We start from the raw sequence: 57,671 nt of genomic DNA, 5'->3' as shown, positions 1-57,671 counted from the left end.
AGTGTTATTTTAAAGAAGACCCTGATTGGCCCAGCACCATCTATTTCCGCTGCTTCGTAATATGTTTTTGGAATCCCTTGAAGCCCTGAAAGAAAAATAACCATGTTATAACCGAGCCCACTCCAAATTGCTACGACAATTATTGAATATAGTGCAACTTTCGGATCACTTACCCACTGTGGACCTTTAATTCCAAAGATGGATAAAAGATAATTTAGCAGCCCATAGTCAGAATTATATAGCCATCTCCAAACCATAGCGATTGCTGCTGGCATGGTAATAACAGGTAAAAAATACAGTGTTCGATAAACAGACTTACCCTTAATTTTTTGGTTTAAGAGAACTGCTATAAGAATCGATAAGAAAATACCGATTGGAACTGTAAAAATGATATAAATTCCTGTATTTTTAAATGACTGCAACAGATTAGAATCTTCTAGCATGCGTCTATAATTATCCAATCCTGTCCACTCATATTGCCCAAATGCTCCCCATTCCGTAAAACTGAAGTAAATCGTTTGGATAATTGGCCATAAGTAGAAAATTGTTAAACCAATCATTGTTGGTGCAATCATAAAATACGCCCAAAGATAATCAGATCGTTTTCTCGTCTTTGCTAAGCTTGGGATCTTTAATTTACTTTTTGATTTTATTTCAACTTGTAGAGGCATTTCCTTCACTGTATTCACTCCTTTTAAGAGAAATAAAGAGAAGAAGTCATTCTAGACCTTAGAGAGCTTCTTCTCTTCATTTTTTTAGTTCTTAGCTAGTGCCTCGTCTGCCTTTTTCGTTAATTCTTTTGCAGCATCTTCAACACTTTCTTCATTACTCCATGCTTTTTTCAAGATATCTGTTTCATACTGCCAGATTTCGCCTGTATTTTTCACACTAGGTAGTGGAACTGAATAGTCAACTCCATCAATAAAGGCTTGAAGATTTAAATTTGGAACAGCTTTTAGCCAAGCATCTTGTGTACCGTTGTAAGCAGGGATTACTGTACCAGTTTTCGCATACACTTCTGCTGCTTCTTTAGAACCAAGGAATTGAACAAACTTCCAAGCAGCATCTTTATGCTTCGTATTCGCCGCAATTACATTTGATAATCCATGAATAGAAACTGCACGTTGTTTTCCTTTTGGTACAACAGCTACATTTAAATCTGGATTTTTCTTATACTCTGGAACCATCCAAGGTCCATCAAACATCATTGCAATTTTTCCTGAAGAGAATAACTCTGATGGTGCTGTTTCCGTCATTTGAGCTTGTGTTGGAGACAAGCCTTCTTTTATAAAACTAATATTATATTTAAGTGCTTCAATTGCTTCAGGTTGATCAAATCCGACCGACTTGCCGTCATCGGAAATAATATGTCCACCATTTTGCCAAATGAAGTCATAATATCCGCCTTGGTTACCCATTAAAGCAGCAAAACCATAAATACCTTTTTCTTTATTTGTAAGTTTCTTTGCTACTTCTTTTAACTTATTCCAATCCCAAGTATCATCTGGGTATGGTATACCTGCTTCATCAAAAATCTTTTTGTTATACCAAAATCCAGTTATATCAAAGTCTTTTGGGATACCATAAAGTTTTCCGTCAACTGTATAAAGATCGACTAATGACTTAGGATAATTGTCTAGACTATAGTTATCCTTTGATGCTAAGTCACTAAGTGGGACAATTACTTTGCCTTCCGCATATTGGACTACATGAGCCCCGTTCATCCAAAAAACATCCGGCAATGCTCCTCCTGTAGCAGCTGTTTCTAGCTTTTGGAAATACTGTGCATATGGAGTAAGCTCCGTTTTCACTTTAATATTAGGGTACTTTTCATTAAATAATTTTATAATTTCATCAACCGCAGGAACTTGCTTCTTATCCCAATAACCGTAAGTAATTTCAACCTTTCCATCTTTTGCATCCCCCGATGTATCACTGCTACCACATCCAGCCAATCCTAGTAAGCCTAAAGCCAAGGTTAGTAGCAAAATAAGCCACTTTTTCATCCCATTCCCCTTCTTTCTCTTAAAAGTTTAATAGCCTTTCAATCGAGTAGTTTCTCTAATGACACCTTAAAACTTCACGAATACGTTGTAATGATGTTATTACCAGTTAACTTGTAAAGGCTTACAAAAAATGTTTAATTTTCTAATATAAAAGTTTCATCACCCCTATTTCACTTTCAATAACCATTTAGTAATGATGTCATTACCAGTTGTAAGTAGTATATCACCTCTTTTTTAAATCCTGAACACTTTTTTTTAATTTTTCAAAAAATTTAAATCGACATGATTCGTCATACTATTCGTTATTTAGTCATTATCCACTTATTCCCTGTCCCAGCAAAAAGAACCTTCAAGTCAAAGTCAATTGAAGGTTCCTTACTTTATTATGCTATTTATAAATATTAACTATAAGCTAGCTCTTTTTCATTTAATCCAAGCGCTTTTGAAGTTGAAGCTTGAATTTCCTCTAAAAGCTCTGGATGTTCTTCTAGAGATAAGCCAAATGAAGGGATCATTTCTCTAATCTTTGGAGCCCACTCCATCATATGCCCGGGGAAGCATTTTTCTAATACTTCAAGCATTACATGAACCGCTGTTGAAGCACCTGGAGATGCTCCAAGTAATGCTGCGATTGAACCATCAGCTGCACTAACTACTTCAGTACCGAATTGAAGTGTTCCTTTTCCAGCTGGCGTGTCTTTTATAACTTGTACACGTTGACCAGCAACTACGATATCCCAATCCTCACTCTTAGCATTTGGAATAAATTCACGTAATTCTTCCATACGTTTTTCATTCGATAATAAGACTTGTTGGATTAAATATTTCGTTAATGACATCTCTTTTACGCCTGCAGCTAACATAGTCATGACGTTATTAGGTTTTACAGAACTAATCAGATCCATATTTGAACCTGTTTTTAAGAACTTTGGTGAGAACCCAGCAAAAGGTCCAAATAATAATGACTTTTGGTTATCGATATATCTTGTATCAAGATGCGGAACAGACATTGGTGGTGCACCAACTTTAGCTTTTCCGTATACTTTTGCGTGATGTTGCTTTGCAACTTCCTGATTTTTACATACTAAGAATAGTCCACTTACAGGGAACCCTCCAATATGTTTTGACTCAGGGATACCAGTTTTTTGTAGTAAAGGTAGACTAGCTCCTCCGCTTCCGATAAATACGAATTTTGCAATGTGGGAATCAATATTTCCAGTGCTCATATTATACACTTTTACTTCCCACCCGCCGTCGCTAGTACGTTTAATGTCTTCAACATTATGTCTATAGTTAATCTCGACATTCTTGCTCTCTAAGTGCTCAAACATCATACGTGTTAAAGCGCCAAAGTTTACATCCGTTCCTGAGTCTATTTTTGTTGCCGCTATTGGTTCATTAGATGTGCGTCCTTCCATGATTAGCGGAATCCATTCTTTCAGCTTTTTTGCGTCCTCTGAGTATTCCATTCCTTTAAATAGAGGATTGTTAGAAAGCGCTTCAAATCGTTTGTTTAAAAATTCCACATCTTCTTTACCTTGCACTAGACTCATATGAGGAATTGGCATGATAAAGTCCTGTGGATTACGAATCAAGTCGTTGTTTACAAGATATGACCAAAATTGTCTTGAAAGTTGAAACTGTTCATTAATTTTTATGGCTTTACTAATATCAATCGATCCATCAGCTTTTTCTGATGTATAATTAAGCTCACATAATGCAGCATGTCCCGTACCTGCATTATTCCACTCATTAGAGCTTTCTTCCCCTGCTTTTTCTAATTTCTCAAATACTTTAATTTCCATTTCCGGTGCTAATTCTTTTAGTAATGATCCCAAAGTCGCGCTCATGACTCCAGCACCAATTAAGATAATGTCTGTTCTAGTTTGTCTGTTGCTCATAATAACCTTCCTTTTCCCCTTTATTTGCAAAAAAGTAGGTTTTCCTGCTTAGGTGTCACAAAAAGCAAGGCACCACCTAGGAACACACCTTTTCTGTCTCAATTATATCTTATTAATAGTATAACACATTTAAACCATCTTTTAATAATAGTATATCACTATTTAATTATATCCAATTAATAGTATATTTCTATTACTAATTGCCCTAAAAAAATTTTTTCTTTATCTGATAATTATAAACTATTTAAAGAATGTAAAAAAGTTAAAAATCTATCATTAAGGTCCTTATTTTAGAAAAATAAATTCTAAAGCATTCATACTTAATGAACTAGACACTTTTATAGTAAGCGCTTATTTTAATATTATCTTGCGTACAAAAGAATATAACGAAAGGAATGATTTGCTTATTATTTTGGAATCATTTAATGAGCCCAAAATTTAAATTATTCTTTGGCTAATACATAGTCTAATTTTACTCCTATTAATATTCATTTGTACACAAAAAACAGACTGCCGAGAAGGTCTCGACAGCCTGATGTGACTCAAAATAAGCCCTTTTATTCCTCATTCGAAAAAATATATTTTCTAATTGTATAACGACACTTAGATTTTCTTGAACGTTTTACTTTCTCCTTCAATTACTGAAACTTTGCCACTTGGGCTAGTAGTGCCGTTACTTCCCACTATTTCCTTTATGTTTGAAAGTTACACTAATTGTATGATTCTTATTTATATTCGTAAACGTGTAAGTATTATTTGTAAGTTTTGTATCTACTCCGTCTACTTTAAATGTTGCTACCTCATAACTACCCTTCTCAGGTGTAATAGTGTAAGTTTGATTTGCTCCTTGATCCACAGAAAGTATTCCACTAGGGCTGATCGTTCCATTACCTTCAGCCGATGCTACGATTGTGTAAACGATCTTCTTGAACGTTACGTTAATCGTGTGGTCTTTTGTTACATTTGTAAACGTATAAGAGTTATTTGTAAGATTTGCATTCACACCATCAACAGTAAATGTAGCAACCTCATAGCCTTTATTCGGTGTAACCGTAAATGTTTGATCCTTTCCATGATTTACAGATACATTTCCGCTTGGACTGATTGAGCCATTGCTTCCAGCTGAAGCTGTGATTGTGTGTACGATTTGTTTAAACGTTACATTGATCGTATGATCTTTCGTAACATTCGTAAATGTGTACGTATTGTTCATTAACTGTGCATCTACTCCGTCTACTTTAAACGTTGCAACCTCAAAACCGTCATAAGGTGTAATCGTAAACGTTTGGTTTGTTCCGTGATTCGCAGTAATTCTACCACTTGGACTAATCGTTCCGTTAGTTCCAGCTGTTGCCGTAAAGATATGAACGATTTGTTTAAATGTCACATCGACTGAATGATTCTTCGTTACGTTTGTAAATGTGTATTCTCCATTTGTTGCTGTTACTTCTTGTCCATCAACTTTAACGCTTCCAATCTCAAAACCGGTATTCGGTGTGAATTTAAACGTTTGATTAGATCCATGTTTCACTGAAGTGAAGCCGTCTGGATCAATTTTTCCATTGCTGTCTGATGTTGCTGAAATCAAATGTGACAAATCATCACTTATGATAACAGTAAATGAAGTGTCAATATAACCAGGCGCAGTAACTGTAAATTCATGATCACCTAGTTCTTTGAACAGTGATCTGTCAGTAAATGTAAGGTCTTTATCTGTAATAGTATACTTGCTTGGATCAACTACTTTTCCATTTAATGAAACAACTGGATTCGCTGTCATCCACGCTGAATCCTGATCGTGAGTAACAGTAATCGGTGTATCTTCTTGAATATATGCTATTTTTGAAGCAAACACTGGCGGATTGCTCTTAACTACTTGAGTTACTGTTGTATCTGGGTAACAATACGCTTTGAATTTAACATCAACATTACCAGTTGCTGGGAATGCAGTGCCTGGCAACGTAATTGTAATTTTACTTTCATCTGAAGAGATTGTCGCATCCGACTTAACAGATACGCCTCCTACTGAAATATCACCTGTAACTGCTTTTGTAGCATTTGCCCATCTCATGTTTTCATCATTTTTAGGAACAGTCATAATCACTTGTTTACCTACACCACTTGGCGTTAAAACAGGCGTTGGTGCTGTTCTTTGATTAAATGGTTGCGCAATTGTAATTGGTGTAAAGTAAGGTGATATGAACTTAACAGTTTTGTTACCTGCTGCTGTATTCGATTGTGTTGCATTTCCATCAATTGATACAACTCCTGTGCCATTTGATACAGATGTTGTTACAAAAGGTTTTACTGATGTAGCCGATGATAACTGAATTGTAACATCACCATTATCTGTTGATTGATCTGATGTTGCTGCAAGTAAAATTGAACTTCTCCACAGTGGATTATCCGAACCGTTAATTGAGTAAGTTAATTTATCACCAAACTGCGGTGTTCCTGCCGGTGCAGAAAGCGTAATAGCAGGTGCTGTTTGAGGTGTAATTGTATTATTTAAGTTAACGTCAGCATAACCTGGAGCTGTAACGATTAAACTCTTTGAAACAGCTGCTCCACCATTCGTTCTCACCAAATCATACGGAATAGTCAATATTCCAGCATTTTCATCAATAATCACTTTTGTTTTTATTGATGGTGAAGATGAGGTACCAAATTTAATATCCCCTCCGGATTTCACTGCAGAAATCCAATCAGATGAAGTTGTACCTGGATTAAACGTCATTACTAAGTCCTTCCCTGCATAAATAGTACCTGCTGGACTAGTAAGCGTTATTCCTTGTTTATAGAAGGATTGATTAACAGTCACTGTTTGATAATTTGCTGCAATAACACTAATTGCTATGCTTCCTGGTACTGTAATTAGTGATTTATCAATCTTGATTGGTGTTCCAGGAGCTCCTACTGTTATATTATTCGTTTCAAAGTCGGCTCTATTAATCGTAATACCACCAACTTGAATAGCTGTAATCGCATCTCTCCAAGCTTGTGTATCATTAGTAGTTCCAACTCCAATTGAAATTGGATTTGAATTACTATCATTAAAGTATCGATTTGGTTCAGCAGTCAATGTTGGTGCAGAGAACGCATTAATTCTTTGTGAGAATGAATAAGTTGCGAAATTATCCGCTGCAATCTCAATCTTCCAATCATTGTTAAATCCATTTGAATCCACAAACGATGGTATTGAGAAAACCCCAGCTGGAATTGTAAAATTAAATGTTGTTGCATTTGCCGGCGTTACTTGATTAAATAATGCAGCAAGTTCATCTCCTCTGAAGACTTTTGCAACATTTCCCTTCGGATCCGTCAAAGTGATTGAAGTAATATTAGGCTGCCAAATATCACGATAGTGTGCAGCTGTCGAACCTGTACCATCTGCTCGACTAAATGTTAAAGCTTTACCAATTGTATTAACATTATTTGGGGCAGTTAATGTAAAGCTATTACCGACACCATCTTGCATTTTAAATTTCATAACGCGATCCATATAGCCTGGAGCTTTGAACACGATCGTGTGAACACCAGATTTTGCGAATAATGTTGGATCAAATTCATATTGGCCTTTATTAGAAACAACTTTATCAATAATTGAATTCGTTGATACACCATTATAGATATTCGTAGATGACTTACGATCAATACCATCAATTAAGATTTGTCCTCCAGGTCCATCCACTGCATTTCTCCAAGCTGTATCATCAATTTGTGCAATTGTTGAAGCTCCATTGAAATCTGGAGTTTTGTAACTAATAGAGAATAATTGGAAAGGATTTACTTTACCGTAATTTACAAAAGCATTGCTGTCACTTGTTTTAATATATGGTACAGGTTTAATAACAGTGTTAAATGCAGTTAGATCCGAACCACTTGGTATCGTATTAAATCCTGTTAAAGAAATATTCTTACTTGTAGTCGTTGCAATTTTTCCTGCTAATGTGTCTGCATTCGGAGCAGTTGTATTATATTTACCGATGTTTTTGATGATATATTCAAAATCAGAATAATCAATTGAGCCATCAAAGTTAAAGTCAGCTACCCTTGTATAAGTTGATGGTGTTGCAACAAAATCATTGTATGCAGTACTTTCTGCCTCAATGTCTTTCATATCAATTACATCATCACCATTTACGTCACCCGCAAGCATAACAGAACCATTAACAGAATAATTTCCTCCTGCTGAATAGCCAAATTGTCCTGAGCTAGTCATTGATAAACTTCCATAGTAAGTGAAGTGCCCTGGTACTTTCATTGTAACATTGTATGGCTTAGTACCTGCTTGCATTGGAAGACTTGTTGTAAATAAGCCAGTTTGAACGATCCCCAGATTTAAACTATTTGCACCGCCAGTTGGAACTTGAGCAATTGGTATTGATTTAGTAATACCACCTGTATTAGAATCTTCAAATTTTATTTCGATACCTGATCCATCAGCTGTTACTGGGGTTGTTCTTCCAAATACATTAGCTGTCGCATAATTTTGGAAGCCTTCCGGTTTAATGGTACCGCTTACATACGCACCACCTCTAACGTAAAGGAATTTATCTTGGAAAGTAGGGACACGATCAGTTCCGTTCTCACCATCTTTATACGTTGTAATCATCGGTAAAAGAGCAGACCACTGTGGATAGATTGTATCTAATCCAGCATCGTTCGTTACTTTACTTTTTAAATCAATCAGAGGCATTTCCTGTGCCACTCCACCACTCTTTGTATCCTCTGTATTCAATACACCTTGGGCTTGAACAGCTTGTGGAAGATTGAAACTGAAGATATAATCACCATTTATATCGAAATCTTTATGGATCCAACTTTTCTCAGTAGTAATTCCTTTAGATGCTAAAAATGCTTTATATTGATCACTAAAATCAACATCTGTTAATTCTGCATAGTCAAGTTTACTTATCCAGAATTTACCACCAACGAGGTTTTTAGGATATTTCACTGATAGAGTTGATTTAAAGTTATCGCCATTCGAAACTAATGTTTTGTCAGTAAGGAAAGCTGGGTCAACCCCATTTAACGTTGTCGATCCTGGTGAATCTAGACGCGAGTATCTAACAACTACATATTCATTTCCTTTTTTTACAAAGTAATAATATTTTGCCTGAGTATCCATGTTTCCGGAGAAGGAGTAGTCTTCTGGATAAAATCTGAACATTTCCCCATAAATTTCCTTCTTAGGGTCTGCACTCGTATTCACGAGATCCTCTTTGGATACACCAAACTTAAATGTTCCGTCTTCATTAGGAGTTAAGAAGTAATTGACATACGGAGCTTCGGTGGAATCACCAAGCATACCATCAATTTTACCTAAAGATTGGCTAACTTTCGTATCCGTGTCATAATTCGGTGGTGCAGGAACCGCTGTTTCTTTACCAGTATCCTTCATATAATCAACGTTTGAGTCGTAAGTTTTTCCTGAGAACCATTTCAAAGCTCCGTCCGTTGTAGGACCATCCGCATCAATTTCATAAATGCCTGGTTCACTGCCTTTATCCATCTGTAATGTTGGTGGTGTATTATCAACATAAACAGTACTGTTTTGTTCATAAAGCTTACCTGTTGAAGCATCTAATGCTCTAAGTTGTATATTGTATCCGCCTTCATCTACTACCTTTTGCGTCGATAATTGTTGTGTAAGCTTCACAGACAGGTTAGGATCATCCTTGGAAATAGGTGCACTATAAGGATAGTAAAGTCCGTTATTCAAAAAAGGTACATACGTTAAATTACCTTGACTAATGTTCGCTGTGCTAATAGTAGAGATATAACCAATATAATTTTTTCCAGCTAAATCCATTACATAAAGTCTAATTCCATAGGAAGGGTCAACTTGACTTTTTACTCTAAGTTCAGCCCATGATGATGGGATTACTCCATATGTATTAGGATTAAAGTTTTTCTTCCCAGCAAGAGTTATTGCTTTTCTTTGAACCCTGAAATCAACACCTCTACTTTGAACGTTAATCGCAAGAGGCAAACGATATGTTTCATTAGGGTTATCTGGATTAATAAAGTTTATATATGCTTCATAAAATCCACTTGCAGCTGAATCAGGAGCAGTGAATTTTACTGTAAGATGAACCGTTCCTCCTGCTGGAACAGTTATTGATTTTAATTCCGTTGTAGGCGATACTACATCACTTATACTAATTTTCGCACCTTCTGCCTCACCATCTTTTCCATTTGTTAAGAAAGCATCCTTAAAGAAAGCGCTTGATGAGTTGAAAGTTTTAGTAGCAGTACCATTGTTAGTAATGTATAAATCACCTGTTTTTGTAACAGAACCATCTTCTGAGCGAGCAGTATAGCCAAACGAAAATGAACCTGTTGTATTTGCTACGTTAATAATATTTGAACTTGATGAATCATCCGTTGACGAGCGTGATTGAATAAAATCCTTTACTTTAAATTGCATATCAGAATGAACTGCTTGATATGGATCGGCTTTACCAGAGCCGATTTGGAATAAACTTTTTTGTGAGTCTATAGCATCAGCAGTCTGCATCAGTGCTACTTTGATATCTTCAGGCTTATAGTTTGGATGAGCTGATAAAATCAATGCTGCCATACCTGCAACATGCGGAGTAGCCATTGATGTGCCTGACATTGTTTGGTAATTATATGAATAATCTTTGTTATCTGGTTCCCATATATCATAAGGAGCTGTTGAGAAAATATCTACACCTGGCGCAACAACATCAGGTTTAATTGCTAATGAACCTGTAACAGGACCGGTAGAACTAAAACTAGCAAGTGAATTCCCTGGCATTGTGTAATTTCCAGCATTCGATACAGATATTTTCTTAATCGTACCGGCCTTAAAAGCATTATAGAATTTTGTTCCATCATTTTTGCCTATTTGCAAAGTATAAACCGTACTACCCTTCGAACCAAAATAAAATGGATAATACCCTTGATCATCAAATAGAAGAGCATCATTGTCTGATGGATTCCACACAATCATGGCCTTAGCATGTTCATTAGTCGCATACATCATTAGAAGGTCCATAGATGCAGCACCACGCTTGACAAGAACAACTTTATCTTTAACATCAATTTTTTTGTTACGAAGATCATCATACCAGGCAGGTGTACCGTATCCAGCATCTACGATATCATACTGAGTCGATCCACTAAGCTTTGAATTCGATTCCGAGAAATCCTTTCCGATTAAACGTGTATTTGTAATCGCAAATGAATCTTCCCCTGTTGCTCCATATGAGTGGATGTCAAACGTTGGAACTTGGGTAGGTGTAGCAATTGCGCCCACCGTTATTGCCTTTGCTGCAGCCCCTGGAGTTCCCACTGTTCCAGCACCTGGACCAGAATTACCGGCAGCAATAACCGCAGTTACGCCCAGGTCAGAAATATTGTTAATTGCAACAGCATTAGGAGACAATGAATCATTATAAGATGCACCAAGTGATAAATTAATTACTTTACACCCATCCTTATAAGATTGCTCAATCCCTGCCATAACTGCTTCATCTGTACCACCGTGAGGACCTAATACACGGTAAGCATATAACTGAACTTCAGGTGCAACTCCTCTAACTGCATAAGGAGAACTACTTCTTGATTGACCTGCAATTGTTCCAGCTACGTGAGTTCCATGAGAAGTAATATAATTATGATAATCTGTTGGAAAGTTTGGATCTTGTTGATAAGATGGAAGTGCATCATTAGCATTCTTTGCAGCCAACCAGTCAGAATATACCGTTTCCATCGGGTCATTGTCATTGTCTACAAAATCCTTACCGCCTTGATATTCTCCAGCAAGATCTGGATGATTATAGTCAAGACCTGTGTCAATAACACCGACTTTTATGCCTTTCCCTGTGATGTTTTCATTTTGTAGATCATGTATTTTCAACCAGTCAAGAACTGCTGTTTCGCCAGATTGCGGGCCTTCTGGACCAGGAGGCGGAACTGTCCCAGACTGCATATTATCTGTTTTTTCTGATACGGAAGAGCTATCTGAAGTACTACTTGCTGATTGTATGTTAGAACGATTTGAACGAATAGTAGGTAATAAATTTGGATTTGTTTTTTGATCAGAAATCTTTCCGTCACCTGTTACGCTTGCTGGAATACCGATTGATTGTGAAGCTGGAATTGGAGCATATTTAACGTTTTGATAGACACCCTTTACGTAAGGTAGTGCCAACAGATCATTAAGTGCTTGTTTTGGTATTTTTACAGCTAATCCGTTAAATACCTGTGTATATTCTCTTCCTATTTTAATTGAACTAGTTTCACCAGCACTTTTTAGTGATTTTGACATACTACCAACAAAGGACTTAAAGTTGCTGTGTGTTTGATTTACTTCTGTTTGAGCACTTTCCAACGTAACAGCAGGTGTGCTTTCTTGATTAACAGAAAGTTTACCAGAAGATGCATTCTTCTGTTGATTTTGCATTTGAATTGGGGCTGGATCAACATTAAATTGGACAATCAGGTCTAACTGATCTGATGAATCTAGTAGTTTTGGATCAAACTTAAGTTTCTGCATGTATAAATTCGTTAATTGTTGCGTTTGAGTCAAGTCAAGTTTACTATTACTGTCAAATTGGACAGCTTTACTATCATTTGCAGTTGTTCCACCTGTCATAGCAAATGCCGGAACTGTGTATCCTAGCAGTGTGGAAGTTGCAAGAAACGTTGACATGACCATCTTTTTCATTTTACGATGGCCCATACCTTTCTCATTCCCCTTCTTTAATTTAATATTTAGCGTAAAAACTCTATCCCCCTAACCAATTCTCCTCCCTAATAACAGAATTTTTTTAGTTTTGTAAATTTTACGACAAATTAATTGCCATTCTTCATTATAATTGGGCTTTATAAGGACAGTAAATTGGGGAAATTTAGCGTAAATCAAAGAAAGAACTTTGTCAGATTTTGTTAAAAATTTGGAGCAATCTTCCTTTTTCCATTGTTTTACATGATATTTTATAGGAATGGATTTGGGGGAATATGTGAATTGTCATTCTACAAATTTTCAATATTTACATTTTTTGGATTAAAATAGTGTTTATTAATCCTTTTCAGCTTTTTCCCTTGTGATTTTATTTCTACTCACAAGCTAAGAACACAAAAAAAGATCTCTCATTTTTTGAGAGATCTTTCTACATTCTAATCTGATCTATTTTCTGATTTCCTGGACAAATTTCCAAGTTTGCCCTTTATCCACTGATTGATACAGCTCGCTACTATTCCCGTTATAATCCCCATCTGAACCTTGTCCAACCAACATACTTAAAACTCCGCCCATCATATAAGGCATACTTGGTGTATCAAAAGGTTTTATAGACTGTCCATTATTCAACTTTACTTCATGAGGTATATAGTTTATTTTTTTGAAAGTTTTGCCTCCGTCATCTGTGCGGTATAAGGCTCCTTCATTACCGGAAGGATTAACTGCTCCTAAAAATCCGAGCTTATCATCTAAAAAGACAATTCCTGAGGCGCCTCCGACAGTTCCGCTGTATGGGTCATTATTTATAACTGTCCATGTATTTCCACCGTCTGTCGTTTTGCTTAATGAATAAAATGTACTTCCCAAAGCTTTATCTGCAACATTTAGTTTATAACCAACTTCTTTAGTTTGAAAAAACTGTTCATTTGTATTAGTTTGCTCGTTTTTCTTCTCATCTGAAGTAGCTTGACTTGGAGTAGTAGACGGTTTACTCCAATTTGGATCACCTATTAAGTTATATCTAGCAGGTGTAATTTCTTTTTCCATCCCAGGGACAAATAAGGATACTGTATAGCCAATGATTTCATTACTTGCTGTTTCCGGACTATATTCTCTTCCATCCTTATCAATATTAATGATTCCATTTAAATTGTATCCCCAATTTCTTTTACCGTAATAGATCAATCCATATTGATTTTCATTCCATTTGCTAACTGCTTTTTTAATTGGAATTACATTAGTAGTTTCAATTAAAGGTTCTAACAGTTTGTCGTCATTATAATTAGGAGCAGCATACCCGTGTAAATATATTGTAATATTTTCTGACTTATTTTTATCATAAGTTATTAGAAAGCTTTCTACTTTACCATGATCATTCTTCCCATAAACAAAAGTATCAAGGGATGTAATTGTTCCATCTGAATTAAATTTAATTGAAAAATTATTTACTATAAATAATTTTTTAGGCATAGAATGCTTCTTATTTATATCGTCAAAAATACCTTTTACGCCATCGTTATATACATTGTTATGTTCAAATTTAACTGATCTTTGATTTTTTAATCGTTCTATATACCATGCGAGTTTACCATTATAATTTGTTCCACTTTTATATATGTTCACTCCATATAATAATGTAATTGAAACAAACAAGATAATAGATATATATTTCCATGCTTTTAAATTAGTTATTTTGTTAGATTTATATTCGCTATTTTTTACAGCTTTTATTGTAGTAAATAATATAGTCGATAGTAAAATGACCACGCTCAATATTAAGATCGGTAGATTTTTATTGAGACTTCCGTACTTGCATATTGAAGCTAATTTTTGCCCAAAAATCCAGTATCCAATTAAGAAAATCGGATTTGTTAATAATGATTTAAGTATTCTTTTTACTTTTCCCCTCAATATGTATTTCCCCCTTAATTGAATTAAGTCGTTCAATTCGTCCATGATAAGTATACTTTGTTTTCCTAGATTTCTGCATGATTCATGATTTACTGTTTTATCTTAAAAAATTAAAAATGCACTCCTTTTTGAAAAAAGGAGTGCTAAATCTTAAGAAATCAAACTATTATGTTTAGGTATTTTAATCATCGCCTTAAATAAATCACCATCAACTTGAATTGAAAACTGTCCTTTTTGAATTTCGATTAGACTTTTCGCTATTGAAAGACCTAAACCGCTTCCTTGGCTAGTTCTCGATTCCTCGCCTCTTTTAAATCGTTCCATCAGTTCATCAGCTGAAATATTTAACTCATAGGCTGAAATGTTTTTGAAGGTTAGAAGTATATCATTACCCATATCATCTATATCAATATATACCCTTGATCCTCTAAGTGCATATTTGAATATATTTGATAATAAATTCTCAACAGACCTCCATAATAGCTTTCCATCCGCTGCAACATAGAGTTTATCTTGGGGGTGGTTTATTTTAAATGCTAAATCTAAAGCTTCTACTTTTGCGTTAACTTCACCTAAACCCTGGGTTAATAACGATAAAATATCTATACGCTCAAGGTGAACAGGAATCGTTCCGCTAGATGCTTTTGCTGCTTCGAATAAATCATCAGTCAATAGCTTTAATCTTTGCGATTTTTGATCCAAAACTTCTACATATTCTTGTATTTTAAGAGGGTCCTCTTCCTTTTTCAATAAATCAACATACGTAATGATTGACGTCAGTGGTGTCCTTATATCGTGTGATACATTAGTGATGAGCTCCGTTTTCATCCTCTCACTTTTTAGTTCACGATTAACGGCTGTTTTCAAACCGTCTGTAATGGTATTTATATTACTAGCAAGACTTGCAATCTCACCTTTCCCATCTACCTCTATACGGTGGTGGAAATCGCCTGCTTTTATTTGCTCGACTCCTTCTTTAATCGCATTGAATTTTTTTACTTGTTTATACGCAAACCACGCCGCAAAGCCGATCGTGATTGGGAATATAAAAAATGTTATCGCAATTGCGATTGGATAGCCAACAACAAGTAGTACCGTTTTAACACCATTACTACCGCTATTATAGACGTTTTTAATAAATGTAAAAAAATTACTTAATAAAAGATAGATTAATGTATGTTTTAACAGTGTTCTATTTTTAATATGCTTTATAATAGATAAAACCAGCGTTAGTGCCACGATAAAAAATAGAATCGAAAGGAAGAAAACTAACATACTTAAAACATCAATTGTTAGCGTGTCCACTAATGCTACCCAAGAGGCGATGAGAGCCATTAACAATAGAACATTTAAGTCATTAAATAATTTATCTATTACATTTAAATGTAGCTCTCGGTCATTGAATGATTTTCTACCAATAATAAGTGCTAAGTATGCGAAAGATAGTAAAAATCCGATAGAAGAACCTATAAACAGAATGAATGCATTCGTTGCAATTGACTTATTTTCTTTCCATTCTTTTATTTTTTGATCCAAAGCATCTTGCGTGAACGCTATTGATATTTCCATGTTTTTTGCATTTAACTGATCTAAATCTTCAGTAATCCAGTTAAAGTGTTTATTCTTTTCAATCGTTGATGGATAAATTTCTTTTTTATAATTTTTATAAGTTATATAGGAAGGGTTCTCTTTGAATTGACCTTTTAGCGTGTTATTTGTAAATTCATTCACGCCGTCATTGGCATAATATAATAAATCTTTCTTTTCAGCTAAAGTTTGCATTAACCCTTGATATCGTTTTAATTCATCCGTTATCATTTGATTCTTCGCTTGGTCAATTTCTTTTGCATAAGCTTCTTTAAAATTTTTAAAATTTTCTTCTTCGCTTAAGCTTGGATTATATATTTTTGACCTCTCAGTGAAGTCAGGATATAAAGATTCTTCAATTGATCTCATATCCTCTGTGCTAATTGTTCCACCCTTTGAAATATTCTCTTCACTTTTATACTCACTTACTAATTGATTCAAGCTACTTAAAATAGGCTCAACTTCCAACATATAGGACTTACTTAGAAAATAATTATCTTCAAAGACTATTCCAAAATCATCGTCAGTTAAAGTCGACACATTTGCAATCGATTTAAGTATGCCTGAAAAAAATAAAACGACTAGCGTAAATCCAATTATTTTTACAGTTAGTGAATGGCTATATTTTCTCGACCTTATATCCAACTCCCCACACCACCTTCAAATATTTTGGTTCTTTCGGATTTATTTCGATTTTCTCTCTAATTTTTCGAATATGGACAGATACTGTATTTTCGGGATTAAAAGCTGTTTCATTCCATACTCTTTCATAAATTTCTTCAATCGAAAATACTCTACCTGCATTTTCAGTTAAAAGCTTTGCAATCTTATACTGAACTGGAGTAAGATGAACAACTTCTCCATCAACTGTAATGATTTTGCTTTCATCATCGACTACAAGCCCTCCACTACGATATAAACTATTCTTAGTTTCAAGACTGCCTAAGCTCGTATACCTCCGCAGTTGTGATTTAACTCGTGCGATTAGCTCTAGAGGATTGAATGGCTTTGTTATGTAATCATCTGCTCCTAAATTTAAGCCTAAAATCTTATCGGAGTCCTCAGACTTCGCAGAGAGCATAATAACAGGCACCCCATAATTTTCTCTAATCTTCATCGTAGTCCTAATTCCATCTAGTTTAGGCATCATAATATCCATAATAATGAGATGGATTTCTTTGTTTTCGATAGTCTCTAGGGCCTCTACTCCGTTATAAGCCTTGAACAAGCTATATCCTTCATTTTCTAGATAAATACAAATAGCCTCTACAATTGACTGATCATCATCACAAACTAATATGTTCATGTATCTCTCTCCTATTTACCTTTTTCAAAATTGTATCACCTCTTTATTTTTTATATTAAGAGGATGATATCAATAAAATCTTAATAACCACTCAATGTAAATCTTAAGATTTTCTTAATAATGTTGTCTACCCGCAAACAGTAATAAAAAAGATGTCAGTTTCTAAAGAATTATTTATTGGATTAAACGGATATAAACATTAATGTACTAAACAAAAGATAGATAGTTATTTACAAATATTTTAAATTTTTCTGAAAAAAATATGATATTGTGGAATTAGGCAAGATAAGCAATACATATTTAAGGCAGAGCATCGCAAGAATCCTCAACTAGAACTCTATCTTTAGGACACCTACTATCTTACTTTCCCCCCAAGCATAAATAACGAAAGGATCGAGTACTTACTTTTGAGTTGTTTCAATTAGTCTATCGGTATTTTTTCAAAAATTAGTAGGAGGTTTTTATTCAATGCTAGAAGGTCGAACGGTACAAAATACAATTTTATCTAAAACAATCAAGAAAAATTTAAAAAGAAAGACAGCCTTCCTCGTTTGTTCTAGTTTAGTTTTTTTTAGTAGTACTTTAGGTAACTTTTTTACGAAACCTGCGCAGGCTGCTGTGGGAACTCATGTTGTCATCAGTGAAGTTTATGGTGGTGGAGGTAATAGCGGTTCTTCCTACAAAAATGATTATATTGAGCTTTATAATCCTACAGATTCAAGTATTAGCTTATCTGGTTGGTCCATCCAATATGCATCTTCAACTGGTACATTCAGTAGCATTACAAATTTAACAGGTAGTATTGGATCACATCAGTATTATTTAATTAAAGAAGCAAGTGGTGGTGGTGGAACTGTTGATCTACCAACTGCAGATGTGACAGGTACGATCAACTTAAGTGCAAGCAGTGGAAAAGTTGCTCTAGCAAAAGTTACTACAGCGGTATCAGGTTCGACAGATTCAAACGTTGTTGATTTCGTTGGTTTCGGCTCTGCAAACGATTCAGAAACTACTCCAGTTGGTACTCTTTCTGCTACGACAAGTACTGAACGTAAAGACAATATTGGTGGAACTACTCAAGGTCAAGGTAATGGTTGGGATACGAATAATAACGCTAACGACTTTGTGATAACAAGTGGTCTAGCACCTCAAAATTCGTCTTCTATGGCTGAACCTACAACACAAACACAACCTGGCACTGATAATGATCATATCGGATTGGGGAATCCAAGTGGTGCTACAAATAATGTATCTAATTCTAATAATTATTTAATGGTTAAGCCTCAGTACGATTTATCCTACAACAATAGCAAGCATGAGCCTAACTGGGTTAGCTGGCATGTCGGTTCTTCTGATCTTGGAAGTACATCTCGACAGGATGACTTCCGTACCGATACAACATTACCGTCAGGGTGGTATCAAGTGACTGCTAGTGAATTTTCGGGAAGTGGATTTGATCGTGGTCACATGTGTCCATCGGCTGACCGTACATCTACGGTTGCTAACAATTCTGCAACTTTTCTAATGAGCAATATGATTCCTCAAGCTCCAAATAACAACGAGGTTACTTGGGCAAATTTAGAGGAATATAGTCGTTCACTTGTATCAGCTGGAAACGAATTATATGTAATATCTGGGGGTTATGGATCTGGAGGTACTGGGTCTAGTGGATATAAAACTACTGTTGGGAATGGTGTTGTCGTACCAGCAAAAACATGGAAAGTGATCGTTGTATTGCCTAATGGGAATAATGATTTAAGTCGAGTTACAGCTTCTACGAGAGTAATAGCTGTAGTACTACCTAATGATCAAACAGCTTCAAGCCACCCGTGGAGCTACTACAGGGTAAGTGTAGATTCAATTGAGTCTATGACTGGTTATGACTATTTATCTTCGGTGCCTGCTAGCATTCAAAGTGCCATTGAAGCTAGCGTTGACAATGGTCCGACAAATTAAATCTTCATTTACTGATAAATAATAAGCAGATCGAGTATAAAGAAAAGGGAATGTGTTCCAAAAAACTTTTGGTACACATTCCCTTCTTTATTTAATAAACTGACCCTATTTATGATACGGCTCACCGTAACGTATCTAAATGAAATTTATTAGGTTGTAAGAAATCACCAGTATACTTCTATTCCTACAATCGTTTCCTCACTATTAGGATGGATACTCTTGAATGAGGGCTGTTAAACGATATTCTTAACAAATTTTTCCGTAAAATGTCTCCCCCTCCACTGGTGGAAATTTCACATGAAAAGTTAAATTCTTCTATTCTGTCATCTTTTTTCATATCTAATCTTTCTGCTTCATCTTCGTAAATCATTAAATGGTTTTCTGGCAATATACTAGATTGTGGAAAATACAAAAAATTTAAGGTGTTTAAATTTTTAAATAGTTTTAACTATTAATTATTTATACATGATATTATGAAAATGAAAGGTGGTGATATTGTGGTATGGTTTATTGTAATTGTAATTGTAATAATTGGTATAATACTAAAAATGAATAGCACTTCTAGCCGTAACGAAGATAAACACTCTCCTGAAGAAATCATAGAAATTGCAGAATTCGAACTGAAATTTAGGTCAGAATTTGCAAAAAATAAAATGTTACTAAAGAGTGGTAAGATAACAGATAGACAATCAATGAAATGGTCAAAAAATTTATTGGAAGAACACAATGAAATTCAAAGAAAATACAATATAACAGAAGAAGAAATGTCTCAATACTATGAACTTGTATATTCTAAATCAAGCGTTTATCATAATTAAAATTATTTCAAATCCTTAGTAAAACTAGGGGTTTTTTTATCGTCCCTAAGTTCTGGACAAACGTTGTGTGCAAACTATAATATATCAAGTTTTCAATAATTGTTCTTCTTGATCGATTTCACCATTAATAATAGTTGTTTCTACTTTTAAATCTTTAATTTGGTTTGGGTTTGGACAAGCAAAATCCTACGGATAAAGAGAAAAGGGACTCATTGAAGTCCCTTTCTATTTTCCACTTATTTATGATATGGTTCATTCCTATTTATACGAAAAGCTCTATAGATCTGCTCCACCAAAATTAATTTCATTAATTGGTGAGGAAAAGTCATTTTTGAAAATGACAAAGTATCATCCGCTCTTTTCATTACAGCATCACTTAAACCTAACGAGCCACCTATTACAAAGACTACTTTACTGTTTCCATATGTAGCTAGTTGATCGAGTTTTTTTGCTAATGATTCTGACGTATGTTCCTTCCCCTTAATTGCTAATGCAATAACATAAGCGTCGTCGGCTATTTTACTTAAAATTCTTTCGCCCTCTTTTTCTTTCACGATTAGCATGTCTGCATCACTTAAATTTTCTGGAGCCTTCTCATCCGCAACTTCGAGTATATCCATTTTTGCATAACTCGATAATCGTTTTATGTATTCATCGATCCCCATCTTTAAATACTTCTCTTTTAACTTTCCAACACTGATAATTGAGATATTCACACTATATCCTCACTTTACGAACAAGTTATACACAAAAGTTATCCACATACCCACAATTTCTATCCACATTTAGTGGGGGAATCTATGTTCGATACAATATATATGGCATCATTTTGACAATATTCACAGGTTGTGGATATATTATGCGTTTTTTCGACTTTATTCAACAGGGGTGTTTCACTATACTTATCCACAAAATCATCGAGAGCCCATTCTATATGCTCATCACAACTTAAAATTACTTTTTCCACTTATGCACAGCTCCTTTTTTTTTAGCACAAAAAAAAGAGGAGAAAGTAAACTCTCCCCTTAAGTATGCGCTTTGTTTTATACATACACTATATCTGTTGGTTTTTGAGGGTCCGTGTCATGAATTTCAAATTGCATCCCAACTTCAAATCCTTTTCCCTCTAATGTTTGTGTAACAGACATTCTGGCAAGCTCTTTCATATTATTATCTTGGCTTAAATGCGCAAGATAAATACGTTTTGTTTTATCTCCAATTACATCAGACATTGCAAGTGCAGCATCCTCATTTGATACGTGACCAACATCGCTTAGTATACGACGTTTAATGCTCCATGGATATCTACCCATGCGTAGCATTTCAACATCATGGTTACTTTCAAAAATGTACATATCTGCGTTAGAAATGATTCCCTTCATTCGATCACTTACATAGCCTGTATCCGTAATTGTAACAAATTTTTTCTCGTTATGATGAAATACGTAAAACATTGGTTCAGCAGCGTCATGTGATACACCAAATGATTCAACTTCAATATCCCCAAACTGAATCGTCGTTTCCATGTTAAAAATGAACTTTTGCTCTGTTGGAATTTCTCCAATTAAATGGTTCATTGCTTTCCATGTTTTTTCATTCGCGTAAATTGGGATTTGATATCTTCTGGCAAGAACTCCAAGTCCTTTAATATGATCACTATGCTCATGCGTGACTAGAATGCCGGAAACTTCTTTTATATCCCTGTTGATATCTTTAAATAAAGACTCCATCGCTTTACCGCTCAGTCCTGTATCAACTAAAAGCTTAGTTTTCTCCGTCCCAACGTATAACGCATTTCCGGTACTTCCACTTGCAAGTACACTAAAATGCAGACTCATCGCTATTCACTCCATTGTTCTTTATCTATCTTAATTATTTGTCCCTCAATAGCATTTACAAAGTAATCCTGCTGTTCATTGACAACGATATGCCATGCTGGCGCTATGAATTTAACTCCATTCGATAACGGGATTACTGTATAATAGCCAAAGTTAACCTTTGTAATTCGATCACTAGGTTTTAATTCATCTTTAACAAATAAATTTTCAATGGCTTTAATTGCCGGTAACGCTTCTTGCACATTCTTTTTATCGATCATTTCCTTTAAGTTTTCTAAATATCTTTGGCGATACCCATAAATCTCATTCTTATCATTATACTTTATTTCAACTACTGAGCTTTCGATATTATAAATTAGGCGATCTTTATAGGTTTGACAGAAGTATATCGTTTTTGACGTTTGATCTATTTGACAATAACGATAGTTACCACCATTCCAAACATACTCCTTCACAAAGTTTTCTAAAAAGAGTATTTTATTTGTCTCTGCAATTGGAACTGGTTTTTTCAATTGACTTTGTAATACATCTTTGTAGATTTGTATATTCTGTCCTTTTCGATCAGCAAAATTTTTCTTCGAGAAATCCTTACTATTACCCGATATATAAGATTCCTTTAAAGAATTTTTAGGTAATGTCACATATGTGATATCATTTTCCTTTAATTGCTCCTCAATACTCGATTCCGCCATCGTATCAAACTGGTCGCTACTTCGCTTTTGATAATATTGAATCGCTAAAAATAAATCTAATACTAAGAAAGTTAAAATAAATATTGTTTTGATTCTACTCCAATCCAACAATATTCACCCCAGTTCTACTTAGCAAATCTTGATCAATCTTCTTATATGTGTCATCGTAATTTATAATCCAAACAGGTTTTAACTGGATTGCTCTATTATAGTACGGCTGATTGATTGTTGATTGATCTTGATCAAATATCGTCTCGTACCCTAAGCTAATATCCTTAATAAGGGATTTGTTAATAGACTTATTGTTGGATATGATCTCCATAATTTGAGGACCAGCCATTAACTCCATTTCACTTTCCTTCTTGTCCACCTGGATTCTAGTAAATTTATACAATGGACGTTTAAAGGTTTCTATATCGTCTACTCCCCAGCTCGTCGTAATTGTTGAATTATTATACACAGGTAAATTATTTACAAAAAGTCTAAATGAAACTTCATTATTTTCAGGTTTAACTCCAGACAAAATATATCCATCAGTCCAGCCACCATGAGCATTAATAAAATCAACGCTTCTTTGGACTAATAAATTAGGACTTTGATTATTATTGTTTTCAGGTGTTGTCGGGTTAACAAATGAAATCGCTCGATTTAATGGTGAAACTGACATTAATCTAGTACCGTCTGTGAATGTATCTCCTGAATCGGTACTTTCTTTTCGGACATTTGATGGATCACTAAATATAGCATCTTTTAATTTATCAACATCTATATCCGTCGTAAGGAACTCCATCGTTGTTAATTTGATTGGTTTTTTAGGTAAATAAATTATTTTACCTGAATCTAACTTATATCTTAAGCTTTCAGTAAAGCTTTCGTAATTGTCTCTTATCTTTTCAACTGATGCAATAATTGAAGAGTTATCAAATGTTGCTCCATAAAGAATATTTTGTGATTCATTTGAAAAGTAGATCCTTGCTGAAGAATCCTGTTTAGTAGATAAATTGATGATTATTCGATCAAATAAAACATTTTGTAATCGTTTTGCATCTAGATTAAGAACTTTACCTAATGTCTCTATTGGCACTTCAGTTGGAAAAATAATTTCTAGTTTATTTTTTCCTTTTGTTATTGATTGGTAGGCAACTTCAGATGTTCTATTTGTCAGGTTTTCAAAATTTGTGATTTCGGATTTCTGCAATGATCTATAAATTGGTGATATATTACTCTGTTTAGTTGTTTCATAATTTTTATTTGATTCATGAACAACTAGTAAATTCGGAATTACTATGTCCTTAAAGTCTCTTTTGGCACCAATTGAAACTTTTTGGACATAGTCTTGATTTTGAAGTACATCGTATGTTGGTTGATATGACCATAAGCTATATGAAAGTACTAAACTTACTATAACAAGAGTAGTTAATACAACTGATTTTATATGTTCTCTTCTCATTCCCACTCATCCTCTTGGTCATCAGCCACTGGAAGTGTGAAATAGACTGTTGTACCCTTTCCTTCTTCACTTTTAGCCCATATATGACCATCGTGCGCGTAAATCATTTCTTTTGCCAAAGCAAGCCCTAGGCCAGTTCCTCCAACTTGTCTTGATCTAGCTTTATCTACTCGATAGAAACGATCAAATATCTTTGATAGATTTTCTTTTGGAATTCCCATACCTTCATCAGTAATACTAACTAATATTTGATCTCTAGATTCTTTAATACGATAAGTTACAGTCCCACCCTCTGGTGAATACTTTAATGCATTTGAAATAATATTATCTAACACTTGTGTAATTTTATCTTCATCTATAAATACAAATCTTGTCTTACTTATAAATTCACGTTTGAACGAAACTTCTTGAGACTTACTCATTTCGTGTCGATCAATTATACGATTAAACAATTCTGTAAAGTTAACCCAATCTTTCATTAAACGATATTCAGTACTATCTAACTTAGATAATTGTAATAAGTCATTTACTAGCCTTATCATTCGTTCTGTTTCATCTTGAGTTACTTGTAAGAACTTAGGTGCGATTTCTTTATTCTCCCAAGCTCCATCTGACAATGCTTCCAAATAGCTTCTCATCGTTGTTAACGGTGTTCTTAATTCATGTGACACATTGGAAACAAAATCTCTACGTTCTTGCTCGATCTTTTCCTGTTCAGTTACATCATAAATTACAGCGATTAGACCATTAACTTTACCTGACTCTTTTTGTATAGTTGAAAAGCTAGCTCGTAGAATCATTGGTCTCTTATTATCGCTATAATCTAACATAATTGAATCTGGCTCATCGTATAAATCATCTAGAGTATTAATCTTTTCGATTCCCAATACCTCTAAAATAGATTTATTTAATACTGTTTCACGTGAAACATTTAGCATCGTTTCAGCTGGATCATTTAAGAGAATAATTTTCCCTCTACGGTCAGTTGCAATAACGCCATCTGACATATGCTCTAGTACTGATTGAAGCTTTCTTCTTTCTCCATCTGTTGAAGCTCTAGCTTGCTGTAAGTTACGTGATAGATTATTAAATGATATCGTTAATTCACCAATCTCATCTTCACTATAGGCCTTTAATTTGCGAGAGAAATTTCCTTTCGCCATTTCTTGGGCCTGTCTTCTTATTTCTGAGATTGGCTTCGTAATTGCTTTAGCCAATAATATCCCTAAAATGGATGTAATCGCGACTGCTATAAGTGTACCCGTTGAAAAAATACGGTTAATTAATTCCATTCTTTCATAAGTACTTTCCATTGAAGCACTCGTGTAAATCGCTGAAACAATTTCGTCACCTTCCATCACTGGGGTAACAATCGTTTTCATTCGATGACCGTTTTTAGGATCAATTAACACTTTTTCAGTTCTAGTACCTACTAAAAGTGCTCTTTTAACTAAAATATCAGTTGTCCTTTTTCCAACAATAGACCGATTACTAGAATCCGAAGTAGCAATGACTTCACTATTTTGGTTAATAACTCTTACATCTGATATCCCAATATTCTTTCCAAAGTCAGAAACTATTTTTTGAATATTAGCTTTCACCTCTGGATCGTCCAGAGTTTTCTTTTTTTCATACTCGATTTTTATATTATAAGCCAGTAGCTTAGCCCGTTCGTTTATCGCAACTGTAAAACTATTTACAAGTTGCTTTTCAAGTTCTCTCGAAAAATAAACGCTAATAATTTGCATAGCTACCAATATGAGTAAAATATAAACAAGTACAAATTTAAATACAATTGATTTAAATAAACCAACTTTATTGTAAGCTGCCATTAATCTTGCTCCGGATCACGCAGGTAATATCCTACTCCTCTTCTTGTTACAATGAAAAGTGGATAACTTGGATTGTCCTCAATTTTTTCACGAAGTCTTCGAATTGTTACATCAACAGTTCGTACATCTCCAAAATAATCATAGCCCCAAACAGTTTGAAGTAAATGTTCTCTCGTCATAACCTGTCCGATATGCTTCGCTAAATAATATAGTAATTCAAACTCGCGGTGAGTTAATTCGATCTTCTCGCCACGTTTTGTTACGATATAAGCGTTTGGATTGATAACAAGCGAACCAATAATAACTTCAACTGACTCCTCTTTTTCAGATGTAGCTCCAGTTTGATGTCTACGTAAATTTGCTTTTACTCTAGCAAGCAACTCACGTGTACTAAATGGTTTTGTTACGTAGTCATCTGCTCCCATTTCTAAACCTAGTACTTTATCTAATTCAGAATCTTTTGCTGTAATCATAATGATTGGCATTTCATGATTCTTTCTAATTTCTCTACAAACTTCTAAGCCATCTCTAATTGGCAACATAATATCTAATAAAACTAAATCAGGAAGAAACTCGTCTACTTTTTGTAATGCTTCCTCTCCATCATACGCGCAAACAATTTCAAAACCTTCTTTTTCTAAATTAAACTTCAATATATCAGCAATTGGTTTTTCATCATCGACTATTAATATTTTTTTATTCATTCCCCGCACTCCTTTTCTAGTCAGTTTTCGCTGCCATCAATTCTATACATATCTTTTGCAATTTAACATTAAATTAGGCAACAAATAAACTTTTCATAGCAATTTCGTTTTGTGGACTATCTCTCTAAATATAATACGACTACGATCATACGTGTTATTCTTTTTATCTATAAACACTAGATTTTTGAAAAAAACCTCTAGCTTGTTGCTAGAGGTCTACTCCACTTACTTCTATTTTAAATTAAGTAGGTTTTTTTGTAAAATCGAACTGTTTTATTCAAACTAGAATCTATTTTCTATAAGGTTGATATAAAATAAAAAACTACTGTATATACAGTAGTTTTTATGATGGCTCGGGACGGAATCGAACCGCCGACACGAGGATTTTCAGTCCTCTGCTCTACCGACTGAGCTACCGAGCCATTATATGGCGGTCCCGACCGGGATCGAACCGGCGATCTCCTGCGTGACAGGCAGGCATGTTAACCGCTACACCACGGGACCAAGATAAGTTTTTTAAAAAAGGATGACCCGTACGGGACTCGAACCCGTGTTACCGCCGTGAAAGGGCGGTGTCTTAACCGCTTGACCAACGGGCCACATTAATTTAAGAAAAGATGAGCCATGAAGGATTCGAACCTTCGACCCTCTGATTAAAAGTCAGATGCTCTACCTACTGAGCTAATGGCTCATAAAATGATTAACTTCATAAACTATGTACTAGTTATGACGACAAGACTTATCTTATCATACTTTCTAATAAGTTTGCAATAGTTTTTTAAAAAAAATAATAAAAGCCCCTAAGTTTTTATTTAAGGGCTTTTTATTATATTAAGCTCCGTAAACGTTACGTACGATATTTGTTTGGTTACGGTCTGGACCTACTGAGAATACAGATAATGGAATACCTACTAATTGAGACACACGTTCTACATAGTGTCTTGCATTAACTGGTAGTTCATTAAGCGTTTTTACTCCTGTAATATCTTCTGTCCAACCTGGAAGTTCTTCATAAACTGGCTCACATTCTGCAAGTTGTTTTAAGCTAGCAGGGAACTCAGTAATTGTTTCTCCACGGAATTTATAAGCAACGCAAATTTTAACAGTCTCTAGTCCTGTTAATACGTCAATTGAGTTAAGTGATAAATCAGTAATACCGCTAACGCGACGAGCGTGGCGAACTACTACACTATCAAACCAACCAACACGTCTTGGTCTTCCAGTAGTTGTACCGTACTCACGACCTACTTCACGAATTGTATTTCCAATTTCGTCGAAAAGCTCAGTTGGGAATGCACCTTCACCAACACGAGTAGTGTAAGCTTTACATACACCAACAACGTGATTAATTTTTGTTGGACCAACTCCAGATCCAATTGTTACTCCACCTGCAACTGGGTTAGAAGAAGTAACGAATGGGTATGTACCTTGGTCGATATCTAACATTACACCTTGTGCGCCTTCAAATAATACGCGCTTTCCACCATCAATTGCATCATTTAATACAACAGAAGTATCACACACATATTTTTTAATTTGTTGTCCGAACTCATAATATTCTTCAAAAATGTCATCAATATTTAATGAATTTGAATCATACATTTTTTCAAATAAATTATTTTTCTCTTCAAGATTACGTTTTAATTTTTCGTAAAACTCTTCTTTATCTAAAAGGTCTGCCATACGGATCCCCACACGTGCAGCTTTATCCATATAAGCTGGTCCAATACCTTTTTTAGTAGTACCAATCTTATTATCACCTTTACGCTCTTCTTCTAACTCATCTTGTTTTAAATGATAAGGTAAGATAACATGAGCACGGTTACTAATACGTAAGTTGTCAGTTGAAACACCTTTATCATGTAAGTATGCTAGCTCTTGAACTAAAGCTTTAGGATCTACAACCATACCATTTCCAACAACACAAATTTTATCTGAGAAGAAAATACCTGATGGAATTAAATGAAGTTTGTACTTTTCACCATTAAATACGATTGTATGACCTGCATTGTTACCACCCTGATATCTAGCAACTACTTCTGCCTGTTGTGATAAAAAGTCGGTAATTTTTCCTTTTCCTTCGTCTCCCCATTGAGAACCAACTACTACTACTGATGACAATGTACTGCACCTCCGATTAAAATACGCTATTTCCGAACTAAAACCAAAACTAGTATATCAAACTTACGGAATTTGTCAATAAATCTCTTTGAATAATTCTGTTCTAAGTTTTATTTGTTCGTAAATACAAACTAAAGAATTTGATAAAAATAGTTTGCCCTAACAAAAAAAAATAATCACATAGATTCACTATGTGATTATTTTTTAGATGATATTAGGCCCCTGGCGCTTGCTCATCAAACCTTCGTTCTAAGTTTACGAACTTGTTATATTCTTTTACGAATGCTAATGAAACAGTACCTACTGGACCATTCCTTTGTTTAGCAATAATGATTTCAATAATATTTTTATTCTCTGATTCTTTATCGTAGTAATCGTCTCGATATAAGAACGCAACGATATCCGCATCTTGCTCAATACTTCCTGATTCACGAATATCAGACATCATTGGACGTTTATCTTGTCTTGACTCTACGCTACGTGATAGCTGAGATAAGGCTATTAGAGGTACCTTTAATTCCCTCGCTAGTCCTTTAAGAGAACGTGAAATTTCCGATACTTCTTGTTGACGATTCTCTCCACTTTTGCCGTTACCTTGAATAAGCTGCAAGTAATCAATTAAGATCATTCCTAAGCCATGCTCTTGTTTCAGTCTTCTACACTTAGCACGTATGTCATTTACTCTAATACCAGGTGTATCATCGATATATATACCTGTACCAGCTAAGCTACTAGCAGCCATCGTAAGCTTATTCCAATCCTCTTGTTCAAGATTACCTGTACGTAGTGCCTGTGCGTTAATATTCCCTTCTGCACAAAGCATACGCATAACAAGCTGATCTGATCCCATCTCGAGACTGAAAATTGCTACGTTTTCATCTGTCTTAGTCGCTACGTTTTGTGCGATATTCAACGCAAAAGCTGTTTTACCTACTGAAGGACGGGCAGCTACTATAATTAAATCATTGGGCTGAAATCCCGCTGTCATACGATCTAAATCAGTAAATCCTGTTGGTACACCTGTGATTTCGCCACGTTGATTAAATAAAGTCTCAATTTTACTAAATGTAGTAAATACTACATCTTTAATACTTTGAAAACCAGAAACGTTTGTGCGCTGAGCTACTTTTAAGATACTTTTTTCAGCCTCGTTTAGTACAACATCCACTGGAGTATCTGGTGCATAGCTTTCCGTTACAATATTTGTAGCGGTTCTTATTAATCTTCTTAAAGTAGATTTTTCTTCAACGCTCTTCGCATAGTATTCAACGTTAGATGCCGTTGGTACTGAAGCCAGCAAATCATTTAAGTATGACACTCCTCCAACTTCTTCTAATACTCCTTGATTAGCTAGTTCAGAAGTTAGTGTGATAACATCTAAAGGCTCATTCCTTGAAGCAATCTTAAGCATTGCTTCAAATATTTTTTGATGGGCAGCTCGATAAAAGTCATCTGGTAAAAGCCGTTCTGAAGTTGATATTAGCGCCTCTGAATCTAACAGTATGGCTCCTAATACAGCCTGTTCAGCTTCTATATTCTGTGGTGGAGTACGATCATTTAGCAAATCACTCATTTCTAGTCCTCCAGATGCTTGTTTTTCTTATTGTTCCTTAACGTGTACTTTTAAAGTTGCACTAACTTCAGGATGCAATTTTACTTTAATATTTGTTACACCTAGACCTCTAATCGCATCATTCATTTCGAATTTACGCTTATCTAGTTTAATACCATGTACTTTTTGAAGCTCATCGGCAATTTGTTTGCTAGTGATTGATCCGAAAAGACGACCACCTTCACCCGATTTAGCTTTTAGTTCTACTGTTAGAGCTTCAATTGTTTCTTTTAGCTTTTTACAATTTTCTAATTCAATTTGTGCATCTTTTAATTCTTTATTTTTTTTCGCTTCAAGAGTTTTCATATTACCTGCTGTAGCTTCAATAGCATCTCCATTTTTGATTAGGAAACTTGCATAGCCATCTGCGATATTTTTAGTTTCTCCCTTTTTACCTTTTCCTTTTACATCTTTTAAGAAAATTACTTTCATTTGTTTGTTCTCCCTTCAATATATTCATCGATTATTCTCAATAAGTGTTGTTCAACTTCTCTAATTGAAGAAGATTCAACTTGTGCAGCAGCATTTGTTAAGTGACCGCCACCACCAAGCTCTTCCATTATTAATTGAACATTTATATTCCCTAATGAACGGCTGCTAATGCTAACAACATTGTCTGACCTTTTCGCAATGACAAAAGATGCAATAACATCTGTCATCGTTAATAACGTATCTGCGGCCTTTGCAATTAAAACTTGATCATAGCTTACATTATCTTTTCCAAAGCTAATCGCAAAGCCCTCTTTATACATATAGGCTTCCTCTATTAATTCTGCTTTGCGAATATATTCATTCATATCTTGTTTTAGTAAATTTTGAACGAGGATCGTATCAGCGCCATTCGAACGCAAGTATGATGCTGCATCAAAAGTTCGTGCCCCTGTTCGGAAAGTAAAACTCTTTGTATCAACAATAATTCCTGCAAGTAAGGCTGTTGCCTCAAGCATGCTTAATTTTATTTTCTTAGGTTGGTACTCCAATAACTCTGTTACTAATTCTGCTGTAGAGGAAGCGTACGGCTCCATATAAACGAGAATTGCATCCTTAATGAAGTCCTCTCCTCTTCGATGATGGTCTATCACAACAATTTTATCTGTCTCATCTAAAAGTGATTCTTCTTCAACCATTGTTGGTCTATGGGTATCTACTACGATTATTAATGTATCTTCAGAAATAAGTTCTTTTGCTTTTTCAGGTGAAATAAAACAAGACATAAATTGTTCATTTTTAGACATTTCCCTCATCAAACGATTAACACTTTTATCTACTTCATCTTTATCAATAACAACATAACCATCCACTTCATTATGCATAACCATTTTTAAGATTCCAACTGCTGAACCAAGAGCATCCATGTCAGGTAACTTATGACCCATTATCATAACATTGGTGCTACTCTTCATTAAATCTCTTAATGCATGCGAGATTACCCTCGCTCTAACCCTCGTTCTCTTTTCTACAGGGTTTGTTTTTCCACCAAAAAACTTTACTTTACCGTTAATGTTTTTAACAGTTACTTGATCTCCCCCGCGCCCTAATGCTAAATCTAAGCCAGATTGCGCTAGTTGACCAAGTTCGGTTAAATTTAAACTACCTACCCCGACGCCAACGCTTAGAGTAAGGGGTAAATTACGTTTTGTAGTTTCTTCTCTTACTTGGTCTAATATAGAAAACTTATTATTTTCTAATGCCGCCAGAATTCCTTCATTTAAAACTACACTATATCGATCAGATGAAACACGTTTCAAGAAAATACCATGGCTATTAGCCCAACTATTTAACATAGTAGTTACTGCACCATTTACACTAGAACGCTCCTGATCATCTAATCCCTGTGTCATTTCATCGTAATTATCTAATAAAATAATTCCGATTACTGTTCTTTGATCTTCGTATAACTTCTCTAATTGTGCCTGTTCTGTCACATCAAATAAATAAATGTATCGCTCTTCCCTTTTAATAACTACGCGATATGTTCTTTTACTTATATTCAATACATCTTCTTTTTTCTCTTTTTTCGAAATTAAAGCCATTAATCCTTCAGATAGATCATATATGTGTTTACCAATTAATGAACGATCATCTAAAATATTTAAAATATATTGATTGCCCCATTCAATATGGTACTCTCTATCATAAAGTAATACTCCAATTGGCATTTCTGTAATTGCTTCATTACTTAAATTTTTCACTCTCGACATAATTGATTCTATATACATATCTAAAACGTAGCGATACTTAATTTCTAACTTTACAACTAGAAATATAACGCATAAAAAGATAACGATAAATATTATCCCTATTTTAGGTTGAATATAGACCACAGTTCCGATCAAAAACACTGAAAGAGCAGTTAAAAGATAGACGGGTATAAGAAACATTTGTTTCTTATGAAAATCTTGCATATGTTCAACCCCTAAGCCAAATAAAATCTAACTTACATATTAAAGTTTATTCACTTTTGCACAACAAATTAGTATCAAATATGTTTTTAAGTTTAAATTTTTCTTCTATTAAAGATTCCAATTGAGATGATTCCAATTAGTAAAACAATATAAATTAATGGTTGAATGATAAAACTTGCGATCATTATAATAATTGGTACCGCTTTAGAAAACTGTTTTAAATAACTAAAATAAAAGATCGATGCATAACCTTGAACAAGCAGTAAAATTTGAAGTACATATGTTAAGTTAATTACTGCTGTACTAAGGAAACTACTTTGTTTCAAATTGAAGAACGAAAAAATCATTACAATTAAAAAGAACCACATGAATCCTACTGGGAGTCTAAACTCTCTAAATGGTTTAAATTTCGGTGTTTTATAACCTAATCTTTTTATTAATGGAAAAGTTACTAGTTGTGTTATAAAAGCAACGAAAAAACTACCCATTAACATTATAGAAGGAATTAATGTAGGGATTAATTTAATAGCACTTGAAAGCTCATCTAGTTTCTTTTCATTAGTGCCTGTACCTAAACTGGCACTAAGTTCCTTACTTTTTTCTACTCCTTCCAACATCATGTCAATACCATGTTTAACAAGGTCCGTATGAGAAACTGCTTTGAATAGTATATACGTAAGCACCATATGTATTAAATAAATAAAAGTACTTGTAAGTAAAATTTCTCCTTTACTTCGCTCATTTTTTAATAGATACCCAATTACTATACCAACTGTTGAGTACATTAAAGTAATGGGAAGTAAATTAAAAGAGGCAATAGGAATTGTTAAGCCAAGCGCCAAACAACAAAGTAAAAGTGATTCCTTAATCGAATATTTAATACTAATAATAATAAACGGCAGTGGCATAAGGAATGCCAAAATTAATGAGAGAAATGGTACATATAAAAATACTAATAGCAATACCGAGTAAATTGCTAGAAGCACTGCACCCTCAACTATAAATCGAGTCGATTTCAAAATAAAGCTCCTTTCAACTACCCCTACTTATTTCGCGATAAGCATACTATTACTTATTTTACCATAAAACTTATTTTTTCATAAATACAAAAAAAGTACAGCACGAGAATGCTGTACTTTTTATTACTTAGCTTATTCAGCCACGTATGGTAATAAAGCCATTTGACGAGAGCGTTTGATTGCAATCGTTAATTTACGTTGGTATTTCGCAGAAGTACCAGTTACACGACGAGGTAAAATTTTACCACGCTCAGAAACGAAACGTTTTAATAACTCAGTATCTTTGAAGTCGATTGTAGTGATGCCGTTTGAAGTAAAGTAACAAACTTTACGACGTTTAGCACGTCCACCTTTGCGTCCACCCATTGCCATTGTTATTTCCCTCCTCTACTTAAAATTAGTTTTTTAGTAATGTTAACCGTTCAACATTACACTGTTTTTATTATTAGAAAGGAAGATCGTCATCAGTAATATCAATCGTTTTGCTTGTCCCACCAAATGGATCATCATTAAAGCTAGGCTTTTGAGATGGTGCTTCGAAAGGATTTCCAGCGTTAAAACCTTGATTTTGTTGATTCATACCGAATGAACCACCTTGGTTACCTGATGCATTTCTTGGTTCTAAGAATTGAACAGAGTCAGCTACAACTTCAGTTACATATACTCTCTTACCATCTTGACCATCAAAACTTCTAGTTTGAATGCGACCCTCAACGCCAGCTAAGCTTCCTTTTTTCAAGAAGTTTGCTACGTTTTCAGCAGGCTTTCTCCAGATAACGCAGTTAATAAAATCCGCTTCTCTTTCACCTTGCTGATTTGAGTAGGTACGATTCACCGCTAGAGTAAATGTTGCTACGGCAACCCCACTTGGTGTATAACGTAAGTCCGGATCCTTTGTTAAGCGACCTACAAGTACAACACGATTAATCATCTGATTCCTACCTCCCTAAAGCATTTAAAAAATATTATTTTTCTTCTTCACGAATAACGATGTGGCGGATGATATCTTCGCTGATTTTCGCTAAACGATCGAATTCTTGTACTGCTTCTGGCTTAGCAGAAACGTTTACAAGCATGTAGTGTCCATCACGGAAATCGTTAATTTCATAAGCTAAACGACGTTTACCCCACTCTTTAACGTTTGTGATTTCAGCACCTTGTTCAGTTAAAACGCCGTTGAAACGCTCAACTAATGCTTTTTGTGCTTCGTCTTCCATGTTTGGACGAACGATGTACATGATTTCGTATTTATTCATCACAATGTCACCTCCTTTTGGTCTAACGGCCCAATTAAGGGCAAGGAGCAATTTAATTAATCACTCACGAGTTAAAATTATAGCATAGTTTTTTTAAGATAGCAAATCTATAATTCAGTTGCTATTTTATTAAACATTAAATCGGAAATGCATTACATCTCCATCTTGTACGATGTACTCTTTACCTTCAAGACGCACTTTTCCTGCTTCTTTTGATGCTGTCATGTTACCATAAGTCGCTAAATCTTCAAAAGAAACTGTTTCTGCGCGGATAAAGCCACGTTCGAAGTCGCTATGAATTACGCCAGCACATTGTGGAGCTTTCATACCTTTTTTAAATGTCCAAGCTCTTACTTCTTGTACACCTGCAGTGAAATAAGTTGCTAATCCTAATAAAGAATAAGCTGCACGAATTAATTGATCTAAACCTGATTCTTCAATTCCAAGTTCTTGAAGGAATGTACGTTTCTCTTCATCATCTAGCTCAGCAATTTCTTCTTCAATTTTTGCACTAATCACAATTACTTGAGAACCTTCTTTAGCTGCAAATTCTCTTACTTTTTCAACGTATTCGTTAGATGAAGCATCTGCGATTTCATCCTCGCCAACATTAGTGATATAAAGCATTGGCTTAGTCGTTAATAAGTGTAAACCTTTTACTACTTTCATTTGCTCTTCCGTAAACTCTACTGAACGAGCTGGCTTGTCATTTTCAAATGCTTCTCTTAATTTCACTAAAATTTCATGTTCATAAGATGCATCTTTATCTTTTTGCTTCGCTAATTTAGCTACACGATCAATACGTTTTTCAACTGATTCTAAGTCTGCAAGAATTAGTTCTAAGTTAATTGTTTCAATATCTGCAATTGGATCTACTTTTCCAGATACATGAGTAATATTATCATCTACAAAGCAACGTACTACTTGGCAAATTGCGTCCACTTCACGAATATGAGATAAAAACTTATTTCCTAAACCTTCACCTTTACTTGCACCTTTAACGATCCCAGCGATATCAGTAAATTCAAAAGTTGTTGGAACAGTTTTTTTAGGTTGAACTAATTCAGTTAATTTTACTAAACGGTAATCTGGTACTTCTACCACACCTACGTTTGGATCAATTGTACAAAACGGATAGTTTGCTGATTCAGCGCCCGCTTGTGTAATTGCATTAAATAATGTTGACTTTCCTACGTTTGGTAATCCTACGATTCCTGCTGTTAATGGCATATTTTCCACTCCTATACGAACTTAGTTAATCTTTCACAATTATATTGATTTCAAAAAAAAATAACAAGAAAATCTGAATATTAATTCTAAACATACGAAAGGTATCTAATACGAGCGATCCTTCAAATTGCTCTACTAGATACCCATTGATTTAAAAATCGTCCTACTCTTCAGATCGAACTAAAACCTTTTTTAATTTTCGTGTGAACTCTCTGCGCGGTATTAATACGCTATGCTCACACCCCTCACATTTTAATCGAATGTCCATACCCATTCGAATAATTTTCCATCTGTTCACTCCACAAGGATGAGGTTTTTTCATTTCTACTATATCATTTAGGCTAAATTCTTTTTCTTCCATGTAAAAACTTCACTTCCTTAAAATAGTAGCATACAAACTATACATTCGCATTTTCATTTTTAGTTTCTGGTTGTTTATATAATACCATTTTTGGATACGAAATTTCTATGTTATTTCTTTCAAGTACTTCCTTAATTTCTTTTCGAATTGCTCTAGAAATTTTAAACTGTGTCATTGCTCTAACTTCTGAAGATATTCTCAATGTTACTTCAGAAGGACCCAAGTTTTGTATCCCAAGAAACTCTGGAGGTTTTATCATTTCTTCATATCTAGCTGGCATAGTTTCTAGATGTTTTTCAATTACATTTTGTGCATGTTCAATATCGCCCTCATATGAAATACTAACATCTACCATTGCCACAGCATTATGTAATGAAAAATTGGTTACTTCAGTAATCATTCCATTTTGGATGATATGAAGCTCACCAGTTCCACTTCTAATTTTAGTTGTTTTTAAACCGATTGATAATACTGTTCCTTCAAAAGTTTGAACTCTAATATAATCACCAACTGAAAATTGATCTTCAAACAAAATAAAAAATCCAGAAATGATATCTTTTACTAAACTTTGTGCCCCAAAACCAATTGCTACGCCACCTATTCCTGCTCCAACTAAAAGTCCTTTTATTTCCACGCCAAATATCGGGAGAATCGTCAAAGCAGCAATAAAGAATATTACATATGCAAGTACATTTTCCATCAATTTAATAAGTGTTACTGATCTTCTTTCTGATACTTGTAACGGTCCTCTAGCATTAACTTTTAAGAGATTACGGATTAACTTTCTTCCGAGTTTTACAGCCAATACTGAAACGATAATAATTAGCGCTATTTTTATTGTTGAATTTAAAATTGTGTCCCATTGTTCTGGAGTTAGCATGCTTTTTTTTACTAATTTCTCAGCATTTTCTATTTTATCTGCTGCATTATTCATACTGTATTTTTCCCCCTATCTATTTTCAAATGACTTTTAACGTAATACTAAACGAATTATCACCTTAAAACTACAAATATGAACAAATGTAATAATGATTTAATTTAATAACGAAGATTGCTTGACAAAAGTATAAATTGTTTAAATTTTGCATAAACTAATACTACTCTCTTAAATGAAAAGTAGGCGATATTATGCAATTTTCAGCAAATCCTTTGCGTAACCTATTCAAGGATGATTATTCTGTATTTCTAGATGACGAAAACGCTATTAACAGATTTGCAGATCGTTTATGTAAGTCGCTTCCAAGTGTTCACACTAAAGAAATTGTATTTGTATGTATTGGAACTGACCGTTCCACGGGAGACTCTTTAGGTCCTTTAGTTGGAACCATGTTAGGAGAATTAAACTTAAGTAGATTTCATTATTATGGTACTCTTGATGAGCCAATTCATGCGTTAAATCTTTCAGAACAACTTGAAAAAATTAAAGGCAGATATAACAATCCATTTATCATTGCTGTAGATGCATGTTTAGGCAGAGTAAAAAGCATTGGTAGCGTGCGCTTATCCAATGGCCCATTAAAACCTGGTGCTGCAATGAAAAAAGAATTACCTTTAGTAGGTGAAATTAACTTAACTGGTGTTGTAAATGTTAGTGGATTCATGGAGTTCTACGTTTTACAAAATACTAGATTAAGCCTTGTAATGAAAATGGCTAAGTTTATTGCGAATTCAATTAAAGAAACTGAAAAAAAATTTACCTGCCAATTAGATTTTTAACATAATAGTTTCCTAACTTTCAATTGTAAAATGGTTAGATAAAAAACAAAAAGGGAGTATTAACTGCATTGGAAGACAACACATTTAATATTCCCTATGAGTAACTCATTTTATAATTGAAAGAATTCTTTCCAAATCCTCTTTGTTAAAGAATTGGATTTCTATTTTCCCTTTATCTTTAGCCGATTTAATTTTAACTGACGTTCCGAATTTTTCTTGTAAAAGATCCTCATATTCACTAAAAAATATGTTTTTAGTTGGATTTTTCTTTGATGTTTCACGTGAAACATTTTCATTCAGATCATTGACTAACGATTCAACCTCACGAACACTTAAGTTTTTTTCAATTACTTTTAGTGCGGTACCCTCAATTAATCCTTTTCGTTTTAGTCCTAAAAGTGCTCTTCCGTGTCCCATTGAGAGCGTGCCTTCTTCGACCATTTTTTGAACAGAATTAGGTAAAGTTAAAATTCTTAAATAGTTAGCAATATGTGGACGACTTTTTCCAAGTTTCTTTGCCAGTTGTTCTTGCGTTAAGTGTAATTGTTCAATTAAAGTTTGATATGCTTCAGCTTCTTCAAGAGGATTTAAATCATCTCGCTGTAAATTTTCTAATACAGCTAACTCCATCATTTGCTCTTCACTCAGGTCTCTAACAATAACTGGAACTGTATTTAAACCTGCATTCCTTGCAGCGCGATAGCGTCTCTCTCCAGCAACGATTTGGAAACCTTTTATGCTTTTTCTTGCAATGATTGGTTGAAGAATCCCATGTTCAATCACTGATTGAGTTAATTCTAACATTGCAGTCTCATCAAATACTTTGCGAGGTTGGTATGGATTAGGTCTAAGTTCTTTAAGATCAATTTCCTGGACTAACTCTTCTTGCTGATTAATATCTTGAAAAAACGCTCCAATGCCTTTTCCTAACCCTTTAGCCATTATCAATCACTTCCTTTGCTAGATCGAGATATACTTCTGCACCTCTTGACTTTGGATCATATGTAATGATCGGTTTACCATGACTTGGTGCTTCACTTAAGCGTACATTTCTTGGAATAATTGATTTATAGACACGATCTTGAAAATATTTTTTTACTTCTTCTATAACTTGAAGCCCTAAATTTGTACGAGCATCTAGCATCGTTAACAATACGCCTTCAATTGCTAAATTTTTATTTAAATGTTTTTGTACTAAGCGTACAGTACTTAATAGCTGACTTAAACCTTCAAGTGCGTAATACTCACACTGAACTGGAATAATAATTGAATCAGAAGCAGTTAGTGAGTTTAAAGTTAATAAACCTAATGATGGAGGACAATCTATTAAAATATAATCATAGTTACCTTTTACTGTATCTAAAGCGCGCTTTAATCGTACTTCTCTAGAAATAGTAGGTACTAATTCAATTTCTGCTCCAGCAAGTTGAATTGTTGCTGGAATAATATCGAAATTTGGAATAGCAGTGTTTAAAATGACATTTTTCGCCTCAACATCATCAACTAATACATTGTAAACACACTGATTTACATCAGCTTTTTCAATTCCAATACCACTAGTTGCATTACCTTGAGGATCTATATCGACTAGTAATACTTTTTTTCCTAAATGAGCTAAACAAGCACTTAAATTAACCGATGTTGTAGTCTTACCAACACCACCTTTTTGATTAGCTATAGAGATTACTTTAACCACTATGTAATCTACTCCTTCCACAACAAACAATTCTTATTTTCTATTTTACCATGAATAGATTCATCGTTGTGTCTAGATTTAAAAATGAATAAAAAAATTCACCACTGTAAAGAGGTGAATTTAATGTTTATTTCTTTGGTATTTTAATTGTTATTTGGTAATAGTCATCATGTTCTTCTTCTTGACTATCAATATTCATGCCTGTTTTAGTAACCATTTGTAAAGATTCGCGGATCGTATTCATCGCAATACGTATATCTTTACTAATAGCCTTAAATTTACGTTTAGCCTTTGGTTTTTTCTCAGTTAGTAATGTTACTACTCGCTCTTCTGTTTGTTTAACATTCAATTGCTTTTCAATTATTTCATGAAGAAGAGTAATTTGTAGTTGAGGTAACTTTAATGGAATTAGTGCTCGTGCATGACGTTCTGTAATCGACTTATCCAATAATGCTTGTTGTATTTCCCCAGGGAGTTTCAACAACCTCAATTTATTTGCAACAGTCGATTGACCTTTACCTAATCGCTGAGCTAGTGCCTCTTGAGTTAAGTTATGTAAATCAATTAATTTTTGGTAAGCTACGGCTTCTTCAAAAGGAGATAGTTCTTCACGTTGTAAATTTTCAATCAGAGCGACGGAGGCAGTCTCTGTATCATTAAACGTTTTCACAATTGCAGGAATTGTATCCCAACCTAAAGATGAAACAGCCCTGAATCTTCTTTCCCCGGCAATTATTTCATAAAAGTTTGGTCTAATCTCCCTAACAACAATTGGTTGAATAATACCATGAGTTCGAATCGTTAGCGCTAGTTCTTTAATTTTTTCATCATCAAAGAATGTTCTAGGCTGATACTGATTCGGTACAATGTCCGATACTGGAATTTGGCGAATAACTTCATTACTCGAAACCGAATCTTGAACATCATCACTAATTTCTTTTTCTGATAAGCCAAATAACCTAGATAATGTGCTTTTCAATGTGATTCCCACCCTTTTAGAATTTCGTTCACAATAGAATAAACATAACAAATGTTTCACGTGAAACATTTGTTAGTTTATCATATTAAATCTCTAATGGTTCTTTACCAGGAGTACCCGGTTTACGAGGGTACTTAGTTGGCGTTTTACGTTTCTTTTCTACTATAACAATATTTCGATCACTGTCTTCACTTGGGAGAGTAAAGTGATTAATTGATTTAACTTCTCCACCAAGAGTTTTTATAGCATAATTTGCTTTTTCTAACTCTTCTTGACCAGCAGCACCTTTAAGTGCAACAAAGTGGCCATTTTGTTTAACAAGTGGTAAGCATAATTCAGTTAACACAGACATTCTAGCAACTGCTCTAGCAGTTACAACATCAAAAGATTCTCTCATACCAGTTCTTTTAGCAAAAGTTTCTGCTCGATCATGAATAAATGATACATTCTCTAGTTGTAATTCCTTCGCTAAATGATTTAAAAATGTAATCCTTTTTTGAAGGGAGTCTACGATCGTTAATTTGATAGATGGGAAACATATTTTAATTGGGATAGAGGGGAAGCCCGCTCCTGCACCAATGTCACATAAAGTAATTTCACCAGCGAAGTCGAAATAAAAGGCAGCGCTAATTGAATCATAAAAATGCTTTAAATATACTTCGTCTTCTTCTGTAATAGCAGTTAAGTTCATTTTATTATTCCACTCAACTAATGTGTGGAAATATATATCAAATTGTTTTAATTGAAAATCTGACAAATGGATTCCTTTATCTTTAAGAGCAGCGATAAATTGTTCTTTATTCACTAGTAATACCCCTATCTATTATTAGTTCGATATTCTTGCAATTTTTCCTTGTTCTAAATAAACAAGTAGAATTGAAATATCTGCTGGATTAACACCAGATATACGAGAAGCTTGACCTACTGATAGAGGGCGCACTTGCTCAAGCTTTTGTCTTGCCTCAGTAGCAAGGCCGTGAATAGCTTGATAATCGATATTTTCAGGGATTCTCTTTAAATCCATTCTTTTCATGCGTTCTACTTGATTTAATGATTTTTCAATATAACCTTCATACTTAATTTGTATTTCAACTTGCTCTTTAACATCTGAATGCAAGTCTTTTTCAGATGGAGTAAGAAGATGGATATGTTCATAAAGCATTTCAGGGCGGCGTAAAAGATCTGCTGCACGAATGCCATCTTTCAGCTCGCTACCACCATTTTGTACAATTAATTCCTGTACTTCTTTTGTCGGTCTTAATTGAGTTGCTTTTAAACGCTCTATTTCTTCTTCAATTAACATTTTCTTTTGTTCAAACTCTGCATATCTTTCATCATTTATTAAACCAAGTCTTTGACCAATTTTAGTTAAACGTAAATCGGCATTATCGTGGCGTAATAATAATCGATATTCTGCTCTAGAGGTAAGAAGACGGTACGGTTCATTTGTCCCTTTAGTTACCAGGTCATCAATTAAAACACCAATGTAAGCTTCAGAGCGATCTAAAATTAACTCTTCTTTATCTAAAGAACGACATGCAGCATTAATTCCTGCGATTAAACCTTGACCCGCTGCTTCTTCATAACCAGAAGTTCCGTTAATTTGACCAGCAGTATACAGATTCTTAATTTGTTTAAGTTCTAAAGTTGGCCATAATTGAGTAGGTACAATCGCGTCATATTCAATTGCATATCCAGTTCTCATCATTTGAACATTTTCAAGACCTGCAATTGAACGCAGCATTTTTTCCTGTACATCTTCAGGTAAACTAGTTGATAATCCTTGTACATAAACTTCTTGAGTATTTCTTCCTTCAGGCTCTAAGAAAATTTGATGTCTCGGTTTATCATTAAATCGGACAACTTTATCCTCAATAGAAGGACAATAGCGTGGCCCAGTACCTTTAATCATACCAGAGTACATAGGCGAACGGTGTAAGTTATCGTCGATGATTTGATGTGTAGTTTCACTTGTATAAGTTAACCAACAAGGAATTTGTTCTGTTTCAACTGGTTCCGTTTCGAATGAAAATGCACGAGGTACATCATCGCCAGGTTGTATTTCTGTTTTTGAATAATCAATACTATGACTATTTACACGAGGAGGCGTACCTGTTTTAAAACGAACAAGTTCTATACCTAATTCCTCTAAGTGCTCAGAAAGCTTAATTGCTGGTTGTTGGTTATTAGGACCACTTGAGTATTTTAATTCTCCTACAATAATTTCTCCACGTAAGAAAGTACCCGTTGTAATGACAACTGTCTTTGAACGATAAATTGCACCTGTTTGTGTAATTACACCTGTACATTGCCCATCTTCTACAATTAATCTTTCTACTAAACCTTGTTTTAGAGTTAGATTCTCTGTATTTTCAATGGTTTTCTTTAATTCGTGTTGATACGCAAATTTATCCGCTTGAGCACGCAATGCGCGTACTGCAGGACCTTTACCCGTATTTAACATTCTCATTTGAATATGTGTTTTATCGATATTTCGACCCATTTCACCGCCAAGTGCATCAATTTCACGTACAACAATCCCCTTGGCAGGACCACCTACAGATGGGTTACAAGGCATAAATGCTACCATATCGAGATTTATTGTTAGCATTAACGTTTTTGCACCCATTCGAGCAGATGACAAACCGGCTTCACATCCAGCATGACCAGCTCCAATAACGATTACATCATAATTGCCTGCTTCAAAACTCATCTTTTCTCCTCCTAACCATTTTATTTTCCTAAACAGAATTGAGAAAATAGCTGGTTGATTAAACTTTCCTGAACTGTATCTCCAATGATTTCACCTAACAATTCCCACGCTCTTGTTAAGTCAATCTGTACTAAGTCAATCGGCATACCATTTTTCATTGCCTCAATTGCATCATTAATTGTCTGTTCTGATTGTTTTAATAGCGCAATATGTCTAGCATTAGATAAATAGGTTAAATCTTGTGCCTCAATTTGTCCTTCAAAATATAAGTTGGCAATTGCTTTTTCTAAATCATCTATTCCTTTTTCTTCTTTTAAGGAAGTCGTAACAATTGTAGCATTACCAACTAACGCTTTTACTTCATCCATATCAAGATTTTGTGGCAAATCTGTTTTGTTAATGATCACAATTACATCTTTACCGCTCATTTCACCAAATAATTTACGGTCTTCTTCACTTAATTGCTCATTATTATTTAAAACAAATAAAACTAAGTCAGCCAAATTCAATACTTTTTTAGATCTTTCAACACCAATTGCTTCTACAACATCCTTAGTTTCCCGAATACCGGCTGTATCAATTAGTCGTAATGGTACACCCTTTACATTTACGTATTCTTCAATAACGTCACGAGTTGTACCTGGAATATCAGTAACAATTGCTTTGCTCTCCTGAACAAGCGTGTTTAAAAGAGATGATTTTCCGACATTTGGTCTACCTATAATCACAGTAGATAGTCCTTCACGTAAAATCTTACCTTGTTTTGATGTTTCTAGTAGTTTTTGTATTTCAACTCGAACTGTTCTTGCTTTTTCAATTAAAACAGTATTGGTCATTTCTTCAACATCATCATATTCAGGGTAATCAATATTTACTTCAATATGAGCCAAAATCTCAAGTAATGTTTGTCTTAAGCTATTAACCAGCTTAGACAATCGACCTTCTACTTGATTCATTGCGATAGCCATTGCTCTGTCAGTCTTTGAACGAATTAAATCCATTACTGCTTCGGCCTGCGACAGGTCGATTCGTCCATTAAGAAATGCTCTTTTCGTAAATTCACCAGGCTCCGCTAATCTAGCACCTTGCGATAGTACTAATTCAAGTACTTTGTTTACCGAAAAAATTCCACCATGACAATTTATTTCGACAACATCTTCACGTGTAAATGTTTTTGGTGCTCTTAAGATTGAGACCATAACTTCCTCAACAGTATTCCCGGAACTTGGATCAACTAAATGTCCATAATGAATTGTGTGTGAATCTACTATATTTAAATCTTTTTCTTTAAATAATTTATTCGCTATTTGAACAGCTTCATCGCCACTTAAACGAACGATGGCAATTGCACCCTCACCTTTTGGTGTCGATATCGCTGTAATTGTATCGAATTCCATCAAAAAATCACCTCGGAGCATGTTAAACAAAAGTTAACATGTTACTTCTAAATCTATAGCATAGCATAAAATTGAATGTTTTTATATTATAACCGTACGAAAGTACAAGTAAACTTATATGACTTGAATGAAGAACATTAAAAAACCAATTAAGGATTAACCCTTAATTGGTTTCTTTAAATCTATAACTAATTGACGATGCGGATCTTGGCCTACAGACTTCGTAGAGATATTTGGCATATCCGTCAGTATATGATGTATAATTTTTCTTTCGAAAGAAGGCATTGGCTCTAAAGAGATCGCTTTTCTTGTTTTTAAAACTGTTTGAGCAGTCTTTTTTGCAAGAATCTCTAGTGACTCCTTACGTTTTAATCGATAATTCTCAGCGTCAACGACAACATGAATCAATTGTTTTGAATGACGATTTACAAATGTTTGAACTAAGAATTGAAGAGCATTTAAAGTATTACCTCTTTTTCCAATAATAAGAGCAACCTTGTCACCCTTTACTGTAAATAAGAAGGTTTGTTCTTTAGTACCTTGCAATTCGAAACTTACATCTGCAGTTTCATCAAGACTTTTAACAATATTTAAAAGGTAGTCGTATGCTTTTTCGATTAAAGTCTTCTTTTTAACAACTAATACTTTAGCAGGTTTAGCACCAAATCCTAAAAATCCTTTTTTACCGTCTTCGATTACTGTAATGTCTACGTCTTCTTCTGTTGAACTAAGTTGCTGAAGTGCTATTTGAACTGCTTGTTCGATTGTTTGACCAGTAGCAGTTACTTCTCTCACTTACTAGCCCCTCCTACATTTTTATTTTTTACGGTAGTATTACCTCTATTAACAAATAATGTTTGAAGAATCATAAATGTATTACCAACTACCCAATATAAAGCTAAAGCAGAAGGAAGTCTAACAGCAAATACTAAAATCATGATTGGCATAACATAAAGCATGATTTTCATTTGTTGAGCAGCAGGTCCTGTCATTGAACCAGTACTCATTGACACCTTTTGTTGAATGAAAGTTGTAATACCAGCGATGATTGGTAAAGCATAAATTGGATCCGGGTGGCCTAATTGGAACCATAGGAAGTCATGTGCTTTAATTTCCATTGTTCTCATAATTGCATGATAGAAAGCAATTAAGATTGGCATTTGAATAAAAATTGGTAAACAACCAGATAGTGGATTTACACCATGTTGTTGGTACAACTTCATTGTTTCTTCATTTAATTTTTGGACTGTTTTTTGATCCTTAGAAGAATATTTTTCTTTAAGTTTGGCCATTTCAGGCTGGATTGATTGCATCGCTTTTGTACTTTTAATTTGTTTAATCATTAATGGTAGTAATGCTAAACGGATTAAAAGTGTTACGACGATAATCGACATCCCATAACTTCCACCAAAAATTTTAGATACAGCCGTGATTAACCATGATAGTGGATAAACGAAATACTCATTCCAAATCCCCGTACTTTCAGATGTAATCGGTTGGTTTGTTTGCGAACACCCAGCTAACACGACTACTAATAAAAGAACTGTAACTAGCAATTGGTACTTCTTAGTCTTCAAACTAGTTCCTCCTTTAAGAAGTTACATTTAAATATGTAATTACTTAATTTGATTTTTATCTAATTTATGTTTTGAATCATGTATTTTAAGCGCTTCCGCCCTTTTCAACACATGAATTAAACTTTTTTTAAATTCATTGAAGGGTAGTTCAGTACAGGGCTTTCTTGCGATTACAACATAATCCATATTCACACGAAGATCATCACTTAATTCAGTAAGAGCTTGTCTTATATACCGCTTAATATGATTTCTCATTACAGCATTACCTAACTTCTTGCTAACAGATAATCCTATACGAAATTGCTTTTGATCTTCCTTTTTTAATGTATAGATTACAAATTGCCGATTCGCAGTTGACGATCCCTCTTGAAAAACGCGACTAAAATCTGCATTCTTTTTTATTCTGTTTTTCTTGTTCATGTTCCACTGACACCTCAAATGATTCCTTCAATTATCATAACAACTTTTTTATAAAAAATGAGGCCTTTTTTACTTACAAATTGTGACATAAAAGCAAAAAAGGCCTTCTTATTAGTGAAAAAGACCACTGTTGACAGTGGCCTACGCAGATAATACTTTTCTTCCTTTACGACGACGAGCTGCTAGAACTTTACGTCCATTTGCAGTGCTCATACGGCTACGGAAACCATGTACTTTGCTGCGTTTACGTTTGTTTGGTTGAAATGTTCTTTTCATTATATGACACCTCCCTGAGGAATTACTGTAATAGACAGTCCTATAAATTATAAAGAATAACTACTATTAATGTCAATGTAAGATGTTAAATCATAAAGAATAATTATTTCCAATTTATGAAGAGTGGCTGATCCAGTGAGTTTTAGTAAGAAAAAAATAATAAATAGTTACTTATTTAATAAAAGAAATGTGATTTATTCCTATCATTTCCCTCCAAAAAAATTATAAACGAGTAATCCGAGCAAAAGATGTGGTGTCGAAAGATTTTTTGGAACGGAACTTTAAGTGAATAAAAAAATCTATAAAAAAGTAGTGCTTCCCCTTTTCTTAAAATTGTTAAGTGCTCTGTGGATAATATTTTTCTACACTTTTTTTACCCACAATGGTTACTGACAACTTTTACACAAGTTCTTTTTCTGTGGACAATTTTTTTAAACAAGTGGATTAGCATGTGGATAACATTAACTGCTCATTGAAATAGCTTAAGATTTTTGATATTATTAATTTGTTTTCCACTTTGGACAACTTGTTTTTTATTTTTATTTGTCCACAGATGTTAATAACTTGTGGACAGGTTTTACACTTGTACTATTTTAAAGTTATCCACAAGGGTGAATACTGTCAAATAAAGTGGTTTTTTGCAGTTTTATAAAATAACGCATATTCAAAGACATGAATAAAAATAAATACTTAATTTATGTGCTTGTACAAAAGTTGAACAAGCTTTGTAAGGAGGGATTACCGTTTGGAGAATATAGGGGATCTGTGGTCCAGGGTTCTAGCAGAAATAGAAAAAAAAATAAGTAAACCAAGCTTTGAAACATGGCTAAAATCAACAAAGGCATTTTCTTTAAAGAATGATACTTTAACAATTATTGCGCCAAATGAATTCGCCCGTGATTGGCTTGAGTCAAAGTATTCATCTTTAATAATGGATACAGTTTTAGAAATAACTGGAGCGGAATTAGAAATCAAATTTATCCTTCCTCAAAATCATGTAGAAGAAATAGAGATGAATATACCGGCAGTTAAAGCAAAAGTAAAATTTGAGGAACCAGTAGAGTTCAACCAAAGTATGTTAAACCCTAAATATACTTTTGATACTTTCGTAATTGGTTCAGGTAACCGTTTTGCCCATGCGGCATCATTAGCGGTTGCTGAGGCACCTGCAAAAGCCTATAACCCATTATTTATATATGGGGGCGTTGGGTTAGGAAAAACCCACTTAATGCACGCAATTGGACACTATGTACTTGAGCATAATCCAAATGCCAAAGTCGTTTATTTATCATCAGAAAAATTTACAAATGAGTTCATTAATTCAATTCGTGATAATAAAGCAATTGAATTTAGAAATAAGTATCGTAATGTAGACGTGCTACTTATAGATGATATTCAGTTCTTAGCTGGAAAAGAACAAACACAGGAAGAATTTTTCCATACGTTTAATACACTTCATGAAGAAAGTAAACAAATCATTATTTCAAGTGACCGACCACCTAAAGAAATTCCTACATTAGAAGATCGACTTCGTTCACGATTTGAATGGGGCCTTATTACAGATATTACACCACCAGATTTAGAAACTAGGATAGCGATCTTACGTAAAAAGGCTAAGGCTGAGGGGTTAGATATTCCAAATGAGGTAATGTTATATATAGCAAATCAAATTGATACAAACATCCGTGAGTTAGAAGGAGCACTTATTCGTGTAGTCGCTTATTCATCGTTAATTAACAAAGATATAAACGCTAGTGTGGCCGCTGAAGCCTTAAAGAATTTAATCACTGCGACGAAGCCTAAAACAGTATCAATACACGATATTCAACGAACAGTTGGAGAATTTTTTAGTATTAAATTAGAGGATTTTAAAGCAAAGAAACGTACAAAATCCGTAGCCTTCCCAAGACAGATTGCAATGTATCTTTCGAGAGAGCTTACAGACCATTCTTTACCTAAAATAGGAGAAGAGTTTGGAGGCCGAGATCATACAACTGTTATTCATGCGCATGAAAAAATCTCAAAATTAATTGAAACTGACACACAGTTGCAATCTCAAGTTAAAGAAATCAATGAAAAATTAAATCAGTAGAGTTATTTACCTGTGCATAACTTTCTATCTTTTTTACACAGTCTATCCACATGTTGATAGACTTATTTTTCTTTACTAAATTATAGTTATCCACAAATTCACAGGCCCTACTACTATTACTATATTATTTTATAAATTATATAAGGAGTACAAACAATGAAATTTACGGTACAAAAAGATCATCTTGTTAAAGCTGTACAAGAAGTTATGAGAGCTGTTTCATCAAGAACAACTATTCCAATCTTAACTGGAATTAAATTAGTCGTTACAACTGAAGGATTAACTTTCACAGGTAGTGATTCAGATATATCTATAGAATCTTATTTACCAATAGTTTTAGATGATCAACAACTAGTTGATGTAAAACAAACTGGAAGCATTGTATTAAATGCTCGATATTTTAGTGATATTGTAAAAAAATTACCTTCAGATTTTGTCGAATTAGAATCTGATAATAATTATGTAACAACAATAAGAGCGGGAAAAACTGAATTTAGCTTAAATGGTTTTGATTCTGAGGAATATCCACTACTTCCTCAAATTGAAGAACATGAAACAATTTCGATCTCTGCAGATTTATTAAAGTTTATGATTCGTCAAACAGTATTTGCAGTATCAACTTCAGAGACTAGACCAATTTTAACCGGTGTAAACTGGAAGATTGAAAATGGTGATCTAACGTGTATAGCGACAGATAGTCACCGACTAGCTTTAAGACAAGCTAAAATTGACGGAAGTTCTACAACAAGTGAATTTAAAGCTAGCGTAGTAATTCCTGGGAAAAGTCTAAATGAATTAAGTAAAATTCTAGATGACAATGATGAAAAAGTAGAGATCGTCTTAACAGAACATCAAGCTTTATTTAAGACTAAACATCTATTGTTCTTTACTCGATTACTAGAAGGGAATTATCCTGATACATCAAAGTTAATTCCAAGTGAAAGTAAAACGGAACTAACTGTAATGACAAAAGAATTCCTACAAGCAATTGATCGTGCTTCTTTATTAGCGAGAGAAGGTAGAAATAATGTTGTCCACTTAGAAACAGTTGGTAACTCATTAGTCAATGTTTCTTCTTATTCTCCTGAAATCGGTAAAGTAGTAGATGAAATTGTTTGTGAGGATATTAAAGGTGAAGAGTTAAAAATCTCTTTCAGTGCGAAATATGTTATGGATGCATTAAAAGCAATAGAAAGCCCAGAAATTTATATTCAATTCACAGGGGCTATGAGACCATTTTTAATTCGTACTGTAAATGATTCAAGAACATTGCAATTAATTTTACCAGTTCGCACATACTAGTTAGTAAATTCTATCGAAAGGGGCTGACCTAATAGAATGTACTAGCAATCTCCAACGAGCAGAATGAATAAAGAATTTATTCTACAACTTGTTTGGGGAGTGCATAGTACATTGAGGTCAGTCTTTTTTTACTTAATAGACAAAATAAGGGTTAAGTGTTTTTTTTCTTACAGAAGTTTAGTACAATTAAGGAATGGATAAATGAGGGTGATAAAAGATGAAAACAGAAAAAGTTAAAATAAATACAGATTATATTACATTAGGTCAATTTTTAAAGCTTGCGGGTGTAATTGATACAGGTGGAATGGCTAAATGGTTTTTATCAGAGCATGAAATCTTTGTAAACAATGAACCTGAGAATAGAAGAGGAAAAAAATTAGTTTTAAATGATACAATTTATATAACTGGTAAAGGTTCGTATATTATAACTTCATAAGTTTTGGGGGAATCCCATTGTATATTAAAGATTTACAAATAAAACAATACCGTAATTATGAAAACCTTGAGTTAAACTTTCAAAATAATGTTAACGTCATTATTGGTGAGAATGCTCAAGGTAAAACAAATTTAATGGAATCCATTTATGTGCTAGCTTTAACAAAGTCCCACCGAACAAGTAACGACAAAGAAATGATACGTTGGGATGAAGAATATGGTACAATAAAGGGTACGTTACAGAAAAAAAATCAGCAAGTAACACTACAGCTAATCCTCTCAAAGAAAGGTAAGAAAGCAAAGCTGAACCATCTTGAACAGATGAAGTTAAGTCAATATATAGGCGTGATGAATGTCGTTATGTTTGCACCGGAAGATTTACATTTAGTAAAAGGTAGTCCGCAAGTGCGTCGTAAATTCCTAGATATGGAACTAGGACAAGTTTCGCCTGTTTACCTACATGAATTAAGTCAATACCAGAGAATCCTCCAACAGCGAAATTCACTACTAAAAACATTACAAACCAGCCGAGATCGGAACTATTTAATGCTTGAAGTCCTAACATCTCAGCTTGTAAAACATGCCGTAAAAATAATTGAAAAACGAATTTCGTTCATCAAATTACTACAGGATTGGGCATCGCCTATTCATAGTCAAATTTCTAGAGAGACCGAAAAACTAGAAATTATATATAAACCAAGCATTAATGTATCAGATTTAACAGATTTGACGAAAATGGAAGATGAGTACATAAAACAATTCGAAGCTGAAAAAGAGCGTGAAGTATCAAGAGGTACTACATTGCTTGGTCCGCATAGAGATGATTTAGTTTTTATGGTAAATGATAAAAACGTTCAAACTTTTGGATCGCAAGGACAGCAGCGGACAACAGCTCTTTCATTAAAACTAGCAGAAATTGAACTAATTAAAGAGGAAGTTGGAGAATATCCAATTCTTTTATTAGATGATGTTCTTTCAGAGTTAGATGACTATCGTCAAACACACTTATTAAATGCAATTCAAAATAAAGTACAGACTTTTGTCACAACAACAAGTGTCGACGGAATTCAGCACGAAACGATAAAACAAGCTAATATTATAAATGTTTCACATGGAACAATTATAAGTACTTCTCGATAATAATTTATGAAATTTCTACTACGCCGCCTAATAAGCATAGCTGAAATTTACTAATTCTTTTATGTAAAATAAAAAAAGTAGGTGAGTGTTCATGACAATGGATCAAAAGATGCAAGAACATAATTATGATGAAAATCAGATACAAGTTCTTGAAGGTTTAGAAGCCGTACGTAAGAGACCGGGTATGTATATCGGTTCTACGAGCGGAAAAGGATTACATCACTTAGTATGGGAAATCGTTGATAACAGTATAGATGAAGCATTGGCTGGATACTGTGACGAGATTAATGTAACAATTGAAGAAGATAATAGTATTACTGTTAAAGATAATGGCCGTGGGATTCCAGTAGGTATTCATGAAAAAATGGGTAGACCTGCACTAGAAGTAATTATGACGGTACTTCATGCAGGTGGAAAATTTGGCGGTGGCGGATATAAAGTATCTGGTGGATTACACGGAGTAGGTGCTTCAGTAGTAAATGCGTTGTCTACTTTGCTAGAAGTTCACGTTCATCGTGAAGGTACTATTTATTATCAACAATTTTCTAAAGGTATACCGGTTGCAGATATGAGTATCGTTGGTGAAACTGATGTTACAGGTACAATTACTCATTTTAAACCTGATTCAGAAATTTTCACTGAAACGACAGTTTACGACTTTGATACATTAGCAAACCGTTTAAGAGAATTAGCATTCCTTAACAGAGGTATTCGCTTAACAATTGAAGATCGTAGAGAAAATAAACAAAAGAAAGAATTCCATTACGAAGGTGGAATTAAATCTTACGTTGAACATTTAAATCGTTCTAAAGAAGTAATACATGACGAACCAATTTTTGTTATTGGTGAAAAAGATGGAATTAGTGTAGAAATTGCACTTCAATATAACGAAAGCTATACAAGTAATATCTACTCATTCACGAATAATATTAATACACACGAAGGTGGTACACACGAGGTTGGATTTAAAACAGCTTTAACTCGTGTTATTAATGATTATGGTCGTAAGAATGGTTTAATTAAAGATCAAGATAGCAACTTATCTGGTGAGGATGTACGTGAAGGGTTAACGGCGATCGTTTCTATTAAACATCCAGATCCACAGTTTGAGGGACAAACAAAAACTAAGCTGGGTAATAGTGAAGTTCGTACAATTACAGAGCAAATTTTTGGAGAGAAACTTGAAAAGTTTTTATTAGAGAATCCGACAGAGGCTAAAAAAATAGTTGAAAAAGGTTTAATGGCGGCTAGAGCTCGTGTTGCTGCTAAAAAGGCTCGTGAATTAACAAGAAGAAAAAGTGCTTTAGAAGTATCAAGTTTACCTGGGAAATTAGCTGATTGTTCTTCAAAAGATTCTTCTATTAGCGAAATTTATATCGTTGAGGGTGATTCAGCGGGTGGAAGTGCTAAACAAGGACGAGACCGTCACTTCCAAGCAATTCTTCCTTTACGTGGAAAAATTATTAACGTTGAAAAGGCTCGACTTGATAAAATTTTATCAAATAACGAGGTTCGTTCAATGATTACTGCTTTTGGTACCGGAATCGGTGATGATTTCGATATCGAGAAAGCAAGGTATCATAAAATTATATTGATGACGGATGCTGATGTTGATGGTGCCCATATCCGTACTTTATTGTTAACGTTCTTATATCGTTATATGCGTCAAATCATTGAAAGTGGTTATATTTATATTGCTCAACCACCTTTATATAAGATCCAGCAAGGGAAAAAAATACAATATGCTTATAATGATCGACAAATGGATGAGATTATGTCGACTTTAAATGCAGTACCAAAACCTGTTATCCAACGATATAAAGGTCTAGGTGAAATGAACCCTGAACAGTTATGGGAAACTACAATGAATCCAGAAACTAGAACGTTACTGCAAGTTAACCTTCAAGATGCGATCGAAGCGGATGAAACGTTTGAAACATTAATGGGTGAAAAAGTAGAGCCAAGACGTAACTTTATTCAAGATAACGCTAAGTATGTAAAGAATTTAGATATTTAACAAGTATTTGTAAGGAGCTTTATGCTCCTTTTCTCAGGTAGATACGGAAACTAAAGGGAGGTGCCGATGTTGAGTGAAAATCAACAAATTAAAGAAATAAATATTAGTCATGAAATGCGTAATTCCTTCCTAGATTATGCAATGAGTGTAATTGTTTCTCGAGCGTTACCAGATGTACGAGACGGCCTTAAGCCTGTTCATAGAAGAATTTTATATGCAATGAATGATTTAGGTATGACAGCTGATAAAGCTTATAAAAAGTCAGCGCGTATCGTAGGTGAAGTTATTGGTAAGTATCACCCGCATGGTGACTCTGCTGTATATGAAACAATGGTACGTATGGCTCAGGACTTTAACTTCAGATATATGTTAGTAGATGGCCATGGGAATTTTGGATCAGTTGATGGAGACGCAGCGGCGGCGATGCGTTACACAGAGGCTAGAATGTCTAAAATTTCGATGGAATTAATTCGTGATATTAATAAAAACACAATTGATTATCAAGATAACTATGATGGTTCAGAAAGAGAGCCAATCGTTCTTCCTGCACGATTCCCTAACTTGTTGGTAAACGGAGCAACGGGTATAGCGGTTGGTATGGCAACAAATATTCCTCCGCACCAATTAGGTGAAGTAATTGATGGTGTTCTTGCATTAAGTAAAGATCCAGAAATCACTACACAAGATTTAATGGAATATATTCAAGGACCAGATTTTCCTACATCAGGTATGATTCTAGGTAAAAGTGGTATCCGTAAGGCCTATGAAACTGGTAAAGGCTCGATCATTATTAGAGCAAAAGTTGAAATTGAAGAAAAAGCAAATGGTAGACAAACAATTATTGTTACAGAATTACCTTATCAAGTAAACAAAGCTAAGCTTGTTGAACGAATTGCTGAACTAGTTCGAGATAAGAAAATAGAAGGTATTACTGATTTACGTGATGAATCTGATCGAAATGGTATGCGTGTTGTCATTGAAGTTAGAAGAGATGCGAACGCAAATGTACTTTTAAATAATCTTTATAAACAAACTGCTCTTCAAACAAGTTTTGGTATTAATTTATTAGCACTTGTAAATGGTGAACCAAAAGTTCTATCTCTAAAGAGCTGTTTAAAACACTATTTAGACCATCAAATTGTTGTTATTAAACGTAGAACACAGTTTGAGTTAGAAAAAGCAGAAGCGCGTGCACATATTTTAGAAGGTTTAAAAGTTGCTTTAGACCATTTAGATGCGGTAATCAGCTTAATTAGAGCTTCTCAAACGGGAGAAATCGCTAAACATGGCTTAATGGAAACTTTTAACTTATCTGAAAAGCAAGCTCAAGCAATTCTAGATATGAGGTTACAACGTTTAACTGGTTTAGAGCGCGAGAAAATTGAAGAAGAATATCAAGAACTAATCAAGTTAATTGCAGAATTAAGAGCAATTCTTGCTGATGAGGAAAGAGTTCTTGAAATTATTCGAGAAGAATTAACTCAGCTAAAAGAGCAGTATAATGATAAACGAAGAACAGCAATAGTTCCTGGAGGACTAGAAATCATTGAAGATGAAGACTTAATACCAGTGGAGAATATCATTGTAAGTTTAACTCATAATGGATATATTAAACGTCTTCCAGTTTCTACTTACCGATCTCAACGTAGAGGTGGACGTGGTATTCAAGGAATGGGTACTAATAATGATGACTTCTTAGAACACTTACTAACACCTTCAACACATGATACAATTTTATTCTTTACGAATAAGGGAAAAGTATACCGTTCAAAAGGTTACGAGATTCCAGAGTTTAGTCGTACAGCTAAAGGATTACCGATCGTAAACTTACTAGAAATTGACCGAGATGAAAATATTAACGCTATTATTCCAGTAAGTGAATTTTTAGAGGATTGGTACCTATTCTTTACAACAAAACAAGGAATAGCAAAACGTGTGCCTTTATCTGCCTTTGCAAACATTCGTACTAACGGTTTAATTGCAATTAATTTAAAAGAAGATGATGATGTAATATCGGTACGTTTAACTGATGGAACAAAAGATATCGTTGTCGGTACTTCAAAAGGTATGATGATTCGTTTTAATGAAGACGATGTTAGATCGATGGGAAGAACGGCAACAGGTGTTAAAGCAATTACTCTTTCTGATGATGATTATGTTGTTGGAATGGAAGTTGTTGAAGAGCACTTAGATATTCTTGTTGTTACGGAACTAGGTTATGGTAAGCGAACTGCACAGGAAGAATACCGAATTCAAAGTCGTGGCGGTAAAGGGTTAAAAACACTTAATGTTACAGACAAAAACGGTAAAATGATTTCATTAAAATGTGTAAGTGACGAACAGGATTTAATGTTAATTACTGAGTCTGGTGTAATAATCCGTATGCCAATTGAACAAATTTCTCGTTTAGGTCGAGTTACTCAAGGTGTTAAATTAATTAAACTTGATCAAGAAGGTCATGTTGCGACTGTAGCAATTGCCGCGAAAGAAGAAGAGGAAATTGATGAAGAAGCTGAAAATGAAGCTGAAGAATTAACGACTCTAGAAAACGAAGATGATATTGAAACAACAGAAGAATAATAGAGCAGTGATTAGTAAAGAGAGAACAAGTAGGTTCTCTCTTTTTTTGATTGTATACGGATGTGTTAAACATAGAAAATCGAGTGAAAGAATAATTGATTCTTTCATAAAACAAAATGTATCCTTAAGTGCACATCTTATTTAAATAAAAATCAAAAAAGAGATTGCCAAATATCCGTGCGCTTAATGAAGCTTAGCATTAATCAGACAATTTTGGAGCTAATCAAATTGGTTGGTATTTTCACTTATAGTACAGTGTTAATGTTTTAAGTTAACTACGATCAATCAAGTTAAATCGTGTAAGCACCTGAAATACTTTCTACTATATAGTAAACAGTTTTATTAAAACTATTTTGGTTAGTATATCTCCATGATTTGTATTACTTTAGGTGAGAAGATAAAATGCTTAAGTTGAAGGGAAATTTAGTGAAACGTACTGTTTTATTTTTTTTGAAATTATATTATAAAAACTATTGACCTGGGTTGTTAGATTTGTTATTATATAGAAGTCGCCAAGAGATACGGACGACAAAATGAACTTTGAAAACTAAACAAAACATGAAGTAAACGTCAATTATTAGTTTTTTGAGCAATACAAGATTTAAACTTA

At 34.2% G+C, this 57,671-nt stretch carries 44 protein-coding genes and 4 tRNA genes (1 of these 48 running past the window's edge); 9 read left to right on the top strand and 39 right to left on the bottom strand.

Annotation, left to right across the window (positions count from 1 at the left end):
* From AN960_RS04055 to AN960_RS04025, 7 genes are all read right to left on the bottom strand, one after another.
* Positions 1–671: the 5' portion of a carbohydrate ABC transporter permease gene (locus AN960_RS04055; RefSeq protein ID WP_056467304.1), read on the bottom strand. The gene continues 268 nt to the left of window position 1, outside the view; only the first 671 of its 939 coding nucleotides appear in the window; the start codon lies at positions 669–671; the stop codon falls past the left edge of the window.
* Between the two features lie 84 nt (positions 672–755).
* Entirely contained in the window at positions 756–2,006 is a 1,251-nt protein-coding gene (locus tag AN960_RS04050) for an ABC transporter substrate-binding protein (RefSeq protein ID WP_056467221.1), read from the bottom strand.
* Between the two features lie 401 nt (positions 2,007–2,407).
* Positions 2,408–3,907, bottom strand: coding sequence for a malate:quinone oxidoreductase (locus tag AN960_RS04045; protein ID WP_056467220.1), 1,500 nt, complete (start codon positions 3,905–3,907; stop codon positions 2,408–2,410).
* A gap of 673 nt (positions 3,908–4,580) precedes the next feature.
* Positions 4,581–12,623, bottom strand: a complete 8,043-nt coding sequence (locus AN960_RS04040; protein ID WP_056467219.1) for a S8 family serine peptidase — start codon at positions 12,621–12,623, stop codon at positions 4,581–4,583.
* 447 nt (positions 12,624–13,070) lie between these two features.
* Positions 13,071–14,579 carry a WD40/YVTN/BNR-like repeat-containing protein gene (locus tag AN960_RS04035; RefSeq protein WP_056467217.1) on the bottom strand — a complete coding sequence of 503 codons (1,509 nt, stop codon included), beginning with the start codon at positions 14,577–14,579 and terminating at the stop codon, positions 13,071–13,073.
* A gap of 105 nt (positions 14,580–14,684) precedes the next feature.
* Positions 14,685–16,766, bottom strand: coding sequence for a sensor histidine kinase (locus AN960_RS04030; protein ID WP_056467214.1), 2,082 nt, complete (start codon positions 16,764–16,766; stop codon positions 14,685–14,687).
* The gene (locus AN960_RS04025) at positions 16,741–17,427 is read right to left on the bottom strand and encodes a response regulator transcription factor (protein WP_056467211.1); all 687 of its coding nucleotides are present in this window, start codon (positions 17,425–17,427) and stop codon (positions 16,741–16,743) included. Before AN960_RS04025 ends, AN960_RS04030 begins: the two co-directional genes overlap by 26 nt.
* Before the next feature lie 468 nt (positions 17,428–17,895).
* Between AN960_RS04025 and AN960_RS23880 the strand changes: the two genes are divergently transcribed.
* Together AN960_RS23880 and AN960_RS04015 are read left to right on the top strand one after the other, a co-directional pair.
* Positions 17,896–19,383, top strand: coding sequence for a DNA/RNA non-specific endonuclease (locus AN960_RS23880; protein ID WP_082459359.1), 1,488 nt, complete (start codon positions 17,896–17,898; stop codon positions 19,381–19,383).
* 497 nt (positions 19,384–19,880) lie between these two features.
* Complete coding sequence (locus tag AN960_RS04015) at positions 19,881–20,201, top strand: hypothetical protein (RefSeq protein WP_056467208.1); 321 nt, start codon at positions 19,881–19,883, stop codon at positions 20,199–20,201.
* Positions 20,202–20,437: 236 nt separating this feature from the next.
* Here the strand turns inward: AN960_RS04015 and rlmH are convergent, their stop codons facing one another.
* The 22 genes from rlmH to AN960_RS03905 all read right to left on the bottom strand — a co-directional run bounded on the left by rlmH (position 20,438) and on the right by AN960_RS03905 (position 37,655).
* The gene (gene rlmH / locus AN960_RS04010) at positions 20,438–20,917 is read right to left on the bottom strand and encodes a 23S rRNA (pseudouridine(1915)-N(3))-methyltransferase RlmH (protein WP_056467206.1); all 480 of its coding nucleotides are present in this window, start codon (positions 20,915–20,917) and stop codon (positions 20,438–20,440) included.
* A gap of 59 nt (positions 20,918–20,976) precedes the next feature.
* Positions 20,977–21,168: a CxxH/CxxC protein gene (locus tag AN960_RS04005; protein ID WP_056467203.1), complete on the bottom strand. Its 192-nt coding sequence runs from the start codon at positions 21,166–21,168 to the stop codon at positions 20,977–20,979.
* Positions 21,169–21,244: 76 nt separating this feature from the next.
* On the bottom strand, positions 21,245–22,039 hold the full coding sequence (gene yycJ / locus AN960_RS04000; RefSeq protein ID WP_056467200.1) for an exodeoxyribonuclease YycJ: 795 nt from the start codon (positions 22,037–22,039) through the stop codon (positions 21,245–21,247).
* Between the two features lie 2 nt (positions 22,040–22,041).
* Complete coding sequence (locus tag AN960_RS03995) at positions 22,042–22,839, bottom strand: two-component system regulatory protein YycI (RefSeq protein WP_056467197.1); 798 nt, start codon at positions 22,837–22,839, stop codon at positions 22,042–22,044.
* A complete protein-coding gene (locus AN960_RS03990; RefSeq protein ID WP_056467194.1) occupies positions 22,826–24,181 on the bottom strand; it encodes a YycH family regulatory protein in 1,356 nt (451 codons plus the stop codon). Before AN960_RS03990 ends, AN960_RS03995 begins: the two co-directional genes overlap by 14 nt.
* Positions 24,178–26,013 (bottom strand): cell wall metabolism sensor histidine kinase WalK, encoded by a 1,836-nt coding sequence (walK, locus tag AN960_RS03985; protein ID WP_056467191.1) that lies wholly within the window; start codon positions 26,011–26,013, stop codon positions 24,178–24,180. The genes AN960_RS03990 and walK overlap by 4 nt, the downstream gene beginning before the upstream one ends.
* A complete protein-coding gene (gene yycF / locus AN960_RS03980) occupies positions 26,013–26,717 on the bottom strand; it encodes a response regulator YycF (protein ID WP_056467188.1) in 705 nt (234 codons plus the stop codon). Before yycF ends, walK begins: the two co-directional genes overlap by 1 nt.
* 349 nt (positions 26,718–27,066) lie before the next feature.
* A tRNA-Phe gene (locus tag AN960_RS03975) sits at positions 27,067–27,139 on the bottom strand.
* A gap of 6 nt (positions 27,140–27,145) precedes the next feature.
* Positions 27,146–27,221 (bottom strand) — tRNA-Asp (locus AN960_RS03970).
* A gap of 23 nt (positions 27,222–27,244) precedes the next feature.
* Positions 27,245–27,316, bottom strand: a tRNA-Glu gene (locus AN960_RS03965).
* A gap of 19 nt (positions 27,317–27,335) precedes the next feature.
* Positions 27,336–27,408: transfer RNA gene (locus AN960_RS03960), tRNA-Lys, on the bottom strand.
* A 140-nt stretch (positions 27,409–27,548) separates the two neighbouring features.
* Positions 27,549–28,838, bottom strand: coding sequence for an adenylosuccinate synthase (locus AN960_RS03955; protein ID WP_056467185.1), 1,290 nt, complete (start codon positions 28,836–28,838; stop codon positions 27,549–27,551).
* 214 nt (positions 28,839–29,052) lie between these two features.
* A complete protein-coding gene (dnaB, locus tag AN960_RS03950; RefSeq protein WP_056467182.1) occupies positions 29,053–30,411 on the bottom strand; it encodes a replicative DNA helicase in 1,359 nt (452 codons plus the stop codon).
* 27 nt (positions 30,412–30,438) lie between these two features.
* Positions 30,439–30,882 (bottom strand): 50S ribosomal protein L9, encoded by a 444-nt coding sequence (gene rplI / locus AN960_RS03945; protein WP_056467179.1) that lies wholly within the window; start codon positions 30,880–30,882, stop codon positions 30,439–30,441.
* A complete protein-coding gene (locus tag AN960_RS03940; protein WP_056467176.1) occupies positions 30,879–32,855 on the bottom strand; it encodes a DHH family phosphoesterase in 1,977 nt (658 codons plus the stop codon). The genes rplI and AN960_RS03940 overlap by 4 nt, the downstream gene beginning before the upstream one ends.
* A 92-nt stretch (positions 32,856–32,947) precedes the next feature.
* Positions 32,948–33,874: a YybS family protein gene (locus AN960_RS03935; RefSeq protein WP_056467173.1), complete on the bottom strand. Its 927-nt coding sequence runs from the start codon at positions 33,872–33,874 to the stop codon at positions 32,948–32,950.
* A gap of 132 nt (positions 33,875–34,006) precedes the next feature.
* Complete coding sequence (rpsR, locus tag AN960_RS03930; RefSeq protein ID WP_056467298.1) at positions 34,007–34,240, bottom strand: 30S ribosomal protein S18; 234 nt, start codon at positions 34,238–34,240, stop codon at positions 34,007–34,009.
* A 79-nt stretch (positions 34,241–34,319) separates the two neighbouring features.
* Positions 34,320–34,805 (bottom strand): single-stranded DNA-binding protein, encoded by a 486-nt coding sequence (gene ssb / locus AN960_RS03925; RefSeq protein ID WP_025568959.1) that lies wholly within the window; start codon positions 34,803–34,805, stop codon positions 34,320–34,322.
* 34 nt (positions 34,806–34,839) lie between these two features.
* Positions 34,840–35,130, bottom strand: coding sequence for a 30S ribosomal protein S6 (gene rpsF / locus AN960_RS03920; protein WP_025568958.1), 291 nt, complete (start codon positions 35,128–35,130; stop codon positions 34,840–34,842).
* 129 nt (positions 35,131–35,259) lie between these two features.
* Positions 35,260–36,360, bottom strand: coding sequence for a redox-regulated ATPase YchF (ychF, locus tag AN960_RS03915; RefSeq protein ID WP_056467170.1), 1,101 nt, complete (start codon positions 36,358–36,360; stop codon positions 35,260–35,262).
* A gap of 163 nt (positions 36,361–36,523) precedes the next feature.
* Positions 36,524–36,721 carry a DUF951 domain-containing protein gene (locus AN960_RS03910; protein WP_056467168.1) on the bottom strand — a complete coding sequence of 66 codons (198 nt, stop codon included), beginning with the start codon at positions 36,719–36,721 and terminating at the stop codon, positions 36,524–36,526.
* A 37-nt stretch (positions 36,722–36,758) separates the two neighbouring features.
* Positions 36,759–37,655, bottom strand: a complete 897-nt coding sequence (locus AN960_RS03905; RefSeq protein ID WP_056467165.1) for a mechanosensitive ion channel family protein — start codon at positions 37,653–37,655, stop codon at positions 36,759–36,761.
* Between the two features lie 194 nt (positions 37,656–37,849).
* Here AN960_RS03905 and yyaC point away from each other — a divergent pair, with 194 nt between their 5' ends.
* A complete protein-coding gene (gene yyaC, locus AN960_RS03900) occupies positions 37,850–38,437 on the top strand; it encodes a spore protease YyaC (protein ID WP_056467162.1) in 588 nt (195 codons plus the stop codon).
* 105 nt (positions 38,438–38,542) lie between these two features.
* Here yyaC and AN960_RS03895 read toward each other — a convergent pair whose 3' ends face one another.
* The 10 genes from AN960_RS03895 to rpmH all read right to left on the bottom strand — a co-directional run bounded on the left by AN960_RS03895 (position 38,543) and on the right by rpmH (position 47,495).
* The gene (locus AN960_RS03895; RefSeq protein WP_056467159.1) at positions 38,543–39,379 is read right to left on the bottom strand and encodes a ParB/RepB/Spo0J family partition protein; all 837 of its coding nucleotides are present in this window, start codon (positions 39,377–39,379) and stop codon (positions 38,543–38,545) included.
* The gene (locus tag AN960_RS03890) at positions 39,372–40,133 is read right to left on the bottom strand and encodes a ParA family protein (protein WP_025568951.1); all 762 of its coding nucleotides are present in this window, start codon (positions 40,131–40,133) and stop codon (positions 39,372–39,374) included. Before AN960_RS03890 ends, AN960_RS03895 begins: the two co-directional genes overlap by 8 nt.
* A gap of 127 nt (positions 40,134–40,260) precedes the next feature.
* Entirely contained in the window at positions 40,261–41,067 is an 807-nt protein-coding gene (gene noc / locus AN960_RS03885) for a nucleoid occlusion protein (RefSeq protein ID WP_390310834.1), read from the bottom strand.
* Between the two features lie 130 nt (positions 41,068–41,197).
* Positions 41,198–41,917 carry a 16S rRNA (guanine(527)-N(7))-methyltransferase RsmG gene (rsmG, locus tag AN960_RS03880; RefSeq protein WP_056467154.1) on the bottom strand — a complete coding sequence of 240 codons (720 nt, stop codon included), beginning with the start codon at positions 41,915–41,917 and terminating at the stop codon, positions 41,198–41,200.
* A 21-nt stretch (positions 41,918–41,938) separates the two neighbouring features.
* Entirely contained in the window at positions 41,939–43,825 is a 1,887-nt protein-coding gene (gene mnmG, locus AN960_RS03875; protein WP_056467151.1) for a tRNA uridine-5-carboxymethylaminomethyl(34) synthesis enzyme MnmG, read from the bottom strand.
* Positions 43,826–43,845: 20 nt separating this feature from the next.
* Entirely contained in the window at positions 43,846–45,222 is a 1,377-nt protein-coding gene (gene mnmE / locus AN960_RS03870; protein ID WP_056467149.1) for a tRNA uridine-5-carboxymethylaminomethyl(34) synthesis GTPase MnmE, read from the bottom strand.
* Positions 45,223–45,378: 156 nt separating this feature from the next.
* A complete protein-coding gene (gene jag, locus AN960_RS03865; protein ID WP_056467146.1) occupies positions 45,379–46,017 on the bottom strand; it encodes an RNA-binding cell elongation regulator Jag/EloR in 639 nt (212 codons plus the stop codon).
* The gene (gene spoIIIJ / locus AN960_RS03860; protein WP_056467143.1) at positions 46,014–46,799 is read right to left on the bottom strand and encodes a YidC family membrane integrase SpoIIIJ; all 786 of its coding nucleotides are present in this window, start codon (positions 46,797–46,799) and stop codon (positions 46,014–46,016) included. Before spoIIIJ ends, jag begins: the two co-directional genes overlap by 4 nt.
* 39 nt (positions 46,800–46,838) lie before the next feature.
* A complete protein-coding gene (rnpA, locus tag AN960_RS03855; RefSeq protein WP_056467140.1) occupies positions 46,839–47,219 on the bottom strand; it encodes a ribonuclease P protein component in 381 nt (126 codons plus the stop codon).
* A gap of 141 nt (positions 47,220–47,360) precedes the next feature.
* A complete protein-coding gene (gene rpmH / locus AN960_RS03850; protein ID WP_056467137.1) occupies positions 47,361–47,495 on the bottom strand; it encodes a 50S ribosomal protein L34 in 135 nt (44 codons plus the stop codon).
* A 745-nt stretch (positions 47,496–48,240) separates the two neighbouring features.
* Between rpmH and dnaA the strand changes: the two genes are divergently transcribed.
* The 6 genes from dnaA (at position 48,241) to gyrA (ending at position 57,061) form a co-directional block, all read left to right on the top strand.
* The gene (dnaA, locus tag AN960_RS03845) at positions 48,241–49,587 is read left to right on the top strand and encodes a chromosomal replication initiator protein DnaA (RefSeq protein WP_056467135.1); all 1,347 of its coding nucleotides are present in this window, start codon (positions 48,241–48,243) and stop codon (positions 49,585–49,587) included.
* 156 nt (positions 49,588–49,743) lie between these two features.
* Positions 49,744–50,889, top strand: a complete 1,146-nt coding sequence (dnaN, locus tag AN960_RS03840; RefSeq protein ID WP_056467133.1) for a DNA polymerase III subunit beta — start codon at positions 49,744–49,746, stop codon at positions 50,887–50,889.
* A gap of 217 nt (positions 50,890–51,106) precedes the next feature.
* Positions 51,107–51,325: a S4 domain-containing protein YaaA gene (yaaA, locus tag AN960_RS03835; protein WP_056467130.1), complete on the top strand. Its 219-nt coding sequence runs from the start codon at positions 51,107–51,109 to the stop codon at positions 51,323–51,325.
* A gap of 17 nt (positions 51,326–51,342) precedes the next feature.
* Entirely contained in the window at positions 51,343–52,464 is a 1,122-nt protein-coding gene (gene recF / locus AN960_RS03830) for a DNA replication/repair protein RecF (RefSeq protein ID WP_056467127.1), read from the top strand.
* A gap of 97 nt (positions 52,465–52,561) precedes the next feature.
* Positions 52,562–54,481 (top strand): DNA topoisomerase (ATP-hydrolyzing) subunit B, encoded by a 1,920-nt coding sequence (gene gyrB / locus AN960_RS03825; protein WP_056467295.1) that lies wholly within the window; start codon positions 52,562–52,564, stop codon positions 54,479–54,481.
* Between the two features lie 66 nt (positions 54,482–54,547).
* The gene (gyrA, locus tag AN960_RS03820) at positions 54,548–57,061 is read left to right on the top strand and encodes a DNA gyrase subunit A (RefSeq protein ID WP_172795390.1); all 2,514 of its coding nucleotides are present in this window, start codon (positions 54,548–54,550) and stop codon (positions 57,059–57,061) included.
* Positions 57,062–57,671 lie beyond the last annotated feature (610 nt).

Source organism: Bacillus sp. FJAT-25509 (genome assembly GCF_001420605.1).
Taxonomy (GTDB): domain Bacteria; phylum Bacillota; class Bacilli; order Bacillales; family Bacillaceae_G; genus Gottfriedia.
This window is presented reverse-complemented; position numbering and strand designations above follow the sequence as displayed.

Excerpts from the sequence above, each read along its gene's own strand:
- AN960_RS04050 (WP_056467221.1), bottom strand. The coding sequence starts at position 2,006 with ATGAAAAAGTGGCTTATTTTGCTACTAACCTTGGCTTTAGGCTTACTA.
- AN960_RS04045 (WP_056467220.1), bottom strand. The coding sequence starts at position 3,907 with ATGAGCAACAGACAAACTAGAACAGACATTATCTTAATTGGTGCTGGA.
- AN960_RS04040 (WP_056467219.1), bottom strand. The coding sequence starts at position 12,623 with ATGGGCCATCGTAAAATGAAAAAGATGGTCATGTCAACGTTTCTTGCA.
- AN960_RS04035 (WP_056467217.1), bottom strand. The coding sequence starts at position 14,579 with ATGGACGAATTGAACGACTTAATTCAATTAAGGGGGAAATACATATTG.
- AN960_RS04025 (WP_056467211.1), bottom strand. The coding sequence starts at position 17,427 with ATGAACATATTAGTTTGTGATGATGATCAGTCAATTGTAGAGGCTATT.
- AN960_RS23880 (WP_082459359.1), top strand. The coding sequence starts at position 17,896 with ATGCTAGAAGGTCGAACGGTACAAAATACAATTTTATCTAAAACAATC.
- yycJ (WP_056467200.1), bottom strand. The coding sequence starts at position 22,039 with ATGAGTCTGCATTTTAGTGTACTTGCAAGTGGAAGTACCGGAAATGCG.
- AN960_RS03990 (WP_056467194.1), bottom strand. The coding sequence starts at position 24,181 with ATGAGAAGAGAACATATAAAATCAGTTGTATTAACTACTCTTGTTATA.
- walK (WP_056467191.1), bottom strand. The coding sequence starts at position 26,013 with ATGGCAGCTTACAATAAAGTTGGTTTATTTAAATCAATTGTATTTAAA.
- yycF (WP_056467188.1), bottom strand. The coding sequence starts at position 26,717 with ATGAATAAAAAAATATTAATAGTCGATGATGAAAAACCAATTGCTGAT.
- dnaB (WP_056467182.1), bottom strand. The coding sequence starts at position 30,411 with ATGAGTGATTTGCTAAATGATCGTACTCCACCACAGAATATAGAAGCT.
- rplI (WP_056467179.1), bottom strand. The coding sequence starts at position 30,882 with ATGAAAGTAATTTTCTTAAAAGATGTAAAAGGAAAAGGTAAAAAGGGA.
- AN960_RS03940 (WP_056467176.1), bottom strand. The coding sequence starts at position 32,855 with ATGCAAGATTTTCATAAGAAACAAATGTTTCTTATACCCGTCTATCTT.
- rpsR (WP_056467298.1), bottom strand. The coding sequence starts at position 34,240 with ATGGGTGGACGCAAAGGTGGACGTGCTAAACGTCGTAAAGTTTGTTAC.
- ssb (WP_025568959.1), bottom strand. The coding sequence starts at position 34,805 with ATGATTAATCGTGTTGTACTTGTAGGTCGCTTAACAAAGGATCCGGAC.
- rpsF (WP_025568958.1), bottom strand. The coding sequence starts at position 35,130 with ATGAATAAATACGAAATCATGTACATCGTTCGTCCAAACATGGAAGAC.
- ychF (WP_056467170.1), bottom strand. The coding sequence starts at position 36,360 with ATGCCATTAACAGCAGGAATCGTAGGATTACCAAACGTAGGAAAGTCA.
- AN960_RS03910 (WP_056467168.1), bottom strand. The coding sequence starts at position 36,721 with ATGGAAGAAAAAGAATTTAGCCTAAATGATATAGTAGAAATGAAAAAA.
- AN960_RS03905 (WP_056467165.1), bottom strand. The coding sequence starts at position 37,655 with ATGAATAATGCAGCAGATAAAATAGAAAATGCTGAGAAATTAGTAAAA.
- yyaC (WP_056467162.1), top strand. The coding sequence starts at position 37,850 with ATGCAATTTTCAGCAAATCCTTTGCGTAACCTATTCAAGGATGATTAT.
- AN960_RS03895 (WP_056467159.1), bottom strand. The coding sequence starts at position 39,379 with ATGGCTAAAGGGTTAGGAAAAGGCATTGGAGCGTTTTTTCAAGATATT.
- mnmG (WP_056467151.1), bottom strand. The coding sequence starts at position 43,825 with ATGAGTTTTGAAGCAGGCAATTATGATGTAATCGTTATTGGAGCTGGT.
- mnmE (WP_056467149.1), bottom strand. The coding sequence starts at position 45,222 with ATGGAATTCGATACAATTACAGCGATATCGACACCAAAAGGTGAGGGT.
- rnpA (WP_056467140.1), bottom strand. The coding sequence starts at position 47,219 with ATGAACAAGAAAAACAGAATAAAAAAGAATGCAGATTTTAGTCGCGTT.
- rpmH (WP_056467137.1), bottom strand. The coding sequence starts at position 47,495 with ATGAAAAGAACATTTCAACCAAACAAACGTAAACGCAGCAAAGTACAT.
- dnaN (WP_056467133.1), top strand. The coding sequence starts at position 49,744 with ATGAAATTTACGGTACAAAAAGATCATCTTGTTAAAGCTGTACAAGAA.
- yaaA (WP_056467130.1), top strand. The coding sequence starts at position 51,107 with ATGAAAACAGAAAAAGTTAAAATAAATACAGATTATATTACATTAGGT.
- gyrB (WP_056467295.1), top strand. The coding sequence starts at position 52,562 with ATGGATCAAAAGATGCAAGAACATAATTATGATGAAAATCAGATACAA.
- gyrA (WP_172795390.1), top strand. The coding sequence starts at position 54,548 with ATGTTGAGTGAAAATCAACAAATTAAAGAAATAAATATTAGTCATGAA.